This window comes from Caulobacter sp. GW821-FHT12A07 (genome assembly GCF_058807655.1).
The window spans coordinates 545774-599023 of the sequence record NZ_JBXAQX010000002.1; the positions used below are offsets into that span (position 1 = coordinate 545774).

59 protein-coding genes (1 of these 59 running past the window's edge) are annotated in these 53250 nt (G+C 68.8%); 31 read left to right on the plus strand and 28 right to left on the minus strand.

Features of this window, described 5'->3' with window-relative positions; genetic code table 11:
* Positions 1-87: 87 nt before the first annotated feature.
* Positions 88-1275: an acetyl-CoA C-acyltransferase gene (locus AC1RRS_RS06295; RefSeq protein ID WP_487289965.1), complete on the minus strand. Its 1188-nt coding sequence runs from the start codon at positions 1273-1275 to the stop codon at positions 88-90.
* Positions 1276-1467: 192 nt separating this feature from the next.
* Between AC1RRS_RS06295 and AC1RRS_RS06300 the strand changes: the two genes are divergently transcribed.
* From AC1RRS_RS06300 to sugE, 11 genes are all read left to right on the plus strand, one after another.
* Positions 1468-1893, plus strand: a complete 426-nt coding sequence (locus AC1RRS_RS06300) for a hypothetical protein (protein WP_492854373.1) — start codon at positions 1468-1470, stop codon at positions 1891-1893.
* Between the two features lie 441 nt (positions 1894-2334).
* Positions 2335-2655 (plus strand): DUF8200 family protein, encoded by a 321-nt coding sequence (locus AC1RRS_RS06305; protein WP_492854374.1) that lies wholly within the window; start codon positions 2335-2337, stop codon positions 2653-2655.
* Between the two features lie 120 nt (positions 2656-2775).
* A complete protein-coding gene (locus AC1RRS_RS06310; RefSeq protein ID WP_110119144.1) occupies positions 2776-3012 on the plus strand; it encodes a hotdog family protein in 237 nt (78 codons plus the stop codon).
* 218 nt (positions 3013-3230) lie between these two features.
* Positions 3231-3785 carry a F0F1 ATP synthase subunit delta gene (locus tag AC1RRS_RS06315; protein ID WP_110119146.1) on the plus strand — a complete coding sequence of 185 codons (555 nt, stop codon included), beginning with the start codon at positions 3231-3233 and terminating at the stop codon, positions 3783-3785.
* A gap of 62 nt (positions 3786-3847) precedes the next feature.
* Positions 3848-5380: a F0F1 ATP synthase subunit alpha gene (gene atpA / locus AC1RRS_RS06320; protein WP_110133024.1), complete on the plus strand. Its 1533-nt coding sequence runs from the start codon at positions 3848-3850 to the stop codon at positions 5378-5380.
* 35 nt (positions 5381-5415) lie between these two features.
* On the plus strand, positions 5416-6291 hold the full coding sequence (locus tag AC1RRS_RS06325; protein ID WP_110119150.1) for a F0F1 ATP synthase subunit gamma: 876 nt from the start codon (positions 5416-5418) through the stop codon (positions 6289-6291).
* 52 nt (positions 6292-6343) lie between these two features.
* Positions 6344-7972, plus strand: a complete 1629-nt coding sequence (gene atpD, locus AC1RRS_RS06330; RefSeq protein ID WP_492854375.1) for a F0F1 ATP synthase subunit beta — start codon at positions 6344-6346, stop codon at positions 7970-7972.
* Positions 7972-8223 carry a hypothetical protein gene (locus tag AC1RRS_RS06335; RefSeq protein WP_492854376.1) on the plus strand — a complete coding sequence of 84 codons (252 nt, stop codon included), beginning with the start codon at positions 7972-7974 and terminating at the stop codon, positions 8221-8223. Before atpD ends, AC1RRS_RS06335 begins: the two co-directional genes overlap by 1 nt.
* The gene (locus AC1RRS_RS06340; protein ID WP_110119155.1) at positions 8223-8486 is read left to right on the plus strand and encodes an ATP synthase F1 subunit epsilon; all 264 of its coding nucleotides are present in this window, start codon (positions 8223-8225) and stop codon (positions 8484-8486) included. The genes AC1RRS_RS06335 and AC1RRS_RS06340 overlap by 1 nt, the downstream gene beginning before the upstream one ends.
* 363 nt (positions 8487-8849) lie before the next feature.
* The gene (locus tag AC1RRS_RS06345; protein WP_492854377.1) at positions 8850-9530 is read left to right on the plus strand and encodes a hypothetical protein; all 681 of its coding nucleotides are present in this window, start codon (positions 8850-8852) and stop codon (positions 9528-9530) included.
* A 148-nt stretch (positions 9531-9678) separates the two neighbouring features.
* Complete coding sequence (gene sugE, locus AC1RRS_RS06350) at positions 9679-9999, plus strand: quaternary ammonium compound efflux SMR transporter SugE (protein WP_492854378.1); 321 nt, start codon at positions 9679-9681, stop codon at positions 9997-9999.
* Between the two features lie 166 nt (positions 10000-10165).
* On the opposite strand, the gene AC1RRS_RS06355 is transcribed toward sugE, so the two are convergent.
* Genes AC1RRS_RS06355 through AC1RRS_RS06370 form a run of 4 tightly spaced genes read right to left on the minus strand, consistent with a single transcriptional unit; the run spans position 10166 to position 14220 of the window.
* On the minus strand, positions 10166-10915 hold the full coding sequence (locus AC1RRS_RS06355) for an alpha/beta hydrolase (protein WP_492854379.1): 750 nt from the start codon (positions 10913-10915) through the stop codon (positions 10166-10168).
* Between the two features lie 56 nt (positions 10916-10971).
* Positions 10972-12501 (minus strand): alpha/beta hydrolase, encoded by a 1530-nt coding sequence (locus AC1RRS_RS06360; protein WP_492854380.1) that lies wholly within the window; start codon positions 12499-12501, stop codon positions 10972-10974.
* A 49-nt stretch (positions 12502-12550) separates the two neighbouring features.
* Positions 12551-13042 (minus strand): RNA pyrophosphohydrolase, encoded by a 492-nt coding sequence (locus tag AC1RRS_RS06365; RefSeq protein WP_492854381.1) that lies wholly within the window; start codon positions 13040-13042, stop codon positions 12551-12553.
* Positions 13039-14220 (minus strand): divergent polysaccharide deacetylase family protein, encoded by a 1182-nt coding sequence (locus AC1RRS_RS06370; RefSeq protein WP_492854382.1) that lies wholly within the window; start codon positions 14218-14220, stop codon positions 13039-13041. Before AC1RRS_RS06370 ends, AC1RRS_RS06365 begins: the two co-directional genes overlap by 4 nt.
* Positions 14221-14428: 208 nt before the next feature.
* Between AC1RRS_RS06370 and AC1RRS_RS06375 the strand changes: the two genes are divergently transcribed.
* A complete protein-coding gene (locus AC1RRS_RS06375; protein WP_492854383.1) occupies positions 14429-14572 on the plus strand; it encodes a hypothetical protein in 144 nt (47 codons plus the stop codon).
* 313 nt (positions 14573-14885) lie between these two features.
* Here AC1RRS_RS06375 and AC1RRS_RS06380 read toward each other — a convergent pair whose 3' ends face one another.
* The 4 genes from AC1RRS_RS06380 to rsfS all read right to left on the minus strand — a co-directional run bounded on the left by AC1RRS_RS06380 (position 14886) and on the right by rsfS (position 18637).
* On the minus strand, positions 14886-16286 hold the full coding sequence (locus AC1RRS_RS06380) for a S41 family peptidase (RefSeq protein ID WP_487289942.1): 1401 nt from the start codon (positions 16284-16286) through the stop codon (positions 14886-14888).
* Positions 16287-16398: 112 nt separating this feature from the next.
* Positions 16399-17442 (minus strand): murein hydrolase activator EnvC family protein, encoded by a 1044-nt coding sequence (locus AC1RRS_RS06385; RefSeq protein ID WP_492854384.1) that lies wholly within the window; start codon positions 17440-17442, stop codon positions 16399-16401.
* A gap of 225 nt (positions 17443-17667) precedes the next feature.
* Positions 17668-18132: a 23S rRNA (pseudouridine(1915)-N(3))-methyltransferase RlmH gene (gene rlmH / locus AC1RRS_RS06390; protein ID WP_492854385.1), complete on the minus strand. Its 465-nt coding sequence runs from the start codon at positions 18130-18132 to the stop codon at positions 17668-17670.
* Positions 18133-18199: 67 nt separating this feature from the next.
* On the minus strand, positions 18200-18637 hold the full coding sequence (gene rsfS / locus AC1RRS_RS06395) for a ribosome silencing factor (RefSeq protein ID WP_199228392.1): 438 nt from the start codon (positions 18635-18637) through the stop codon (positions 18200-18202).
* Between the two features lie 124 nt (positions 18638-18761).
* Between rsfS and AC1RRS_RS06400 the strand changes: the two genes are divergently transcribed.
* Positions 18762-19451 (plus strand): hypothetical protein, encoded by a 690-nt coding sequence (locus AC1RRS_RS06400; RefSeq protein WP_492854386.1) that lies wholly within the window; start codon positions 18762-18764, stop codon positions 19449-19451.
* Positions 19452-19464: 13 nt separating this feature from the next.
* Here AC1RRS_RS06400 and AC1RRS_RS06405 read toward each other — a convergent pair whose 3' ends face one another.
* Positions 19465-20118, minus strand: a complete 654-nt coding sequence (locus tag AC1RRS_RS06405; protein WP_492854387.1) for a nicotinate-nucleotide adenylyltransferase — start codon at positions 20116-20118, stop codon at positions 19465-19467.
* Positions 20084-21358, minus strand: a complete 1275-nt coding sequence (locus AC1RRS_RS06410; protein WP_492854388.1) for a glutamate-5-semialdehyde dehydrogenase — start codon at positions 21356-21358, stop codon at positions 20084-20086. Before AC1RRS_RS06410 ends, AC1RRS_RS06405 begins: the two co-directional genes overlap by 35 nt.
* 171 nt (positions 21359-21529) lie before the next feature.
* On the opposite strand from AC1RRS_RS06410, the gene AC1RRS_RS06415 reads away from it, so the two are divergent.
* The 4 genes from AC1RRS_RS06415 to AC1RRS_RS06430 all read left to right on the plus strand — a co-directional run bounded on the left by AC1RRS_RS06415 (position 21530) and on the right by AC1RRS_RS06430 (position 25483).
* Positions 21530-22396, plus strand: coding sequence for a hypothetical protein (locus AC1RRS_RS06415; RefSeq protein ID WP_492854389.1), 867 nt, complete (start codon positions 21530-21532; stop codon positions 22394-22396).
* Between the two features lie 62 nt (positions 22397-22458).
* Positions 22459-24798: a GH92 family glycosyl hydrolase gene (locus tag AC1RRS_RS06420; protein WP_492854390.1), complete on the plus strand. Its 2340-nt coding sequence runs from the start codon at positions 22459-22461 to the stop codon at positions 24796-24798.
* 83 nt (positions 24799-24881) lie between these two features.
* A complete protein-coding gene (locus tag AC1RRS_RS06425; RefSeq protein WP_492854391.1) occupies positions 24882-25289 on the plus strand; it encodes a hypothetical protein in 408 nt (135 codons plus the stop codon).
* Positions 25286-25483 (plus strand): helix-turn-helix transcriptional regulator, encoded by a 198-nt coding sequence (locus AC1RRS_RS06430; protein ID WP_110133292.1) that lies wholly within the window; start codon positions 25286-25288, stop codon positions 25481-25483. Before AC1RRS_RS06425 ends, AC1RRS_RS06430 begins: the two co-directional genes overlap by 4 nt.
* Before the next feature lie 141 nt (positions 25484-25624).
* On the opposite strand, the gene proB is transcribed toward AC1RRS_RS06430, so the two are convergent.
* Together proB and obgE are read right to left on the minus strand one after the other, a co-directional pair.
* Complete coding sequence (gene proB / locus AC1RRS_RS06435; protein ID WP_492854392.1) at positions 25625-26758, minus strand: glutamate 5-kinase; 1134 nt, start codon at positions 26756-26758, stop codon at positions 25625-25627.
* Positions 26755-27816, minus strand: a complete 1062-nt coding sequence (gene obgE / locus AC1RRS_RS06440) for a GTPase ObgE (protein WP_492854393.1) — start codon at positions 27814-27816, stop codon at positions 26755-26757. Before obgE ends, proB begins: the two co-directional genes overlap by 4 nt.
* Before the next feature lie 215 nt (positions 27817-28031).
* Here obgE and AC1RRS_RS06445 point away from each other — a divergent pair, with 215 nt between their 5' ends.
* A complete protein-coding gene (locus tag AC1RRS_RS06445) occupies positions 28032-28991 on the plus strand; it encodes a hypothetical protein (RefSeq protein ID WP_487289924.1) in 960 nt (319 codons plus the stop codon).
* 168 nt (positions 28992-29159) lie between these two features.
* On the opposite strand, the gene AC1RRS_RS06450 is transcribed toward AC1RRS_RS06445, so the two are convergent.
* A complete protein-coding gene (locus tag AC1RRS_RS06450; protein ID WP_492854394.1) occupies positions 29160-30167 on the minus strand; it encodes a glycoside hydrolase family 43 in 1008 nt (335 codons plus the stop codon).
* Positions 30168-30288: 121 nt separating this feature from the next.
* Here AC1RRS_RS06450 and AC1RRS_RS06455 point away from each other — a divergent pair, with 121 nt between their 5' ends.
* Positions 30289-30732 carry a hypothetical protein gene (locus AC1RRS_RS06455; RefSeq protein WP_492854395.1) on the plus strand — a complete coding sequence of 148 codons (444 nt, stop codon included), beginning with the start codon at positions 30289-30291 and terminating at the stop codon, positions 30730-30732.
* On the opposite strand, the gene AC1RRS_RS06460 is transcribed toward AC1RRS_RS06455, so the two are convergent.
* The 4 genes from AC1RRS_RS06460 to AC1RRS_RS06475 form a co-directional block, all read right to left on the minus strand.
* Complete coding sequence (locus AC1RRS_RS06460) at positions 30729-31262, minus strand: GNAT family N-acetyltransferase (protein ID WP_492854396.1); 534 nt, start codon at positions 31260-31262, stop codon at positions 30729-30731. The genes AC1RRS_RS06455 and AC1RRS_RS06460 overlap by 4 nt on opposite strands.
* Before the next feature lie 224 nt (positions 31263-31486).
* Entirely contained in the window at positions 31487-31756 is a 270-nt protein-coding gene (gene rpmA / locus AC1RRS_RS06465) for a 50S ribosomal protein L27 (protein WP_110119187.1), read from the minus strand.
* A gap of 78 nt (positions 31757-31834) precedes the next feature.
* Entirely contained in the window at positions 31835-32347 is a 513-nt protein-coding gene (gene rplU / locus AC1RRS_RS06470; protein WP_110119189.1) for a 50S ribosomal protein L21, read from the minus strand.
* A gap of 170 nt (positions 32348-32517) precedes the next feature.
* Positions 32518-33234, minus strand: coding sequence for a hypothetical protein (locus AC1RRS_RS06475; protein ID WP_492854398.1), 717 nt, complete (start codon positions 33232-33234; stop codon positions 32518-32520).
* A 91-nt stretch (positions 33235-33325) separates the two neighbouring features.
* On the opposite strand from AC1RRS_RS06475, the gene AC1RRS_RS06480 reads away from it, so the two are divergent.
* Both AC1RRS_RS06480 and AC1RRS_RS06485 read left to right on the plus strand, forming a co-directional pair.
* Positions 33326-33955, plus strand: a complete 630-nt coding sequence (locus AC1RRS_RS06480) for a hypothetical protein (RefSeq protein ID WP_110119192.1) — start codon at positions 33326-33328, stop codon at positions 33953-33955.
* 36 nt (positions 33956-33991) lie between these two features.
* Positions 33992-35101, plus strand: a complete 1110-nt coding sequence (locus tag AC1RRS_RS06485) for a CobW family GTP-binding protein (protein WP_492854399.1) — start codon at positions 33992-33994, stop codon at positions 35099-35101.
* 177 nt (positions 35102-35278) lie between these two features.
* Here AC1RRS_RS06485 and AC1RRS_RS06490 read toward each other — a convergent pair whose 3' ends face one another.
* The 3 genes from AC1RRS_RS06490 to AC1RRS_RS06500 form a co-directional block, all read right to left on the minus strand.
* Complete coding sequence (locus tag AC1RRS_RS06490; protein ID WP_487289912.1) at positions 35279-35872, minus strand: CC0125/CC1285 family lipoprotein; 594 nt, start codon at positions 35870-35872, stop codon at positions 35279-35281.
* Between the two features lie 114 nt (positions 35873-35986).
* Positions 35987-36628, minus strand: a complete 642-nt coding sequence (locus AC1RRS_RS06495; protein WP_492854400.1) for a LysE family translocator — start codon at positions 36626-36628, stop codon at positions 35987-35989.
* Positions 36629-36679: 51 nt separating this feature from the next.
* On the minus strand, positions 36680-37084 hold the full coding sequence (locus tag AC1RRS_RS06500) for an MAPEG family protein (protein WP_492854401.1): 405 nt from the start codon (positions 37082-37084) through the stop codon (positions 36680-36682).
* A 174-nt stretch (positions 37085-37258) separates the two neighbouring features.
* Here AC1RRS_RS06500 and AC1RRS_RS06505 point away from each other — a divergent pair, with 174 nt between their 5' ends.
* Positions 37259-37459, plus strand: coding sequence for a KTSC domain-containing protein (locus tag AC1RRS_RS06505; RefSeq protein ID WP_110119204.1), 201 nt, complete (start codon positions 37259-37261; stop codon positions 37457-37459).
* A 146-nt stretch (positions 37460-37605) separates the two neighbouring features.
* Here AC1RRS_RS06505 and AC1RRS_RS06510 read toward each other — a convergent pair whose 3' ends face one another.
* The 4 genes from AC1RRS_RS06510 to AC1RRS_RS06525 are packed head-to-tail and all read right to left on the minus strand — an operon-like array spanning position 37606 to position 41200.
* Entirely contained in the window at positions 37606-39462 is a 1857-nt protein-coding gene (locus tag AC1RRS_RS06510; RefSeq protein WP_492854403.1) for a flotillin family protein, read from the minus strand.
* Positions 39463-39508: 46 nt separating this feature from the next.
* Positions 39509-40123 carry a YqiJ family protein gene (locus AC1RRS_RS06515; RefSeq protein WP_110119208.1) on the minus strand — a complete coding sequence of 205 codons (615 nt, stop codon included), beginning with the start codon at positions 40121-40123 and terminating at the stop codon, positions 39509-39511.
* Positions 40124-40128: 5 nt separating this feature from the next.
* Positions 40129-40704 carry a PspA/IM30 family protein gene (locus AC1RRS_RS06520; protein WP_110119209.1) on the minus strand — a complete coding sequence of 192 codons (576 nt, stop codon included), beginning with the start codon at positions 40702-40704 and terminating at the stop codon, positions 40129-40131.
* Between the two features lie 10 nt (positions 40705-40714).
* Complete coding sequence (locus AC1RRS_RS06525; protein ID WP_492854404.1) at positions 40715-41200, minus strand: hypothetical protein; 486 nt, start codon at positions 41198-41200, stop codon at positions 40715-40717.
* 394 nt (positions 41201-41594) lie between these two features.
* Between AC1RRS_RS06525 and AC1RRS_RS06530 the strand changes: the two genes are divergently transcribed.
* Genes AC1RRS_RS06530 through AC1RRS_RS06560 form a run of 7 tightly spaced genes read left to right on the plus strand, consistent with a single transcriptional unit; the run spans position 41595 to position 49820 of the window.
* A complete protein-coding gene (locus AC1RRS_RS06530; RefSeq protein WP_492854406.1) occupies positions 41595-43997 on the plus strand; it encodes a TonB-dependent siderophore receptor in 2403 nt (800 codons plus the stop codon).
* Positions 43998-44046: 49 nt separating this feature from the next.
* Complete coding sequence (locus tag AC1RRS_RS06535) at positions 44047-45411, plus strand: MFS transporter (protein WP_492854407.1); 1365 nt, start codon at positions 44047-44049, stop codon at positions 45409-45411.
* A 15-nt stretch (positions 45412-45426) separates the two neighbouring features.
* On the plus strand, positions 45427-46491 hold the full coding sequence (locus tag AC1RRS_RS06540) for an LLM class flavin-dependent oxidoreductase (protein ID WP_492854408.1): 1065 nt from the start codon (positions 45427-45429) through the stop codon (positions 46489-46491).
* Entirely contained in the window at positions 46488-47120 is a 633-nt protein-coding gene (locus AC1RRS_RS06545) for a cysteine hydrolase family protein (protein WP_492854409.1), read from the plus strand. The genes AC1RRS_RS06540 and AC1RRS_RS06545 overlap by 4 nt, the downstream gene beginning before the upstream one ends.
* Positions 47120-48505: a zinc-binding metallopeptidase family protein gene (locus tag AC1RRS_RS06550; protein ID WP_492854410.1), complete on the plus strand. Its 1386-nt coding sequence runs from the start codon at positions 47120-47122 to the stop codon at positions 48503-48505. The genes AC1RRS_RS06545 and AC1RRS_RS06550 overlap by 1 nt, the downstream gene beginning before the upstream one ends.
* Positions 48505-48996: a flavin reductase family protein gene (locus AC1RRS_RS06555; protein WP_492854411.1), complete on the plus strand. Its 492-nt coding sequence runs from the start codon at positions 48505-48507 to the stop codon at positions 48994-48996. The genes AC1RRS_RS06550 and AC1RRS_RS06555 overlap by 1 nt, the downstream gene beginning before the upstream one ends.
* 11 nt (positions 48997-49007) lie before the next feature.
* A complete protein-coding gene (locus tag AC1RRS_RS06560) occupies positions 49008-49820 on the plus strand; it encodes a TauD/TfdA dioxygenase family protein (RefSeq protein ID WP_492854413.1) in 813 nt (270 codons plus the stop codon).
* A 3-nt stretch (positions 49821-49823) separates the two neighbouring features.
* On the opposite strand, the gene AC1RRS_RS06565 is transcribed toward AC1RRS_RS06560, so the two are convergent.
* Together AC1RRS_RS06565 and AC1RRS_RS06570 are read right to left on the minus strand one after the other, a co-directional pair.
* A complete protein-coding gene (locus tag AC1RRS_RS06565; protein ID WP_492854414.1) occupies positions 49824-50267 on the minus strand; it encodes a hypothetical protein in 444 nt (147 codons plus the stop codon).
* A 33-nt stretch (positions 50268-50300) separates the two neighbouring features.
* Positions 50301-51050, minus strand: a complete 750-nt coding sequence (locus tag AC1RRS_RS06570; protein WP_492854415.1) for an enoyl-CoA hydratase/isomerase family protein — start codon at positions 51048-51050, stop codon at positions 50301-50303.
* Positions 51051-51341: 291 nt separating this feature from the next.
* Between AC1RRS_RS06570 and ccrA the strand changes: the two genes are divergently transcribed.
* Positions 51342-52622: a crotonyl-CoA carboxylase/reductase gene (ccrA, locus tag AC1RRS_RS06575; RefSeq protein ID WP_492854416.1), complete on the plus strand. Its 1281-nt coding sequence runs from the start codon at positions 51342-51344 to the stop codon at positions 52620-52622.
* Between the two features lie 80 nt (positions 52623-52702).
* Positions 52703-52942 carry a DUF2188 domain-containing protein gene (locus AC1RRS_RS06580; protein WP_110119224.1) on the plus strand — a complete coding sequence of 80 codons (240 nt, stop codon included), beginning with the start codon at positions 52703-52705 and terminating at the stop codon, positions 52940-52942.
* Here AC1RRS_RS06580 and AC1RRS_RS06585 read toward each other — a convergent pair.
* Positions 52939-53250 carry the 3' portion of a nuclear transport factor 2 family protein gene (locus AC1RRS_RS06585; protein ID WP_492854417.1) on the minus strand. 177 nt of this gene lie beyond the right edge of the window, so 312 of the gene's 489 nt are visible here — the last part of the coding sequence; its start codon lies beyond the right edge, outside the window; it ends in the stop codon at positions 52939-52941. The genes AC1RRS_RS06580 and AC1RRS_RS06585 overlap by 4 nt on opposite strands.

Below are 53250 nucleotides of genomic sequence, written 5' to 3' on the forward strand. Positions count from 1 at the left end.
CCCACCCCCCCCCCCCCCCCCCCCCCCCCCCCCCCCCCCCCCCCCCCCCCCCCCCCCCCCCCCCCCCCCCCCCCCCCGAGCCCGACCTCAGAAGATCTCGAACAGACCCGCCGCGCCCATCCCGCCGCCGATGCACATGGTCACCACGCCGAGCTTGGCCTTGCGGCGCTTGCCTTCCAGCAGCAGGTGGCCGGCGCAGCGGGCGCCCGTCATGCCGAAGGGGTGGCCGATGGCGATGGAGCCGCCGTTGACGTTGTACTTCTCCGGATCGATGCCCAGGCGGTCGCGGCTGTAGAGGCACTGGCTGGCGAAGGCCTCGTTCAGTTCCCACAGGTCGATGTCGTCGACCTTCAGGCCGTGGCGTTCCAGCAGGCGCGGCACGGCGAAGACCGGGCCGATGCCCATCTCGTCGGGTTCGCAGCCGGCGATGGCGAAGCCCTTGAACAGGCCCAGCGGCTCCAAATTGCGGCGGGCGGCCTCCTTGGCCTCCATCACCACCACGGCGGCGGCGCCGTCCGACAGCTGGCTGGCGTTGCCGGCGGTGACGAAGTTGCCGGGGCCCTTGACCGGCTCCAGCTTGGCCAGGCCCTCCAGGGTGGTCTCCGGACGATTGCACTCGTCCTTGCTGACCACGTAGTCGACCAGGCTCTCTTCCTTGGTCTCCTTGTTGACCACCTTCATCTTGGTGGCCATCGGCACGATCTCGTCGTCGAACAGGCCGGCGGCCTGGGCGGCGGCGATCCGCTGCTGGCTGCGCAGCGAATATTCGTCCTGGTACTCGCGGCTGACGTTGTAGCGCTTGGCCACGATGTCGGCGGTGTCGATCATCGCCATCCACAGCGCGGGCTTCTCACGCATCAGCTTTTCTTCGGTGATGTGGAAGCGGTTCATGTGGCCGCCGGCGTTGACCAGCGAGATCGACTCCACGCCGCCGCCGATCGCCGCCGGGGCGCCGTCGTTGCGGACGTAGTTGGCCGCGGTGGCGATGGCCTGCAGGCCCGACGAGCAGAAGCGGTTGACGGTCTGGCCCGAGGTGGTGACCGGCAGGCCGGCCCAGATGGCGGCGTTGCGGGCCACGTTCATGCCGGTGGCGCCTTCGGGACCGCCGCAGCCCAGCACCACGTCCTCGATTTCCGGACCGTCGAGGCCGGCGCGGCTGACGGCGTGCTGGATGGCGTGGCCGGCCATGGCCGCGCCGTGGGTGTTGTTGAAGCCGCCGCGGACGGACTTGGCCAGACCGGTCCGAGCGTAAGAGACGATGACCGCTTCGCGCATGGCGCTTCTTCCCTGTTTAAACGTTAGTTTGAATTGCCTGCACCGTAGGCCGGAAATTTCGGTTGGGAAAGATCACGCGTGCGTAAGCCGGAAAGGCCGACCGGAACGCCCAATTACGGGCCCCGATCGCGACGTCCTGCCGCGGCGGGCTCTTAACCGGACTTTGAGAAAGGAGGGTCTTAGTTTCCTTCCATGATCCTGCTGGTCGCCTTCGCGTTCCTGGGAGCCCTGCTCGGGCTCTTCTGGCGCCCCCGCTTCGTGGGGGTGGTGATCGCGGTCGTGCTGGCCGGCGTGGTGCAGGGCGTGGCGGCCTGGTCGCTGCAGATCCTGTCGCACCAGGTCAATCGCGAGCACCTGCTGCTGCAGATGCACGCCGTGTTCGGCGAGACCCTGATCGACTTCGCCGGCCCCGTGGCCGCCGCCGCCGTCGGGGCGGTGTTCGCCGCCCTGCTGGGCGGTCTGACCGACGCCCGCCGCCCGCCGGTGCTGGTCACCGCCGACGGCCTGCGCCGCAAGGCCGGCAAGGACGGCCGCTACGCCCGCATGGAGGGCATGGTCGAGCAGCGCGAGATCCACGCCCGGGCCGAAAGCCGGATCGACTCGATCCTCGGGCTCTGAAGTTTCGGCCTCGCGGCCGCCAAACCCCAACTTCCCGTCATTCCCGCCCTTGTGGCGGGAAACCCTGGTTCCGCTCGCAAGGGCGTCGCCAGCGGCGTGCTGAGCACGCCGCCCCATCCGCACCTGCCGCCGACAGAGGGGTTCCCGCCACAAGGGCGGGAATGACGGGAGGAGAGGGGGGCGAACCGGGCGACCAGCACCCGGAAACCTCCGTTTCGATAAAATATGCGCACGCGAACAAAAACGCGCTTGCGCTATTTCTGAACGCTGATATCTAAGCAGTGCTTAGTTCGGTTGCGCGGCGTCGGTGGGGATACCGACGCCAGTCTTTCGCCAGAGAAGTCTGGGCAAGAGACGTGTCCCTCGCATCCCGACGGCCAGTACAGCTTACGCGCCGATCATCGATCTTTCCATCATCCCCGAAGCTGGAGGGCTTTTCCCATGAAGCTCCGCGCCCTGGCGGCTGTCGCCGCCCTGTCCGTTTGCGCGCTCGCCGCCGCCCCCGCCCTGGCCGACGGCCGCCTGGCGGTCACTCTCGAAAAACCCGTCTCCGCCAAGACCAAGATCGTCGCCGGCGGCGCGGTCTTCGTCTGCGAAGACGCCGCCTGCGTCGCCGCCTCGGCGCCGTCGCGGGCCCTCAGCGTCGCCTCGTGCAAGGCGCTGGTGAAAGAAGCCGGCCGCGTCTCGGCCTTTGGCGGCGACGCCAAGGCCCTGGCCGCCGACGAACTGGAGCGCTGCAACGCTTCGGCCAAGGCCGCCTGAGGCCTCTCCAACACCGGAGGCTCGTCGCCTCCGGCTGTTTTCCTCGATCATCGCCTGATAGGGCGGCGGGCTTGTTCCGCCGCCTTTTTCTTTCGTCCGTCCGGGAGTTAAGTGTCGCCCATGACCCAGTCGATCGCCGCCCTGCTGGAAGACGCCTTGAAGGAAGCCGCCGGTTCCGACGCCGCGCCGGTGTCGCTGACCGTCGATTACGGCCAGGGACAAGGCGGCGACCTGGCCCTGCGCGGCTGGATCGAACGGGCCACTCGCAGTCTGGTGTTCGCCCAGGCCGAGGCCCGTACGCCGGGCGGCGCCCTGGCCGGCTCAGCCTCCGGCGTCTTCCGCCGCGTCAACGTCTGACGGATAAACGGCTTTTTTCCGAAACTTGGCCGAACGCGATCGTCTCGGCTTGGTTGCGACTGCGAACACCCCGTGTTATCAGGCGCCGGGCTTCGGGAAGGGCAGCGTGAATGCGCGGGCCGCCCGTGCGCTTTTCTCAAGCGCGATCAAGTCTTTAAGCCGGGAAGAGGGGGCAGCTTCTCTTCCGCGGCGATTGCAACGCACACCGGGCGGAACAAGTGGCGGAAGAAACCAAGGCGACGGATGCGGGTCAGCGTTATGCGCAGTCCCTGTTCGAACTGACGATCGAAGGCGGCAACCTGGCGAAGGTCGAGCGCGACCTGAAGGACCTCAAGGGTCTGATCGCCGACAGCGCCGACCTGCGCCGTCTGATCGACTCGCCCGCGTTCTCGGCCGAGGACAAGGCCAAGGGCCTGACCGCCGTCGCCGTGAAGGCCGGTTTCGACATCCTGACCGCCAAGTTCCTGGGCCTGATCGCCTCCAACGGCCGCGCCATCGAGCTGGTCGGCGCGATCAACGCCTTCGTCGCCCTGTCGGCCAAGCACCGCGGCGTGGTCGCCGCCGAGGTCATCTCGGCCGCCCCGCTGACCGCCGCCCAGCTGAAGGCCGTCACCGCCGGCGTCTCCGAGGCGCTCGGCAAGACCCCCGAAATCTCGACCCGCGTCGACCCGTCCATCCTGGGCGGCGTCAAGGTGCGCGTCGGTTCCCGTCTGTTCGACGCTTCGCTCCGTTCGAAGCTCGATTCCCTGAAATTCGCCCTCAAGCGCGCCTAAGCGTATAACCGCGCAAAAAACGTACGTACGCAGAGAGCCCTAAGAAAGAGCCCGACCCAGCCATGGACATCCGCGCCGCCGAAATTTCGGCCATCCTCAAGTCGCAGATCGCCAACTTCGGCGAGGAAGCCGCCGTCTCGGACATCGGCCAAGTTCTGTCGGTCGGCGACGGCATCGCCCGCATCTACGGTCTGGACAACGTCCAGGCCGGCGAGATGGTCGAATTCCCGAAGGCCGGCGTGAAGGGCATGGCCCTGAACCTCGAGCGCGACAATGTCGGCGCCGTGATCTTCGGCGCTGACGCCGAGATCAAGGAAGGCGACGAAGTTCGCCGCCTCGGCGAAATCGTCGACGTGCCGGTCGGCAAGGGCCTGCTGGGCCGCGTCGTCAACCCGCTGGGCGAGCCGATCGACGGCAAGGGCCCGATCCAATACACCGAGCGTCGCCGCGTCGACGTGAAGGCCCCGGGCATCATCCCGCGCAAGTCGGTGCACGAGCCCGTGCAGACCGGCCTGAAGTCGATCGACACCCTGATCCCGGTCGGCCGCGGCCAGCGCGAGCTGATCATCGGCGACCGTCAGACCGGCAAGACCGCCGTCGCCATCGACACCATCCTGAACCAGAAGGCCGCCAACGCCGGCAAGGACGAGAGCGCCAAGCTCTACTGCGTCTACGTCGCCATCGGCCAGAAGCGTTCGACCGTCGCCCAGATCGTCAAGACCCTGGAAGAGCACGGCGCCCTGGAATACACCATCGTCGTCGTGGCCTCGGCCTCGGAGCCGGCCCCGCTGCAGTACCTGGCCCCGTTCGCCGGCTGCGCCATGGGCGAGTGGTTCCGCGACAACGGCCTGCACGGCCTGATCATCTATGACGATCTGTCCAAGCAAGCCGTCGCCTACCGCCAGATGTCGCTGCTGCTGCGCCGCCCGCCGGGCCGCGAAGCCTATCCGGGCGACGTGTTCTACCTGCACTCCCGCCTGCTGGAACGCGCCGCCAAGCTGAACGAAGACAACGGTTCGGGCTCGCTGACGGCTCTGCCGATCATCGAAACCCAGGCCAACGACGTGTCGGCCTACATCCCGACCAACGTGATCTCGATCACCGACGGCCAGATCTTCCTGGAAACCGACCTGTTCTACCAGGGCATCCGCCCGGCCGTGAACGTCGGCATCTCGGTGTCGCGCGTCGGTTCGTCGGCCCAGATCAAGGCCATGAAGCAAGTCGCCGGTCCGATTAAGGGCGAACTCGCCCAGTATCGCGAAATGGCCGCCTTCGCGAAGTTCGGCTCGGACCTGGACGCCTCGACCCAGAAGATGCTGGCCCGCGGCGAGCGCCTGACCGAGCTGCTGAAGCAGCCGCAATACGCGCCGCTGTCGGTCGAAGAGCAGGTCTGCGTGATCTACGCCGGCACCCGCGGCTATCTCGACAAGATCCCGACCTCGTCGGTGCGTCGCTTCGAGACCGAGTTCCTGGCCCGCCTGCACAGCGCCCACCAGGACCTGCTGACCGGCATCGCCACCAAGAAGGCCCTCGACAAGGACCTGGAAGCGTCGCTGAAGAGCGCGCTCGACAGCTTCTCGTCGACCTTCGCCTAAGCCCCCTCGGAACCGCTCGGAGAGAGTAGCGCCGAATGGCCAGCTTGAAGGAAATGCGCAATCGGATCTCGAGCGTCAAAGCGACGCAAAAGATCACGAAGGCGATGCAGATGGTGGCGGCTGCCAAGCTGCGCCGGAGCCAGGACGCGGCTGAAGCCGCCCGTCCGTACGCCCGGCGTCTGGCCAGCGTCATCGCCAACCTCGCGACCGGCGTGTCGGGCGACGGCGCTCCGGCGCTGCTGGCCGGCACCGGCCGCGACGACCGTCACCTGGTGGTGGTGGCCGCGGCGGACCGTGGTCTCGCCGGCGGCTTCACCTCGTCGATCGTGCGCGCCTCCCGCGCCCACATCGACGGGCTGATCGCCCAGGGCAAGGACGTGAAGATCGTCTGCGTCGGCAAGAAGGTGACCGCCCAGCTGCGTCGCCTCTACGCCGGTCGCATCGTCGAGAACTTCGACCTGTCGGCCTACCGTCAGCTGACGCTGTCGGTGGCCCAGCCGATCGCCGACGTCGTCACCAAGCTTTACGAAGCCGGCGACATCGACGTGGTCACCCTGTTCTACAGCCGCTTCAAGTCGGTGGTGCAGCAGATCCCGACCGCGCTGCAGCTGATCCCGGCCGTGGTCGAGGGCGGTGAAGTCGCGTCCGGTCCGGCCGCCGTCTACGAGTACGAGCCCTCGGAAGAGGCCATTCTCGAGACCCTGCTGCCGCGCAACCTGACGGTCCAGATCCTGTCGGCGCTGCTCGACAACATGGCCGGCTTTTACGCCAGCCAGATGACGGCCATGGACAACGCCACGCGGAACGCGGGCGACATGATCAAGCGCTACACCCTCGAGTACAACCGTTCCCGCCAGGCCCAGATCACCAAGGAGCTGATCGAGATCATCTCCGGCGCCGAAGCCGTCTGATCTAGCCTAACGCCAAAAACGCACGCAGAGACGCACGAAAGACCCGCACGCCATGGCCAAGACCCCTGCTAAGGCTCCCGCCGCCGCCGCTGAAAAGCCGGCCGCCGCCAAGAAGCCCGCCGCCCCGAAGGCCGCCGCCGCCGCTCCGGCCGCTGCTGCCGCCGCTCCCAAGGCTCCGGCCGCCAAGAAGCCGGCTGCTCCCAAGGCCGCCGCCGCTCCGAAGGTCGCCGCGCCCGTCGCCGGCGAAGCCACCGGTCGTCTGGTCCAGATCATCGGCGCCGTCGTCGACATCGAGTTCACCGGCCCGCTGCCGGCGATCCTGAACGCCGTCGAGACCACCAACACCGCCACCGGCCAGCGCCTGGTGTTCGAAGTCGCCCAGCACCTGGGCCAGAACACCGTCCGCGCCATCGCCATGGACGCCACCGAAGGTCTCGTCCGCGGCCAGCCCGTGCGCGACACCGGCGAAGCCATCCGCGTGCCGGTCGGTCCGGGCACCCTGGGCCGCATCATGAACGTCATCGGCGAGCCGATCGACGAGCAGGGCCCGATCCAGTCGGACATCACCCGCACGATCCACCGCGACGCCCCGACCTTCGCCGAGCAGACCAACACCGCTGAAGTGCTGGTCACGGGCATCAAGGTCATCGACCTGATGTGCCCCTACACCAAGGGCGGCAAGATCGGCCTGTTCGGCGGCGCCGGCGTCGGCAAGACCGTGACGATGCAGGAACTGATCAACAACATCGCCAAGGCTTACGGCGGTTACTCGGTTCTGGCCGGCGTGGGCGAACGCACCCGCGAAGGCAACGACCTCTATCACGAGATGATCGAGTCGAACGTCAACGTCGACCCGAAGGCCAACAACGGCTCGACCGAAGGCTCGCGCTGCGCCCTGGTCTACGGCCAGATGAACGAACCCCCGGGCGCCCGCGCCCGCGTCGCCCTGACCGGCCTGTCGATCGCGGAATACTTCCGTGACGAAGAAGGCAAGGACGTGCTGCTGTTCGTCGACAACATCTTCCGCTTCACCCAAGCCGGCGCCGAAGTGTCGGCTCTGCTGGGCCGCATCCCCTCGGCCGTGGGCTATCAGCCCACCCTGGCCACCGAGATGGGCAACCTGCAGGAGCGCATCACCTCGACCAACAAGGGTTCGATCACCTCGGTCCAGGCCATCTACGTTCCCGCCGACGACCTGACCGACCCGGCCCCGGCCGCTTCGTTCGCCCACTTGGACGCCACCACCGTTCTGTCGCGCGACATCGCCGCCCAGGCCATCTTCCCGGCCGTCGATCCGCTGGACTCGACCTCGCGGATCATGGACCCGCTGGTCATCGGCGAAGAGCACTACACCGTGGCTCGCCGCGTCCAGGAAGTCCTGCAGCAGTACAAGGCGCTGAAGGACATCATCGCCATCCTGGGCATGGACGAACTGTCGGAAGAGGACAAGCTGACGGTCGCTCGCGCCCGCAAGATCAGCCGCTTCCTGTCGCAGCCGTTCCACGTGGCCGAGCAGTTCACCAACACGCCGGGCGCCTTCGTTCAGCTGAAGGACACGATCCGCTCGTTCAAGGGCATCGTGGACGGTGAATACGACCACCTGCCGGAAGGCGCCTTCTACATGGTCGGCCCGATCGAAGAAGCCGTGGCCAAGGCCGAGAAGATGGCGGCGGACGCCTGATGACCGAAGAAGACGGCGATCTCGGCCACTTCTGCTGCGATGAGCTGGAGGACGCGGTGTCTTCGGACGCCGAGGCCTCCCTCATCGAGCACGACAGCGGCCTGATCCTGTTGAACCTGGGTCAACGGGAAGCCGATGGTGAGACGGGCACGGTCCTGACCACCATCCGCTTCTGTCCGTTCTGCGGCACCGAGATCCAGACCGACGAAGACATCGAAGCGGCCCTGGGCGCCGTGGAGACCTACGACTGATGGCCAAGCTGCACTTCTCCCTCGTCGCGCCCGAGCGCGAACTGTTCTCCGCCGACGTCGACCAGGTCGACGCGCCGGGCACGGAAGGCGACTTCGGCGTCCTGCCGAACCACGCGCCGTTCATGACGACGCTGCGCGAGGGCCGGGTGACGGTGCGCGACGGCGCGACCGTCAAGCTGTTCGACATCCAGGGCGGCTTCGCCGACGTGGGTCCGGACGGCTTCACGATCCTGGCCGAACACGCGGTGGAAGTGGCCGCCTAAGGGTCGCTTCTTTCCGAGCACTTCGAAAGCGCCTCCATCCGCAAGGGTGGGGGCGTTTTTCGTTTGTCCCTCTCGCCTTGCGGGAGAGGGTGGCCTCGCGGAGCGAGGTCGGGTGAGGGGTCTCTCAGACCTCAAAGCCGCGTACAGCGGTCAGGTTGGATGAAGCGTCTCATGTTTGAGAGACCCCTCATCCGTCGGTCTTCGACCGCCACCTTCTCCCGCAGGGGGAGAAGGAAGAGGGCGCCGACTATAAAAATTACGATTGTGACCCTATCGACGCCGCAATCCGTCACCATAAGGGTTGCGAGGGAACGCTTGTCGGTTTTAATGCCGACCTCCAAGTCTCTAGGGGATATCCAGACTATGCGCCTTGCGCTCGCCAGCTTGATCGCCCTCGGCGTCGTCTCGACCGCCGTTGCCCAGGAGCAACCCGCTCCCGCCGCCGCCCCGGCCCAAGCTCCTGCTGAAGCCCCGGCCGCCGCGCCCGCCGATCAGGCCGCGCCCGTGGTTCCGGCTCCGGCCGCCGGCACGCCCGAAGCCGCCGCCGCCGCGGTCGCTCCGGAGCCCGTGCGTCCGCCGCCGCCGACCGACCCGGTCTCGGTGCGGATCCTCAGCGTCCTCGACACTATCTGCAAGCCGGCCGTGGTCGGCGGCGACTTCAACGCCCTGGCCAAGGCCGCGGGCTTCAAGAAGAAGCGCGACCTGTGGACCCTGGACCTGGGCAAGCCCTACCAGATCGTCCTCGACAACCCGGGTTCGAACAAGAACGTCTGCACCCTGAACGTCCAGCACGCTCAAGGCCCCGAGCAGGCCCAGGCCCTGGCCACCGCCCTGCACGACTGGGCCAGCTGGGAAAACAGCCCGCAGCTGCGCCTGATCCGTAACGACCAGCTGGTCACCGACGTCAAGCGCCTGACCGTGACCTGGGACAACAACGCCGCCGGCGGCAAGGCCGGCCTCGTCTATGTCCGCGTCAAGAAGCTGGACGACAGCTCGGTCGGCAAGAACTACGAGCAGGCCCAGATCCTCTACACCTCGCAGTGAGGTGATCGGAGGGCTTGCCCTCCGGGATCCAGAAGCTATCTAGGCAAGGCGCGGGGACGACCCCGCGCCTTTGCTTTTTTCCGGGGACGACCCCGCTTCTCGCGACGCCGAGGCCACGGGCCGGGCGCGCGATCAACGGGAGCAGGTCATGGCCTGGATCATCCTCTTCATCGCCGGTCTTTTCGAAATCGGCTGGGCCGTCGGCCTGAAATACACCGAGGGCTTCACCCGCCCGATCCCCACCATCCTGACCGCCGTCAGCCTCGTCGCCTCGATGGGCCTGCTGGGCTGGGCCGTGAAGAGCCTGCCGCTGGGCACCGCCTACGCGGTGTGGACCGGCGTCGGCGCCGTCGGCACGGCCATCGTCGGCATCCTGGTCTTCAAGGAGCCGGCCACGGCGGCGCGGCTGGTCTGCCTGGCGCTGATCGTCTCGGGGATCCTGGGGCTGAAGGTTTTTTCCAGCCACTGATCCCTCTCCCCTTGCGGGAGAGGGTGGCCTCCGAAGGAGGTCGGGTGAGGGGTTGCACGTACAGAAACGCCGCGGCAGCCGATCAGCTGTCGCGGCGTTTGATGTTTGAGAGACCCCTCATCCGTCGGCTTCGCCGACACCTTCTCCCGCAAGGGGAGAAGGAGCCTTAAGCCGCCGCCCGGTCTTCGGCGGCGATGAAGTCCAGGCACGCTTGCGCCACGTCTTCCCAGCCAGGTTCCCCCGGCAGCCAGTGGCTCATCTCCGGGAACTCGCGGAACACCCCGCCCAGGCGGGCGGCGGTTTGGCGGACGGTGGCGGGCGGGTGGACGACGTCCTGGCCGCCGGCGATGGCCAGCACCGGGGCCTTCACCGCGCCGGGGCTGGTGGTCATGAACGGGTCGAGCCACCAGTTCAGCGTCTCCCACAGCGCCCGGCCGCTCTCCGACGTCATGCGGGCGTAGAGGGCGCGGCGGGTCTCGCGGGGCAGGCGGTCGAGGCTGTAGCGGCGCACCACGCCGTAGTCCGGCGCGATGGCCTGCAGCCAATAGGGACCCAGCGAATAGAGGCTGACGGCCGAGACCGCCTCCTCCAGGCTCGCCCCGTGCACGCCCCAGGGCGGCGAGGGGGCCAGCAGGATCAGGCGATCGACCGGGGCCCGGCCGGCGGCCAGCTGGGCCACCAGGCCGCCCATGGAGTGGCCGATCAGGATCGGCGGCGTCTCGCACGAGCGGATCAGGCGCACGACGGCGCGGGCGTAGTCGCTCATCGACAGGCCGACGGTCGACTCGCCGGGCGCGCGGCCGGGCAGGTCGGGCGTCAGCACCTGATGACCAGCGGCCTCGAACGGCGCGCGAAACACATCGAACGTCCAGCCGCCGCAGAAGGCGCCGTGGACCATGATCACCGGAGCCTTCACGCCCGCCTCTTAGGTCAACCCCGCCCGTGTGACTGATACGAGCGTTTCAATGGAGCCTACACGCTCTTCTTGCCGCGTGGCGAAGTTTTGGCGGGCGTCGTTGTCGCAGCAGTCTTGGTTGCGGCGGCTTTCGGGGTCGCCTTGGGCTTGGCTTCGGCCTTGGTGGTCGGCGCGGCCTTGGGAGCGGCCTTCGCGGCGGGCGCGCTCTTGGCCTTCGGCGCGGCCTTGGCCGGCGTCGGCGCGGGGGCTGCCTTGGCGGTGGGAGCAGGCTTGGCCTTGGCGGCGGGCTTCGTGGCCGCCGGCTTGGCCGGTTCCGCGGGAGGCGTTGCGGCCTTGGCGGGCGCCTTGGGCTTGGCGACCTTGGCGGCGGGGGCGGCCTTGGCTTCGGTCTTGGGCTTGGGCGCCGACTTGGCCGGGGCCTTCGCCACGGGTGCCGGTTCGACCGGCGCGGGCGGCGGCGTCTTCGGCTTGGCGGTCTTGGCCGGCGCGGCCTTCGGCTTGGCCTCGGTCTTGGCGGGAGCGGGCGCGACTTCGGCCTTTGGGGCGACAGGCTTCGGCGCGGGGGCCGCCTTGGGCTTGGCCGGCGCCTTTGCGGCGGGCTTCACGACCGGTTCGGCGACGACGGCCTTGGCCTTGCTGGGGGTCTTGGTCTTGGCTGGGGCCTTGGCGGGAGCCTTGGGCTTGGCGGCCGGAGCAGGGGCGGGCGCCGCAGCCTCGGCCTTGGGTTCGGGAGCCGGCGTCGGAGCAGTCGCCGGTTCGGCCTTCGGCTCGACCTTGGCCTTGCTCGGCGGCGGGGCGGAGGCCGGGCCCAGGCCCTTTTCAGAGAGCCAGGCCTTGGCCGCGTCGTACAGGGCCGTGCTGCCCGGCTCGTCGATCAGCCAGTGGGCGTGGTCGGGATATTCGCGATAGTCGGCGCCGGCGTACTTGCGGCCGACCAGCCGCACGTCCTCGACCGGCGTGGTGCGGTCGCGGGCCCCGGCCAGCACCAGCACCGGCACGGTCACCTTGGCGGCGTCGACATGGGCGGTGCGCGAGGGATCGCGGTCGGGATAGGCCAGGTCCTGCAGCACCCGGCCGGAGTCGTACACCGCCGTGGCGTAGAGCGCGTCGTGGCGGGCGGCGGGCACGGCGTTGACCACGCCGAACTTGAAGCCCGTCTTCCACATCTTCACCGGCTTGGGCGGTCCGCCCTGGCTGAGCACGGCGTTGAGGAAGGTGATCAGCGGAGAAAGCTTCGGCTTGCCGCGCGCGTCGGCCGGCGAGGCGGGGGCGAACAGCACGATGCCCGAGGTCAGGCCGCTCTCGGCCAGCTTCTGGGCGATCAGCCCGCCCATCGAGTGGCCGAAGACGATCGGCTTGATCCCGTCGCGGGCGGCGGTCACCGCCGCCAGGGCGCTGAGCTCGGCGACGTAGTCGGCCAGGCTAAGCCCGCCCAGCTCCGCCGAGGGCGAGGCCGGTACGCGCAGTTTCGGACGGATGGTCGGCGTCTCGACCGCGTAGCCGGCCTTGCGAAACGCCTCGGCCGCCGGCGACCAGCCGTCGCCGGTCATGCCGTAGCCGTGGATCATCAGGATGGTTCTGGTCACGCCCGCGCCTCCAATCCCCAAGGGAGGATCGGCGCGCGAGCCTTGGGTGTCAGGCGACGCGCGCGAACCCCGAGAAAGCGACGACCATCTGTTCGTAGACGCCGCGTTTGAAGGGTACGATCAGTTCGGGCGTTTCGTCGAGAGCGCCCCAGCGCCAGGCGTCGAACTCGACATCGCCGTGGGCGGTCAGATCGATCTCGGATTCCGGTCCGGTGAAGCGGAAGGCGAACCACACCTGCTTCTGGCCCAGGTACCCGCGCGCGCGTTTCGTGCCCAGGAAGTCGGCCGGATAGTCGTAGGTCAGCCAGCCCTCGGTGCGGCCCAGCAGCGCTGCGGAGGTGACGCCGGTCTCCTCGTGCAGCTCGCGGCGCGCGGCGGCTTCCAGGTCTTCGCCTTCGTCGACGCCGCCCTGCGGCAGCTGCCAGTTGTAGGGCGGCTCCTGCTTGTGGCGCATGCCCAGCCAGACGCGGCCGTCGGTCGGGTGGAAGAGGGCGACGCCCACATTGGGGCGGTACTGGGAGAGGTCTTGCTTGGCGCTCATCGCCTGGCGATAGCCGAAGCCGGGGCCAGTTGCACGCCCCGTGCGTTCAGCCCGCCAGCCCAGTTGCGCACCTGGCTGATGGTGACGGGATAGGCGAAGCCCACGCCCAGGGCCGCGCCGCGCGCGCCGGCGCCGGCTTCCAGGGCCCGCAGCTGGCCTTCGATGGCCTCGCCGGACAGATCATCGTCGATGCCGCGCTCGGCCGAGGCGCGCGGGATCGGGCCGCCGCGACGGGCGGCCGCGCCGTCGTCGACGAAGGCCAGGCCCCGGGCCTTGAGCGAGGCCATGAAGGTGGCCATGGCCGGGTCGGAGGCCAGGAACTTCGAGCCCAGATAGTTGGTCAGGCCGAAATAGCCGGTGGCGCGCGACATCAGCCATTCCAGCTTGCGCACGGTCTCGTCGGGCCGGTTGGCGGCGATCAGGGTGTAGGGGCCGGGATCGTTGGCCGGATAGTCGTTGGGCTCCATCGGCGTCTCGAGCAGCACCTCGTGGCCGTGCGAGCGGGCCAGGTCGATCCAGCCCTGCAGGCCCTCGGAGTAGGGCGCGAACGACAGGGTGATCTCGGGCGGCAGGGTCTCGATGGCGGCGCGGGTGGTCTGGGCGTTGAGGCCGAGACCGCCGATCACCAGGGCCACACGCGGGCGGCCGTCGGGCGTGAACGGGCGGGCATAGGCCTCGGCGACCGTGCGGCCGTCGGGGCCGATCACCGGCAGCGGGCCGCCGCCGGGGCCGGGAACCGACAGGCCGGGCAGCGGGGCCTGGACCAGGGCGCCGCCGGACGGAACGGGCGGGGCGGCAAGATCGACGGCTTCGCTTTCGGCTTCCGGCGCGGCCGTGTGGCGGGCGAAGGGGTGGTCGGACAGGTCCATCGCGCCAGGCAGCAGCGGGGCTTCCTCGGCGCCTTCCGGGGCCAGGGCCTCGCGCCAGCCTTCGGGCGGGTTGGTGGTGGCGCCGATCTTGGTCAGTTCCAGGCGCAGCACGGGCGCGCCGGCCTTGGGATCGCCGGTGATCATCACCAGCACGGCCAGGCTCAGCAGAAACAGGAAGGCCGCGGCGCTGGCGCCGATATAGGGATTGCCGGCGGCCGCCAGCAGGCGCGCGCGCAGGTCGCCGCCGCCCGCGTCAACGGCGGGCGCGGCGGCGGTGTAGGCGGGCTTGCGGGAGAACACGGCGGCCATGGACGAGCCTTACGAGGCAAGCTTCCAAGATATGGTTAACGCTGTTTGGCGAAAGCTGCGGCGAAATCGACAGGGCGTGGGCGCCGTTTTTTCCGGCGTGGAAGGTGAAGGAATGACCGTCTGGCGGTGTGATCGCCCGTGACAGCTTTACGACGCTTTCCGCCGGCCGATCCTCGGGCGCAAGCTTCGGATCAGGAGGCCTCGTCCGATGAGCATGACCGAGATCGCCCGCTTCTCCACCACCGCGGCCCCCGAGGCCCGCGCCGTCTGCCTCGCCGCCGTGCTGCGCGCGGGCGCGGGACTGGCCCTGGGCCTGGCCGTGGTGCTGATCGCGGCGCTGGGGATGAGGTAGCGCGGTTTCCTTCTCCCCTTGCGGGAGAAGGTGGCGGCGAAGCCGACGGATGAGGGGTCTCTCAGATGTGAGACGCCCCACCCGGCCTGACCGCCGCAAGCGGTGTTGAGATCTGAGAGACCCCTCACCCGACCTGCTTCGCAGGCCACCCTCTCCCGCAAGGGGAGAGGGGCCCGGGGTGTCCATGGGGGAAGGGGCGCGGCTGAGAACGCCCCCGACGGCCTTTGGCAGCCTCCGCCACGGGCAAGGACCCAAAGAAAAAGCCGCCCATCTTTCGACGGGCGGCTCATCATTCGAACGTTCTAAAACGTCCTTACTTCTTCTCGACCGGGGGCTTGCCGGGCGTGGCCGCCGCGGCGGCGGCCTTGGCGGTGACCTCGGCGATCTTCGGCTGCGGCTTGGGCAGCTTGACCACGGCTTCGACCGAGCCGGCCTTGAGCACGGCGACGGCGCGTTCCAGCTGGAAGTCGCCCTTCTTCTCGTCGAAGCCGGCGGGGGGCGCCTCGGCCGGGGTGTGGACGCCCTTGCGGGCCTTGCCCTCGTCGGCGTTCAGCGCGTTCTTGAAGCTGGCCTCGCTGAACCACACGCGGTTGGCGATGTCCTGGGCCTGGTCCTTGGTCTGGGCCACTTCCAGGTCGGGCTCGATGCCGGTCTTCTGGATCGAGCGGCCCGACGGGGTGAAGTAGCGCGCCGTGGTCAGCTTCAGCGCGCCGTCGGCGCCGCCGCGCAGCGGGATCACGGTCTGGACCGAACCCTTGCCGAAGCTGGTGATGCCGACGAGTTCGGCGCGATGACGATCCTGCAGGGCGCCGGCGACGATTTCGGCGGCCGAGGCCGAGCCCTGGTTGATCAGCACCACCATCGGCATGCCGTTGAGGATGTCGCCCGGGGTGGCGTTCAGGCGCTGGATGTCGCGCGGATTGCGGCCGCGCTGGCTGACGATCTCGCCGCCCTGGAGGAACAGGTCGGCCACGCCGCGCGCCTGGTCGAGCAGGCCGCCCGGATTGTTGCGCAGGTCGAAGACCAGGCCCTTCATCTGCGGGTTCTTGGTCTTCAGGTCGGTGATGGCGGCCGACAGGGCGTCGGTGGACTTCTCGTTGAAGCCGGGCAGGCGCACATAGCCGTAGTCGCCTTCCATGCGGGCGATGGCGGCCTTGGGCTTGATGACCTCGCGCACCAGCTTGACGTCGAACGGGTCGGTCTTCTCGCGGGCGATGGTGATGGTCACCGTCTCGCCGGCCGGGCCGCGCATCTGCTTGACGGCCTCGTTGACCGTCAGGCCCAGCACCGACTGGCCGTTGACGGCCGTGATGTAGTCGCCGGCGTGGATCCCGGCGCGGTCGGCGGGCGTGCCGTCCATCGGCGAGATCACCTTGACCACGCCGTCCTCGCTGGTGACCTCGATGCCGAGGCCGCCGTATTCGCCGCGGGTGGTGTCCTGCATGTCCTCGAAGCTGTCGGGCGACAGGTAGCCCGAGTGCGGGTCGAGGCTGGTCAGCATGCCGTCGAGGGCCGCCTCGATCAGCTTCTTGTCGTCGACCTCGGTGACGTACTGGTCCTCGACCGTGGCGAGCACGTCGCCGAACAGTTCGAGCAGCTTGTAGGTCTTGGCCTTCTGCGAGGGGATGGTCGCTTGGGCGATGGGGCTGACATAGGCCATCGTCCCCGCGCCGAGGATGAAGGCCGAAACACCGATGAGCAGGTACTTGCGCATAAGGCCTAGAAGGCTCCCTTGCGGCGGTGACGCCGCGTTACTGGTCCGGCCGTGTCCATCCCCGACGCGGCCGTGCGTCATGATGAACGCCCATCATTGCTGAAAAAGTCGTCTACCGCGACTCCTGCTTGAGCCAGCGTCCCGGGTCGGCCGGAACGCCGTTCTCGCGCACTTCAAGATAGAGCTCCGGCTCCAAAGGTCCACGGTCCGTCATGCTGCCCAGCTCCGCGCCGGCTGCGACCGATTGTCCGGGGGCGACCTTTACGTCCGCCATGCCGGCCATGACCAGGTGATAGGCGCCTTGGGTGCGGACGATGACCACCATGTCCCAACCGTTCAGCGGACCGGCGTATTCGACGGTGCCGGCCGCGGGGCTGCCGACGGCCTGGCCCTTGGCCGTGCGGATCGACAGGCCCTCGGACTTGCCGCCGACGGGCAGGGCCTCGCCGAAGCGGCGGATGACGTCGCCCGGGGCCGGGGCGCGCAGGGCCAGGGGGCCGGTGCTGGCGGTCGTCAGGCCGTCGGTCAGGGCGCCCAGGGTGCGGCGCTCCTGGTCGGCGGCGATCGCGTCCTGGGCGTAGGCGCGCTCCAGCTCGGTCTTCTCGACGATCATCCGCTCCAGCTCGCCCCGGCGGTCGGCCACGGCGCTTTCGGCGGTGAACAGCTGCTCGGAGGCGGCGGCGGCTTCGCGGCGCAGGGCGCCGACGGCGCGGGCCTGGCGGGCGTAGGCGTCGGCCCGCGCCTGCAGCTCGGGCGTCATGGCGCGGATCAGGATCGCCGCGCGCACGGCGTCGCGGGCGTCGCCGGGATTGACCAGCAGGGCCGGCGGCGGGTTGCGGCGGAAGAGCTGCAGGGCGCTGAGCAGCCGGGCCAGCTGGCCCCGGTCGCGGCCCATCTCGCCGATCAGCGCCGACTCCCGACGGTGCAGGACCTCCAGCCGCTGGCGCTTGATGTCGACATCGGCGCCGGCCGAGACCTGCTGCTGGTTCAGTCGGGTCAGCTCGGCCCGCAGGTCCTCGATCTCGCGGCGGGTGTCGGCGGCCTGCTGCAGGTCGCGCGTGCGCTGGTCGCCGACCTGCTGCGCGACGACGGCCCCGGCTCCGGCGAGGAGCAGGGCGCAGGCGCTGGCGGCGGCGATCGCGAGGCGGCGGGGCATTGGGTCCCTATCTGCCTGAGGGCGCGGCGGTTTCAAAGGCCTTGCCCCACCAACCTCCCGTCATTCCCGCCCTTGTGGCGGGAACCCCTGGTTCCGCTCGCACGTGAAGTACAAGCGGCGTGCTGAGCACGCCGCCCCATTCGCCCTTGCGGCTGACAGAGGGTTTCCCGCCACAAGGGCGGGAATGACGGGAGAAAAAAAGCGCGGTCGAGGTGACCGGCCGTCTCAATCTCGGTGATACGGCGAGCCCGACAGGATGGTGACGGCGCGGTAGATCTGTTCGGCCAGCATGGCGCGGGCCAGGGCGTGGGGCCAGGTCTGGGGGCCGAAGGCCAGGAGTTCGTTGGCCCCGGCTAGGATCGACGGGTCCAGACCGTCGGCGCCGCCGATCAGGAAGACGATCCGGCGCTGGCCGTCGTCGCGCAGCCGCTCCAGGCGCCCTGCGAAGGCGCGCGAGGTGTGGACCTTGCCGTGCTCGTCGCAGGCGACGACATAGGCGCCTTCGAGGTGGGGGCGCAGAACCTCGGCCTCGGCGGCCTTGCCGGGCTTGCGGGCTTCGACCTCGAGGATCTCGACCGGACCCAGCGCCAGGGCGCGGCCCGAGGCGGTGGCGCGGGACGCATAGTCCAGCGCCAGTTGCGCCTCGACCATGCGGCCGAGCTTCCCGACGGTGAGGATGGTGATCTTCATGGGGGAGAGGGCATGGCGAGGCCCCGCCCCGAGCGCTGCTCAGGGGCGAGGCCCGCCTTGCGAGAGATCAGTTCGAAGCCGCCGGCATCCGGTGCGGGGCGTCGACGGCCCAGATCTTCTCGATGTTGTAGAAGCTGCGCACTTCGGGACGGAACAGGTGAACGACGACGTCGCCGGCGTCGATCAGCACCCAGTCGCAGTGCGGCAGGCCTTCGACCCGGGCCTTGCCCAGGCCGTGGTCCTTCAGCGCGCGCAGCACGTGATCGGCCAGCGCGCCGACGTGACGGTGCGAGCGGCCGGAAGCCACGATCAGGCTGTCGGCCACGGAGCTCTTGTCCGTGAGGTCGATGTGGACGATGTCCTGGGCCTTGTCGTCGTCGAGGCGCGAGAGGATCAGCGTCTCGAGCGCCTTGATGTTCAGGTCCGTACTGAGCGTCGGATTTTCAGTCGAGGATTCGGCTCCAGCCGGTCCCTCGTGCGCCGTCGGCGCGGGGTCGCTACGCAGCGGAATGCTCCTTATTGGCTTCGCGCAAAGCCTCCCTTAGCACGGAAAGACTCGAAACGTGAGGGGGATCGTGGTCGCAGGGCGGCGGCGGGCTATATTGCGGCGGTTGGAGGAGGGGTGAATCGTGCGTGGAGGCGGGTTTTCGAGCTGGGCGGCGGGGCTGCTGCTGATCGCGTCGTCGCCGGTCGCGGCCCTGGCGGGCGAGAACGGACTGACGCTGAAAGAGGTCCGCGATCTGCCGTCGGCCGAGCTTGTCGCTCGCGTGCTGGCCCAGGCCGTGGGCGCGGATCCCTCCGTCCATATCGAGGACGGGACGCCCGAAGCCTACGCCCTGCGGAAGATCAACGTGCGGATGGCGCCGCGCCCGATCGCCGACCGCGTTTGCCGCCAGCAGACCCTGACGATCCTTTTCGAGCCCGTGGCCGCCGATGGAGCCGTCCGTCGCGTCGATCCGCCCAGCGTCGCCGACCGGCTGTCGGTGGCCGACGGCTATCTGCTTGTCGCCCCGGGCGGTCGTGACTGCGCGGGGGCCGGCTGGCCGCCGTTCAAGGCGTCGTCCGACGCGGTGGCGAGCCTCGGCGTGAAGCGGCTGGCGGATCTGCTGGCCGCGCCCGGCCGCTGGCGGTTCAGCTGCGCGCATCCCGGCTGCGACATCGCCCAGGTGCGGCTGGAGGACCTGAGAAGCGTCCATGGCTCGGAAGGCGGTTCGCTGACGCTGAACGGCGAGATGGCCGGACGGACGGGATGGACGCTTTCGATCGCGTCCGACGGCGACGTCGCCACCCTGTGGACAGGGCCGATCGCGCCGCACTAGGGCGTGATCCAGCCTAACCCTTGGGCGGCCGCGCCCTAAGCGCCGTCGACGAGGCGAAGTTCAGCGGGCCGGTGAGGTAGACCCAGGCCGGCGTGTCGGCGTCGGCGATCGTGGACGCGGCGCTGGCCGGGCGGCGGGCGAAGGCGAAGCGGCGGGCGGCCGGCGAGGTGCGGGCCTTCAGCGCCGCCCACGGCCGCGAGACCACGGCCACGGGCACCGAGCGCATGATCTGGGTCCAGCCGCGCCAGCGGTGGAAGGTGGCCAGGCTGTCGGCGCCCATCACCCAGACGAACTTCACGCCGGGATAGCGGGCCTTCAGCACCCGCAGGGTGTCGATGGTGTACTGCGAGCCGAGGCGCGTCTCGGCGTCGGAGACGATCATGCCCGAGCCGCGCGCCCACTTGCGGGCCTGGGCCATGCGCTCGGGCAGGGGGCGGGTCTCGTGCGAGGACTTCAGCGGGTTCTGCGGCGAGACGAGCCAGATCACCCGGTCCAGGCCCAGGCGATGCATGGCGGTCTCGGCCACGTGGGCGTGGCCCTCGTGCGCCGGGTTGAAGCTGCCGCCGAACAGCCCGACGCGCATCCCGGCCTCCAGGTGGAAGCCGAGGCGCTGGGCGCTGGGACGACCGGCCTCAGGGACGAGTCTGGCCGGTCCCGCGAACCACATACTTGAACGTCGTCAGTTGCTCGGCCCCAACCGGGCCGCGGGCGTGAAGCTTGTCGGTGGCGATGCCGATCTCGGCCCCGAAGCCGAACTCGCCGCCGTCGGCGAACTGGGTCGAGGCGTTGACCAGCACGATGGCGCTGTCGACCTTGGCGACGAAGGCCTCGGCGGCGTTCGCGTCCTCGGTGACGATGGCGTCGGTGTGGCCCGAGCCGTAGGTGGCGATGTGCTCGGCCGCGCCCTCGACCCCGTCGACCACCGCCACGGCGATGATCGGGGCGAGGTATTCGGTGGTCCAGTCCTCGACGCTGGCGGCCTTGAGGTCGGGCTCGATGGCGCGCGAGGCGGCGTCGCCGCGGATCTCGCAGCCGGCCTTGATCAGCACGTCGGCGATCGGCGGCAGCAGCCTGGCGGCGGCCGCGCGGTCGATCAGCAGGGTCTCGGCCGAGCCGCACACCGAGACGCGGCGCATCTTGGCGTTCAGCACGATGTCGGCGGCCTTCTTCAGGTCGGCGGCGGCGTGCACGAAGACGTGGTTGAGGCCTTCCAGGTGGCCCAGCACCGGGGCGCGGGCCTCGGCCTGGACGCGGGCGACCAGGCTCTTGCCGCCGCGCGGGATGATCAGGTCGATCGACCGGTCCAGGCCCGAGAGGATGGCGCCGACGGCGGCGCGGTCGGTGGTCCGCACCATCTGCACGACCTGGGCCGGCAGGCCGGCGGCCTCCAGCCCCTTCAGCACCGCGCCGTGGATGGCGAGGTTGGACTCGAAGCACTCCGAGCCGCCGCGCAGGATCACGGCGTTGCCCGAGCGCAGGGTCAGGGCCGCGGCGTCGGCCGTCACGTTCGGACGGCTCTCGTAGATCATGGCGATGACGCCGATCGGCGTGCGCACGCGGGCGATGTCCAGGCCGTTGGGCCGGGTCCAGCGCGAGGTCTCCACGCCCAGGGGGTCGGGGATGGCGGCCACGGCCTCGACGCCAGCGGCCACGCCTTCGAGGCGGGCCTCGTTCAGCATCAGCCGCTCGATCATCGGCGCGGTCAGACCGTTCTTGCCGGCCTTCTCCAGGTCGCGGGCGTTGGCGGCCAGGATGGCGGGGGCGTCGGCGCGGATGGCGGCGGCGATGGCGGTCAGGGCGGCGGTGCGCTGGGCTGGCGTGGCGAGGCGCAGCGCGCGCGCGCCCTCGCGAGCCGCCTGGCCCATCGCTCTCATCGTCGCCTGCAGGCCACCGGCCGCGTCGTCCATGGCTCGTCCGTCCCCGGATATGCTCAGAGTGAGCCTTACCTAGGCGCTTTGGGCCTCGGGGGGAATGGCAAAAGGGTATGCGCGCTTTCAGCGGACCTATTGGGAGGTGAATGGACTCGGCGAGCGATCACCTTCTAAGTTGATGGCTGCATCTCAAAAGGGGGGAGGCAAATGAAGAAGGTGATGGCTGCCGCCGCGATCGTTGCGGCGCTACAAATGGGCGTGGGTACAGCTTCGGCTGCGCCAGTCCCTGTGCTGGATGCCGGCACGCGATTATTTCTGACCCTAGATGAGGGCGTCTCCAGTGCACGGGGAGGCGGCGATGTCGGCACGGTCGTTGGTTGTCGCGTGTGGCGCGATGTCGAGAGCCGTGGCGTCATTTTCATTAAAGGCGGCACCCCGGCGACCTGCCGCGTGGACAAGGTTAAGCGCCGCAACATGGGAGGTACGCAGGGCAACATCTCGATCGGAGGCGTGGAGACCCGTTCGGTTGACGGGCAGATCGTCATGCTTTCGGGCGGCTACCATAAGGAAGGTTCGGGCCATAAGGCCGTCGTTTGGACTGTTGGTCTGTTACTGCTTTGGCCGGTGTTGTTCGTGCCGGGAGGTAATGCCGAGTTGCCGCCGGGCACCGTGTTCGACGTCGCTACCGTGAACGCCCTGCGGCTCGAGGTTGCGCCTGTTTCCAACCAGCGTGTCGTTGATTTGTCGGGCTTGGCGGGCGGTTTCGATGCGGAGTTCATGCTGGACGACTTCTTGGATCAGCCCAAGCACGACACCTTCAAGATCAAGATCTCGCTTGAAGGGGCGTTGCCCTCCAAATTCGTTATCGACAACGTCAACGGAAAGAGTGTCGAACCTCTCACTCTGGCTGTGAGTGATATTCAGTCCAAGGAAGGTCGAACCTCGGCGATCGCTGCAATCGGCGCGAAGGCGTTGGCGAAACACTTCGTTCGGGGGATCAATCGCTTTGAGGTGGCCTATGACGATGGCGGTGTGCGGAAAGCGGCCGAGGTGGTCATGGATGTGCAGATGTAGGCGAGGCTAGCGCTGCGCGGCTCGCTCCATCTAGGTTTGCTTTCTTCTGTGAGGAGGAAGCCATGCGTCCTGGATTGGTGCTTGCCGCGCTCGTAGCCCTTTGCGCGACTCCTGCTCTCGCTCGGGCTCCGGCCCAGATCCCCGACAAGACCCCCTACGAGGCCGTGGATCCGTTCATCGGCACGGACGGGGAGGGGCATACCTTCCCGGGGGCGGCAGCGCCGTTCGGCATGGTGCAGCTGTCGCCCGACACCGACGTCCTGCCGTTCAAGCAGAGTTACGCCCGCGCCGCCGGCTATCGGCGCTCGGACCCGACCATTCTCGGCTTCTCGCACACCCACTTCTCGGGCAGCGGCCATTCGGATCTCGGCGACATCCTGCTGGCGCCGGTCAGCGGCGAGGCCAGGCTGGAGCCCGGCGATCCGAAGGTCCCCGGCTCGGGCTACCGTTCGCGCTTCACCCACGACGGCGAGGTCGCCCAGCCCGGCTACTACGCCGTCAACCTGACCGACAGCCGGGTGCGGGCCGAGCTGACGGCGGGCGTGCGCACCGGCCTGCACCGCTACGCCTTCGAGAAGGGCGCGCGGGCCCAGGTGCTGCTCGACCTGCGAAGCTCGATCTACAACTATCCGGGCAAGGTTTCCTGGTCGCGGATCCGGGTGCGCGACGACGGGACGGTCACCGGCATGCGCGAGACGCGGGGCTGGGCGCCGGGCCGGCAGCTCTATTTCGCCATCCGCTTCAGCCGGCCGATGGTCGGCCGCTCCCTGACCAGCACCGAGACCGACGTCCCCTACAAGGGCTTCAAGCAGCCGGGCCGCACCGGCGGCGACCGCGCCCAGCTCGAAGGCCGCGCCCTGGTCGGCGTCTTCGACTTCGGCCAGATCGACGGGCCGCTTGTGGCCAAGGTGGCGATCTCGACCGTCGACGAGGCCGGGGCCCTGGCCAATCTCGACAGCGACGAGAAGGGCTTCGACTTCGACGGTCTTCGGATGCGCACCCGGGCCGACTGGGAGAAGGCGCTGGGCGCGCTCGATGTCGCGGCGCCCGCCCCGATGCGGACCAACGTCTACACCGCCCTCTATCACGCCCTGATCGCCCCGAGCGTCTCCGGCGACGTCGATGGCCGCTGGCGCGGGCCCGACAACGCGGTGCATCAGGCTGAAGGCTTCACCTACCACTCGACCTTTTCGCTGTGGGACACCTTCCGCGCCGAGCATCCGCTGCTGACCCTGGTGCAGCCGCAGCGGCGCAACGCCGACTTCGTCAATTCGCTGGTCGCCTCGCAGAAGGTCAGCCCCTACGGGATCCTGCCGGTCTGGGCGTTCCACGGCCAGGAGACCTGGACGATGATCGGCTATCACGCCGTGCCGGTGATCGCCGACGCCTGGCTGAAGGGGATCCGCGGGATCGACGCCGACGCGGCGCTGGAGGCCATGGTCAAGAGCGCGACCTACGGCCCCTATGGCGGGCTCTCCGACTACATGGCCCTCGGCTACGTGCCGATCGACCGTGAGCCGGAGGCGGCGTCGAAGACCGTCGAATACGCCTTCGACGACTGGGCCATCGCCCGCATGGCCAAGGCGCTGGGCAGGGCCGATATCGCGGCGACCTTCGAGAAGCGCTCGCTGAACTGGCGCAACAGCTTCGACGCCAAGACCGGCTTCCTGCGGGCGCGAAAGAGCGACGGGACGTTCCGCGAGCCCTTCGACCCGACGGCGATCAACTACGGCTCCGACTACACCGAGGGCAACGCCTGGCAGTATTCGTGGTTCGCCCCGCACGACCTGGGCGGCCTCGTCTCCACGATGGGCGGCGACGCGGCGGTCGTGAAGAAGCTCGACGCCATGTTCGAGTACGACAACTCCAAGCTCGACTACTCGCACGCCGAGGACATCGCCGGCCTGATCGGCCAGTACATCCACGGCAACGAGCCCAGCCACCACGTGGCCTACATGTACGCCTATGCCGGCGCGCCGTGGCGGACCCAGGCGCGCCTGAAGCAGATCGTCGAGAGCCAGTACAGGCCGACGCCCGAGGGTCTTTCGGGCAATGACGACCTGGGCCAGATGTCGGCCTGGCTGGTGTTCACGGCGCTGGGCTTCTACCCCGTCGCCCCGGGCTCGAACGAATATGTCATTGGCCGGCCGTTCGTGGAGCGGGCGGTGCTGACCCTCGACGGCGGCAAGCGCTTCACGGTGCGCGCCGAAGGGCTGTCGGACGCCCATCCCTACGTCGCCAGGGTCACCCTGAACGGCAAGCCGCTGGACCGTGTCTTCCTGCGCGACGCCGAGATCCGGGCCGGCGGCGAGCTGGTCTTCACCATGGGCGCGACGCCGAACAAGGCCTGGGGCGCCAAGGCCGACGCGCGGCCCTATTCGCTGACGCCCTATCCGAAGTGATGTCGTGTTCTCCTGACATGATGTCAGGTTGACATGACATTTTGGCCGTGTCAGGTTTGCCTTACATCAACGGGAGGCGAGCCATGCTGGCCATCGGTAAATTCCAGACCTCGGCGCAGAAGCGCTACACGATCCGCATCGCGGCCTTCACCATCCCCTACGTGCTGGTCAACATGGGCGCGATCTTCGGGGCCTTCGACGAAGTGGGCGCCAACCCGGTCGCGGCCTGGACGCTGGCCCTCGTGGTGGCCGCGCCGGTGGTCGGACAGATCTGGGCGCTGCTGGCTTTGATGGCCGAGTCCGACGAGTTCGTGCGCGGCCTTCTGGCGCGCCAGTTCATCATCGCCGCCGGCCTGTCCATAGCCCTGTTCACCGGCTGGGGTTTCGGCGAGAGCTATGCCCACGCCCCGCACGCCCCGGGCTGGCTGATCCTGCCGCTGTTCTGGGCCATGTTCGGCCTGACGACCGTCTTCGTCCGGAGCACGCGTTGAAGAACCGCCTGAAGCTGCTGCGCGTCGAGCGCGGCTGGACCCAGGAGCAGCTGGGCCAGGTGCTGAACGTCTCGCGCCAGGCGGTCAACGCCCTGGAGACCGAGAAGCACGACCCCTCGCTCGACCTGGCCTACCGCATCGCCGCCGTGTTCGAGCGGCCGATCGAAGAGATCTTCGAGAACCCGCATCGGTAATAGGGACCCTCTCCCTGTGGGAGAGGTGTCGGCGAAGCCGACGGAGAGGGGAGTGGCGCGAAATCGGCCATCTCTTCGGAAGCTGAAAACGTCCCCCCTCCGGCCCTCCGGGCCACCTCCCCCAGAGGGGGAGGATTTTCTTCAGCCGCCCACCGCCAGATCATCCGCGTGGATCATCGGGCCTTCGGTGAAGCCCAGCTCCGCCTCGATGGCGTCGCTGCGCAGGCCGGCGATCTTGTGGGCGTCGGCGCTGTCGTAGCGGACGAGGCCCCGGGCGACTTCCTGGCCGGTCTCGTCGCGGACGCGGACGGCGTCGCCCTTGTCGAACGGACCTTCCACAGCGCGCACCCCGGCGGCCAGCAGGCTCTTGCCCTTGGCGAGAGCGGCGGCGGCGCCGGCGTCGATCGTCACCCAGCCCTGGGGGGCCAGCGAGCCGGCGATCCAGGCCTTGTAGGCGGCGGCGGGCGAGGCCCCGGCCTCGATCAGGGTGGCGGGCGCGCCTTCCTCGATGGCGGCCAGCGGGCGCGGGCGCGAGCCCAGGGTGATCAGGGTGGCGCAGCCGGCGGCCCGGGCGATGCGGGCGGCGGCGATCTTGGTGGCCATGCCGCCGGTGCCGACCCCGGCCGAGGCGTTGGCGCCCTCGGCCATGCCGGCGATCTGCGGGGTGATCTCGCTGACGCGGGCGATGTGGGTGGCGGTCGGGTCGCGGCGCGGATCGGCCGTGTAGAGCCCGTCGATGTCGGACAGCAGCACCAGCAGGTCGGCGCCGGCCAGCTGGGCGACGCGCGCGGCCAGGCGATCGTTGTCGCCGTAGCGGATCTCTTCGGTGGCCACCGTGTCGTTCTCGTTGACCACGGGCACCACGCCCAGCGACAGCAGGGTCTCGACCGTGGCGCGGGCGTTCAGCCAGCGGCGGCGGATCTCGGTGTCGTCGCGGGTCATCAGGATCTGGGCGACGCCGACGCCGTGCGGCTCGAACGCCTCCTCCCAGGCCCGCATCAAGAGGCTCTGGCCGGCGGCGGCGGCGGCCTGCTTTTCCGGCAGGGTGGTCTTGCGGCCGGAGAGGCCCAGGCGTCGGCGACCCAGGGCCCCCGCGCCGGACGAGACCACGACCACCTGCTTGCCGGCCGCGCGCAGGGCCGCGGCGTCGGCGCAGAAGGCCTCCAGCCAGCCCTTGTTGGCCGCGCCGGTGGCGGCGTCGACCAGCAGGGCCGAGCCGACCTTGAACACGATCCGCCGGGCCTGGCCCAGCGGTCCCCCGACCCCCAGGTTCACGGCCGCCAGCCCCCCGGCGTCTCCTCGATCGGCCCTTCGTCCTCGTCGTCGGGAATGACCTCGCCGCGACGCTCGCGCACCTGGCGGTAGGCGGCGCGCAGCAGTTCGGTCACGCCCTGGCCCGAGACGCCCGAGACCAGCATCGGCCGGACGCCGGCCGCCTCTTCAAGCTCGGCGATCTTCTCGGCGAGGGTCTCCTCGTCGAGGGCGTCGATCTTGTTGAGCGCCAGGATCTCGGACTTGTCGGCCAGCTCGTCGCCATAGGCTTCGAGTTCGCCGCGGATCGTGGTCCAGGCGCCGACGATGTCGTCCTGGGTAGCGTCCACCAGGTGGATCAGGGTCGCCGAGCGTTCGACGTGGCCCAGGAACCGGGTGCCCAGGCCCGCGCCTTCCGACGCGCCTTCGATCAGGCCGGGGATGTCGGCCAGGACGAAGCGCTCGCTGGTCGACAGGTCGACCATGCCGAGGTTGGGGGTCAGGGTGGTGAAGGGATAGTCGGCGATCTTCGGCTTGGCGGCGCTGGCGGCCGCCAGGAAGGTCGACTTGCCGGCGTTGGGCAGGCCCACCAGGCCGACGTCGGCGATCAGCTTCAGCCGCAGCCACAGCCAGCGCTCCTCGCCTTCCTGGCCGGGGTTGGCCCAGGTGGGGGCCTGGTTGACCGGACCCTTGAAGTGCAGGTTGCCCCAGCCGCCGTTGCCGCCCTTGGCCAGCTGCACGCGCATGCCCGCCGTGTCGAGGTCGACGATCAGGGTTTCCTTGTCCTCTTCCAGCACCTCGGTGCCGACCGGGACCTTCAGCAGGATGTCGTCGCCGGCCGCGCCATGGCGCTGGCGACCCATGCCGTGCACGCCGGTGCCGGCCTTGAAGTGCTGCTGGTAGCGGTAGTCGATCAGGGTGTTCAGGCCTTCGACGGCCTCGATCCAGATGTCGCCGCCGCGACCGCCGTCCCCGCCGTCGGGGCCGCCGTATTCGATGTACTTCTCGCGTCGGAAAGACACCGACCCGCCGCCGCCGTTTCCGGAGCGGATGAAGATCTTGCATTGATCCAGGAATTTCATGGGCGTCTTTTGTCTCAACACGGGTTTCGCGTCGAGTAAAATGGACTTGGCGCAACCTCGAGAAAGTGCGTTCGGACGCTTCCCGTGTCGGGATTGCGACAAACAAACGCTGCCTTGAACGCTGTTCGGTATCGTGACGAAATGTTAAACGTACGGGTGCGACAAACGGTCCCGGGGCGAAAATTCTCTATTTCTCGTGGAGGGGGAGGCTGACGTTGTCGACGGATGCGAACGTCAGAGGCGAACTGGATCAGGACCTCAAGGACCTGACTCTGCAGACGCTTTGCCGGAAATACGCCGGCGAGGCCTCGATCCATCGCAACATCCTGATGAGCCGCGGCACCGGCGTGACCGGCACCTGGCGCGACTTCCGCGCCTTCCTCGGCGACATCGGCACCCGGCCGTCCGAAAACCATGTCCTGGTCCTGATCAACCGGCTCGAGCGCACCTACGGACCCGGTCGCGCCCGCTGGATGACGCCGGAAGAGCAGGCCGCGCACGAGGCCGATTTCGATCGCCTCCAGGCCGAGAAGAAGCGCGAGGCCCAGAAGATCGAGCACGAGGCCGCCGCCATCCGCCGCGCCAAGGCTCCCAACGCCCCCAATTTCGGCCAGTTCACCCCGATGGGCGGCCAGCAGGTCAGCTTCACCGACGTCGCCAAGAAGCTGAACATCCCCGTCGCGGCCCTGTCCAAGACCATGGCCGGCGGCCGCAGCGCCGACGAACTGGTCAAGCGCGCCGCCAGCGCCGCCGAGGTGATCAACCAGGAAGCCACCTGGCTGCCGCCGGATCCGACCCGCAAGGCCAACTTCTTCGAGGCCTTCCGCATCTGGCACATGCAGGTGCAGCCGCAGTTCAGCCGCGCGGCCACCCCGACCTTCCTGTTCCTCTACATCGCCCTGCCGGTGATGAAGGAATGCCGTGATGAGCTGGTCGATCTCGACCTCTGGAACCCGCTCGGCCAGCGCGCCATGAACGCCCGCGACAGCCACATCTCGTGGAAGAAGTACTGCGAGTTCATGCCCCGGGCGCAGGTGGCGATGATGGAAATCCCGATCTACGCCACCTATTCGCTGCTCAGCGACCTCGACGCCCTGTGCGAGCGGATCGTCACGGCTGAAAAGCGCTTCCGCGAAGGCCCGCAGAAGGTGATCCACACCCACCGGGCGGCCTGACCTGGTCCTTCTCCCCTTGCGGGAGAAGGTGTCGGCGAAGCCGACGGATGAGGGGTCTCTCAAACGTCAGACGCCGCGAAAGCTGATCGGCTTTCGCGGCGTTTCTGTTCGTGCAACCCCTCACCCGACCTCCTTCGGAGGCCACCCTCTCCCGCAAGGGGAGAGGGATCATTTGGGCCCCTTCAGCCCCTTGCTCACGACCGCCTCGCGATCCACGGCCAGCCAGCCGTCCACCACCTTCAGCTCGCCCAGCTGGATCACCGTGCGCTGGTTCCAGACCGGGTCGGTCTTGGCCTCGTCTTCCTTGCCCTGGCCGACGAAGTAGTAGAGTAGCGCCCGGCCGTCGTTGACGACCACGTCGGGGTGGTGGCCCAGGTCGCGGTCGGTGGGCGCCGCGCCCGGCTTGTCGAGGATGAAGCCCGGCTGGCGCTCCCAGGTCACGGCGTCCTTGGACCGCAGCACGGCCAGGCCCTTCCAGGCGTCGGCGATCATCCACCACCAGCCTTCGAAGAAGAACACCTTGGGACCCTCGCCGGCGAAATCGGCGACGAAGGTCGGCTGGCGGGTCCAGGTTTTCAGGTCCGGGCTGTCGGCGAAGAAGATGCGGCTGTTCTTGCGCTCGTCCTTGAACCACAGGCGATAGCCGCCCTGCGGCGCCTTGATGACGCCGGCGTCGATCACCCGGTCCGAGCCGAGGTCGAGGGTGTCGGCGCAGGTCCAGGCCTTGAGATCGGTCGAGGTCAGGTGGACGATCTTCGCGCCGGCTTCCGGCAGGTTCCAGCGATGGAAGATCCCCGGCACCACGGTCAGGAACATGTGGTGGACGCCGTTCTCGGTGAAGATCTCCGGCGCCCACAGGGTCTCGCCGGTGCAGGCGGTCGGGATGTTGGCCGTGCCGGCGTAGCTCCAGGAGAGGCCGTCCTTCGAGGTCGCCACGCCGATGGCGGTGGCGTGCAGCCAGGCCACGTCCTTGGGGTCGTCCAGCTTCAGTGTCGCGCGGCGGTTGGTGTAGAACATCCGCCAAAGCTTGTCCGATTTGTCCCAGGCGATGGCGACGTCGGCGGCGCCGTCGAACACCGGGTCGCGATAGAGGGGCTTCTTGGCCTCGGCGAAAGCGGCGGCGGGCGCCGTAAGGGCCAGGGCGAGCGCCAGACCGGACAGAACGCGACGATGCATGATGCCTCCCATATTATGGGTGTGCATTCTATATCATGCGGCGTCTCGCCTCTACCTCCCGTCGCGGCGAAGGCGCTCACGACCCGTTGCGGCCGCCGGATTCGCGTGTGAGGCTGACGTCGTGCGTCGTCTTACCAATGAAGAGCGGGAAATAAGAAAGAGCGCCGGCATCCCGCCTGGTCGGTGGTTGCCGATCGCTCTGCCGTTCGTTCTCGCCTTCATCGTCGCCTGCAGCCCCGCGCTGCTCGAACCCTGTATCGGACGCCTGGCGGATACGCCGGGGCGCGTCGGCGTGGTGCTCCGCTTTGCGCTCGCTTACCCCTGCAGCGCCTGCTTGCTCCAGGGAGGCTGGGTCGCACGAGGGCTGTTCGCGGCGCTTTGGGGGTCCATTCCGTTCGCCGTGTTGAACGTCTTCTGGGTCAAGCGCCACAGCGCGTACTGGGATCGGATACGGGCGCGCGAGAAGGCAAGGCGCGCCGAGAAACGCGCGCGCAAGTCCGCCGCGTCTGGCGGAGGGGCCCGTCCTGAAGATGGGAACACGGAAGTAGGAGGCGGGCCGGCCTAAGCCAGCCACACCATCATCCGCGTCGCCACGCTCGCGCCGCGCGACACCGACGGCTTGTCCTCGACGACGCCCGTATAGAGGAAGCCGGCCTTGATCAGGACCTCGCCCGAGGCGGGGTTGTCGGCGAAGTGGCCGGCGACGACCAGCTTGCGACGCCAGTCGTGCGCGGCCCAGGACAGGCCGCCCTGCAGGGCTTCGGTGGCCAGGCCCCGGCCCCAGAACGGCCGGCCGATCCAGTAGCCGACCTCGAGCCGGCCGTCCTCGTTGGGGAAGAAGCCCAGCACGCCGACGACGCCGGCGTCTTCCAGCTCGATGGCGAAGGTGGCCGCGCGGCTCCAGTCCTGCGACTGCACGCGGGCCACGAACTCCTCCGCGTCGCCCAGGGCGTAGGGCCAGGGCATGCGGGTGGTCATCTTCGGGATGGCGTAGTCAGCGCCCAGGCTGGCGATGCGCGGCGCGTCGGACATGTCCGGAGCCCGCAAGGTCAGCCGCCGCGTCTCGATGACGGGGCTTCTTTCGATCACGCACATGGCGCGTCTCCCTTTCCCGGTCCTTCTTCACGCCGAGGCCGTCGCTCCGACAGGCTTCAGATAGTGCGGGACCGTGACGCTCCAATTGCCATGGTGGGGCTATTTCGTGGAGCGTGGACAAAACAAAAGCGGGCAGTCCGGCGTCCGGACTGCCCGCTTCGTATTCGTCGCGTCCGGATCGTCTTCTTTTGGAAGCACGATCCGAAGGGAGACTTCTGATCGTACTATTCGGCGGCCTGGGCCACCGGGGCCACGGTCACGTAGGTACGGTTGTTCTTCTTGGTCACGAAGCCCACGGCGCCCTGCACGAGAGCGAAGAGGGTGTGGTCCTTACCGATGCCGACGTTGGCGCCCGGGTAGAACTTGGTGCCGCGTTGACGCACGAGGATGTTGCCGGCGAGAACCTTCTCGCCGCCGAACTTCTTTACGCCAAGGCGCTTCGATTCCGAGTCGCGACCGTTGCTCGACGAGCCGCCAGATTTCTTGTGAGCCATGATGCTCTCCTAATCTTCGACCCGGTTTCCGCGAGCGGACCTGGGTCAGATCAATTCCAAAAAAGACCCTGGCGGATCTTAAGCTTCAGCTTCCGGAGCTTCCGAAGCCGCGGCCTTCTTCGGCGCGGCCTTCTTCTTCGGAGCGGGGGCGGCTTCGGCCTTCACCGGAGCTTCCGGGATGGTGGCCGGCACGGCGGCGTCGCCGAGACCGCGGGCGCGGGCGTCGAGGATGACCTTCGGGGTCAGGTCGATCGCGCCGTCCCACTTGGTTTCCTTGCCGGCGCCCGAAACCGACGTCACGCGCAGGACCGACTCGGTCTGGCGGTGACCGCGGGTGCGGCGGTAGCCCTGACGGCGGATCTTCTTGAAGATCTTCACCTTCTCGCCCTTGCGGGTTTCGATCAGGGTGGCGTTGACGACGGCGCCGTCAACGGTGGGGGCGCCGACCGTCACGGCCTCGCCTTCGCCCAGCAGCAGAACTTCGCCGAACGCGACTTCCGCGCCAGGTTGACCGTCGAGCTTCTCGACGACCAGCAGGTCGCCGGCTTGGACCCGGTACTGCTTGCCGCCGGTTTTGATGACCGCGTACATAGGTTAGCGCCTTAAATAACGTGCTGTTCGCAAAATAACGGAACGCCCGCGAGGAGACCCGGCGGGCGAGAGGGGCGCACTTATAGCGCCGAAAGGCTGTGAGTCAACGGCCAAGGACGCCTCTCAAGCGCTTGACGAGATTCAACATGCGGCCCCGCCACCGGCCCGGGTCAGTCGGCCGCCGCGCTTTCGATCAGGGCGGCCTCGACGCGCCAGATCTCGTCTTCAGGAACTTCCGAAAGCAGGGTTTCAAGCCGTTCGCGGACCGCAGGACCTCGCAGCCAGAGTCGCACGGCCAGCGCCTCCGGATCGGGTTGGAAAAAGCTGTCGCGGTGGGGGCCGCGGAAGGCTTCTGACCGGACCGCCTCGACCAGGTGCAGCCCCGCGTCCACAGACGTGGCGGCCAGCCAGGCCTGCAGAAGCGGCGAAACGGATTCGCCAAGCTCGCCCAGCCCGATCAGCCACGGCTCCGGGGTCGCCTGGTCGAGCGCCTCGCCGATCGCCTGGCGCGCGGCGGCCGTGAATACGCCGATCACCGCCGCCCGTTCGTCGCGCGGCCACTTCTGGAAGTCGCCGTAGACGATCTTGCGGGCCAGGCCTTCGGGATCGGTTCCCATGTCGCCGCAGTCGTCCTGGGCGGCGAGTTCGAGAAGCCGCGGCAGGAAGTGACGATAGTTCCTGTCGTCGCCGACCGTGGTCATGGCCTTGCCGGCGTAATAGCTGATCCGTTCGGAACTCAGCGCGCGCAGCGGCGCGGAGGTCAGGTCCGCCAGGATGCGGTCCGGGTCGCGCGCCGGCGCGGCCTCCAGCCGGCCGGGGCGGCGGTAAGCGGCGAACACATCATAGGCCGCGTCGATGGCGGCTTGCAGTTCCGGACCGGGCGTCATGGCCACGCTTCTACCAGCGCCAGGCGAGGCAAGCAGCCGCCGGCGCACGAGTCCTCTGGCTCGTTATTTTGTAACAGGCTATAGCGCGGGCGTGACGTCCGCCTTCTTCGCCTCGATCGCGGCCACCGGCTTCATGGTGGCCTTCCTGCATGCGGCCCTGCCAACCCATTGGCTGCCGTTCGTGCTGGTCGGCCGCGCGCAGAAATGGTCGGCGGCGCGCACCTTGAGCGTGACCCTGCTGGCGGGCCTGGGCCACGTGGCCCTGACCATCCTGCTGGGCCTTTTTCTGGTGATCGCGGGCCTGGCGCTGGAGCCCAAGCTGGGCGGCCTGTTCCACTGGGTGGTCGGCGGGCTGATGGTCGCCGTCGGTCTCTTCTATATAGCGCGGGGCCGTCACAGCCACGGCCTGCCCGAGGCCGGCCGCAAGGCCTACACCTCGGACCGGGCGGCGATCATGGCCCTGGTGGTGCTGCTGACCCTGTCGCCCTGCGAGGCCTTCCTGCCCTATTACCTGGCCGGCATGAAGCACGGCTGGGCCGCGTTCCTGCTGCTCAGCGTCGTGCTGCTGGCGGCGACGGCCGCGGGGATGCTGCTGTTCACGGGCCTTTCCCTGGCCGGCGTGCGCCGCCTGAACCTCGACTGGCTGGAGCGCTACGAGGAGACGATCCTCGGCGCGGCCCTGGTGCTGGTCGGCCTGGCGGTGGCGTTCCTGAAGACCTGACTTTCGCTTCCGCGTCCGGCCCCCTAAATAGCGGCCATGACCCAGACCGCTTCCGCCCCCGGCAAGATCCCCGTCACCGTGCTGACCGGCTATCTCGGCGCCGGCAAGACCACGCTGCTCAACCGCATTCTCACCGAGGAGCACGGCAAGCGCTACGCCGTGATCGTCAACGAGTTCGGCGAGGTCGGCATCGACAACGACCTGGTGGTCGGGGCCGACGAAGAAGTGTTCGAGATGAACAACGGCTGCGTCTGCTGCACGGTGCGCGGCGACCTGATCCGGGTTCTTTCCGGCCTGATGAAGCGCAAGGGCGGCTTCGACGCCATCGTCGTCGAGACCACGGGCCTGGCCGATCCGGGCCCGGTGGCCCAGACCTTCTTCGTCGACGAGGACGTCAAGGCCCGCACCTATCTCGACTCGGTCACCGCCCTGGTCGACGCCAAGCACATCATGCTGCGGCTGTCGGACTCCAAGGAAGCGGTCGAGCAGATCGCCTTCGCCGACCAGATCGTGCTCAACAAGACCGACCTCGTGGACGAGAACGACCTGCGCCACGTCGAGGCCCGGATCCGCAAGATCAACCCGCTGGCCCCGATCCACCGCGCCCAGCGCTCGAACGTTCCGCTGAGCGCCATCATCGGCAAGCACAGCTTCGACCTAGAGCGGATCACCGAGCTGGAGCCGGATTTCCTGAACCCCGGCCACGGCGAGCCGGGCCACGTGCACGACGAGCACTGCGGCCACGATCATGGCCACCATCACCACGACCATGACCATGTGCATGACGAGCACTGCGGTCACGACCACGGTCATGATCATGGGCACGACCACAAGAGCGACATCCACGACGACGGTGTGAAGGGGATCTCCCTGACGCTCGACAAGCCGGTGGACGGCCAGAAGATCACCGTCTGGCTCAACAACCTGCTGGCCGCCAAGGGCGTCGACATCCTGCGCGCCAAGGGCATCATCGACGTGAAGGGCGAGGAGCGCCGCCTGGTGTTCCAGGCCGTGCACATGATCCTGGAAGGCGACTTCCAGCGCCCCTGGACCGACAAGGACAACCGCTACAGCCGCATGGTCTTCATCGGCCGCGACCTCGACGAAGCCGAGCTGAAGAAGGGCTTCGAGGCCTGCGTGGCCTAGTCACGATCCCTCTCCCCTTGCGGGAGAGGGTGGCCCCACGAAGTGGGGTCGGGTGAGGGGTTGCACGTACAGAAACGCCGCGACAGCTGATCGGCTGTCGCGGCGTTTTGCGTTTGAGAGACCCCTCATCCGTCGGCTTTCGCCGACACCTTCTCCCGCAAGGGGAGAAGGAAAGGATCAGCCGGCCGGAGCGCGTTGAATGCTCGGCTCGAGGTTCTTGACGATCTCGCGGGCGTCGTAGGCGCGGGGGTCGCCCGAGGGCTTGGAGCCCTTGTGCAGGACGATCTCGGCGCTGGCCTCGAACTTCTCGATCGTGCGGATCTCGGCGCGGTTGGCGAAGAAGGGGTCGCCCCAGAACGGGTCCCAGGCGCGCCAGCCGCCGTAGCGGGGGCCGTAGTAGCGCCAGGACGGACGCCAGGCGCCGTACGGATAGCCGTAGCCGAAGCCCGGCCGCATGAACGGATCCTCGTCGATCACGGTGCGGGCCGTGCGGTCGGTGCGGCGGTCGGCCGTCTCGAACCAGTCGTAGCCCTGCTGCACGGTCAGCTCGGCGGCCCGATAGAGCAGGTAGCGCTCGACGGTCTCGCGGCCGGTCAGGCTGTTGCCGGCGAAGGTGACGCGGTAGCGGTCGCCCTCGAGGCGGAGTTCGGAAAAGCCGCCGGACGCCTTCTGGCCGGGCGCGGCGGGCTGGTAGGGGGTGGCCGTGGCGCAGGCGCTCAGCGCGGCGGCCACCGCCGCGATCGCGAGCCACTTGACCTTTTTCTGGGACATGGCGCGCTCCTTTGCGACAACTCGTTACTCCCGTACCGTAAGGGATGGCGCAGCTTTACGGTTTCGCCAAGGCGATCCGTTTCCAAAAGCGAAAAAAGGGGCTTACCCGCGGCCCTATCCGCGAAGGACGATCAGGCAGGCCGCGCCGATCAGCAGCGCCCCCACCACCAGGCCGAAACCCTTGCGGAAGGACGGCTCGTTCATCCGCGTGGCCAGGGCCGCCCCGCCCAGGCCGTAGGCGCTCATGCTGATCAGGTCCATGCCGATGGTGGCGCAGGCGAACATGATCAGCTGCGGGACCAGCGGGCGGTTGATGTCGATGAACGGCGGCAGCACGCCGGCGAAGAACACCAGGATCTTCGGATTGGCGATCTGCACGGTGAAGCCGTCGCGGAAAGCCGAGCGGCCGGTCGAGGTCCGCACCGCCGCCAGGGCCGCGCCCTCGCCGGCGGCCGGCTTCAGGGCGCCGATGATCGACTTGATCCCCAGCCAGACCAGATAGGCCGCGCCCGCCATGGCCAGCACGTGGAAGGCGGCGGGGAAGGCGGCGATCAGCGCCCCCAGGCCCAGGGCCGCGGCCACGAACCAGCACAGGCTGGCGCTGTTCATCCCCACAACGCCCAGCAGGGCCGCGCCCTTGCCCTTCTCCATGCCGGTGGCGATGGCGAACAGGTTGGCCGGGCCCGGCGTGATGGCCATGACGAACATGGCCGCCAGGAAGGCGCTGTAGCGGGCGGGATCGACGGGCAGGACCATGGCGGGGCTATAGAACTTCGCCGCCGTCGCGTCATCCCGGGAGGCGCGTCGTCAGAGCCCCACCGTAACCGCCACCCAGATCACGCGCCCCAGCGCGCCCAGCAGCAGGGCGAAGGTCGCCAGGCCCTGGATGGCGAAGCCCAGGCCGCGCTTCTTGGGATCGGCCGTGTAGCTGAGCGCATAGATGATCCGGCCGAGGATCCACACCACGCCCGCCGCGGCGGCGAACAGGTCGTTCCAGTAGGTGGCGAACAGCCACAGCGACGGCAGGAAGATCGGCAGCCATTCCAGGGTGTTGGCCTGCACCCGCACATGGCGTTCGAGGTCGGGATCGCCGGTCATGGCCGGGGCCTGGATGCCGGTGCGGCGACGCGCGCCGCCGACCCGCAGGATCATCCAGATGTAGCAGATCAGGGCGGCCAGCGTGACGATGGCGACCAGGGCGTGGGTTTGCATGGCGTGTTCTTCCCCCTTTTGACGCGGCTCAAGGCGGCGCGCGCGGGGGGAGCTTAAGCGTATTCAGGGTTGAAGCTCAAAGCCGTGAGGGCCAAGGCGGAACCGGCCGCCGCGTCCATGCGCTTTCAGCTTCGAAGACACCCGTCCGAACCCTTCTCAGGAAAGGTCTCGCGCATGCTCGTGAATTCCACCGCGATCCGAGCGATCGACTACGAGCCCGAACACGGCAAGCTGATCGTCACCTTCATCGACGGTGACGAGTACGTCTATGTCGGGGTGCCCGAACGGGTGACCGCCGCCTTCACGCGATCGCGGTCGAAGGGGCGGTTCTTCCAGCGGATGATCCGGGACCGGTATCCGTACAACCGCATCTGAGCGCTCTTTCCACATCCCACTCGGTCGTCATCCCGAAAAGCGCTGCGCTTCGGCCGGGATGAAGAGCGGGGAGGGTCTCCAAACAAAAAAGCCATCGCCGAGTTTCCCGGGCGATGGCTTCCGATGTGATGGACTGAGAAGCGCCCTTACGCCTCCTCGTCCTCTTCCTCCGCTTCGACCTCTTCCACCTCGACCGGCGCGGCGATCGCGACGGGCTTGGCCTTCTTGCCGCGACGGGGCGCCGGAGCCTCCTCGACCACGGCTGTCAGCGCCGGGGTCTCGGAGAGCGGAGCGGTCAGGCCCGAGAGGGCGCCGCCGTTCAGGCCGACCTCGGCCATCAGCTGGTCGAGCAGCGGGGCCTGGGCCCGATAGCGCAGGGCGCCGCTGACCACCTGGTCGGCCAGGTTGCCGCCGCCGTTCGAACCGCCGCCGGCGTCGTTGGCCGCGCCGCCGGTCGCGCCGTTCAGGCCGTCGACCTGGACGATGCGGATGGAGTCGATGGCTTCCAGCGGCTTCACCGACTCGGCGATGATCCGGTCGAGGTTCTCGATCAGCTTGATGCGGATGGCCATGGCCACCTGGTCGGCCGACAGCAGGTTGGCGGCTTTGTTCAGGGCCTCCTGACCCGAGGCGTCGACGGCGTAGCGGACGCGGGCGGCCTCGGCGGACAGGCGAACGGCCTGGGCCTCGGCTTCGGCGCCGATGCGGGTCTTGTCGGCCGCGCCCTTGGCTTCCTCGCGCAGGGCCTCGGCCCGGTCGGCGGCGGCGGTCTTCTCGGCCTCGGCGGCGACCTTGACGGCGATGGCCTCGCGCTCGGCTTCCTTGGTCGCCTCGATCAGCTCGATGATCTTCTGGCGGTCGGCGGCTTCGCGTTCGCGGACGGTCTTGACCTGCTCCTCGGCGGCGACGGCGAGGGCCAGCGCCTTGTCGGCGTCGGCCTGAGCCTCGGACTGGGCGCGCGACTTCTCGGCGACGGCGATGGCGCGGTCCTGCTCGGACAGCTCGATGGCCTTGGCCTTTTCGATGGTCTGGGTCTCGACGGCGCGTTCCTTGGCGATCTCGCGCTCGCCCAGTTCCTGCTCCACGGCGATGCGTTGCTGGGCCACGGCCCGGTCGGCCTCGATCTTGGCGGTCTCGATCTGCTGCTGGGCGGCGATCTTGGCGCCTTCGGCCTCGCGCGACTTCTCGGCTTCCTTCTGCGAGACCTCGGCGGCCTGGGCGGCGCGGCGGATGGCCAGTTCGCGCTCCTGCTCGAGCTTGGCGTATTCCTCGTCGCGGCTGATCTCCAGCGTGCGGCGCTGGGCCTCGAGGTTCTTGGTGCGGATCTGCACCTGGGTGTCCTGCTCGATGTCGTTGCGCAGCTTCTTGCGCAGCTCGATCTCCTCGGTCAGCCGCGTCAGGCCCTCGGCGTCGAAGGCGTTCGAGGGGTTGAAGTATTCCATGGCGGTCTGGTCGAGGCCCGTCAGCGACACGGTCTCAAGCTCCAGGCCGTTCTTCAGCAGGTCTTCCGACGAGACCTGCTGCACCTTTTGGACGAAGTGGGTGCGCTGCTCGTGCAGCTCGGTCATGGTCAGTTCGGCGGCCACCGAGCGCAGGGCGTCGACGAACTTGCCCTCGACCAGGTCCTTCAGCTGCTCGGGATGCATGGTGCGCTGGCCCAGGGTCTGGGCGGCGCTGGCGATGGCTTCGGCGCTGGGCTGCACCCGTACATAGAACTCGGCCAGCACGTCGACGCGCATGCGGTCCTTGGTGATCAGGGCCTGCTCGGCGCTGCGGGCCACGGCCAGGCGCAGGGTGTTCATGTTGACGGGGATGGTCTCGTGGAACACCGGCAGGATCAGCGCCCCGCCGTTCATCACCACCTTCTCGCCGCCGAAGCCGGTGCGGACGAACGACGTCTCCTTGGAGGCGCGCTTGTAGAGGCGGGCCAGGATCAGGCCCAGGATCAGCAGGCCGAGCAGGCTGCCGCCGGCGATGACGCCGATTTCGATCAAGGCAGGCATGTGGGTAACCCCCGAAGTTTGGATAAGCGAAAAAGGGAGGAAGGGATCAGCGCTCGCGCAGGGCGTCGCTTTCGTTGCGGATGGCCAGGAACCTGGCCCCGGCGTTGCGGACGATGATGACGCTGGTCCCCTGGTCGAAGGTCTCGCCGTCCTCGTCGGGCTCGACCATCACGTAGTGGGCCTGGCCGTGGGCGTCGCGCACCCGGGCCTGGGCCGGCGAGCCGACCTTGGCCTGGCCGGTGACGATCGTGGCCACGCGGCCGACCAGGGTCTCGCGCGAGACGGCGGTGGTCTCGTCGCCGGGCAGGATGCGGGCCAGCAGGCGCCCCAGCACCCGGGTGAAGGGCAGGGCGACGGCGCCGGCCAGCGGCCCGGCGATCCAGATCGGGGCGGGGTGTTTGAACACGCCGGCGATCAGCTGTTGCAGCACCAGGCCGAGCGTCCCGAAGGCGAACAGGAAGACGACGATGATCATCAAGAGCGGCAGGCGGCCGACGTTCAGCCAGCCCAGCAGCGAGGGGTGATCCAGGTCGTGCCCGTCGAGGCCGTCATGGCCGAGGCCCGCGCCGAGGCCGGCGGCCTCGACGGCGCCGATCAGCAGCATCAGCAGCAGGGCGGCCAGGAACAGGGTGTTGCCGTCGGCGGCGAGGAAGCTCCACATCGCGGTCAGCCCTCCTGCCTGGCGGCGCGGAGGGCGGCCAGGCGCTCCTCCACCCGGTGGCGGCGGGTCAGGCGTTCCAGCTCCGACAGCTTGGCGCCCTGGGCCAGTTCGCCATCGGTCGGCGGCTTGGGCGCCTTGGCGCGGGCGGCCGACAGGTCGGTCAGGTCCTCGGCCATCTCGCGGCGGGTGGCCTGCAGGGCGGCCAGGTAGCCTTCCAACTCGGCCTGGCGCTGGGCGGCGTCGGCGACGGCGGTCTCCAGCACCGGGACCTGGGCCTCGATGTCCAGCTGGTGTTCGAGGGCGGCGCGGACCAGGTCCTCGCGGTCCTGCGAGAGGGCCAGTTCGATCTGGGCCGACAGGTCGTCGTGACGGCTGGACTGCTCGGTCAGGCGCTTGGCGGCCAGGTGCCGGGCGGCGATGGCGCGGCCGAGCTCGGCGCGCACCTCGTCGACGGCCTGGTCGACCTCGCGCAGGGCCTGCTGGCCCAGCGCGTCGGGCATCACCTCTTCCAGGGCGTCGATCAGGGCGTGGGCTCCGCCGCTGACGATGCGGCCCACCCGGGCGCGAAGGGAATCTGCCATCGGGTCCTCGTCAGGCGCTCGCCGGGCGGTCGGCCGCGGCGGTGATCAGGCGGGTCAGCTCGCCCAGGGCGGCGACGCGGCGGGAGACGATCGTGGGATCGTAGGCGGGGGCGCTGGGGGTGACGCCCCAGCGCAGCATCTGCTCGGTCAGGCGGGCGGCGGCGTCGACGAGACGCGCCTCGTGCCGGGCCAGCCGTTCGGGATCGCCGCCGGCCAGCTCGGCGGGCGCGGCCAGCAGCACGGCCAGCAGCTCCTCGACGGCGGTGGTCAGGGCCAGGGCGACGGTGGAGTGGCGGTCGCTGGCCAGCTCGGCCGCGCGCAGGGCCTTCAGGGCCGGGGCGGCGATGTCGTGGGCGGCGGCCAGGGCGGCGTCCCAGGTCGCGGGCGTCTGGGCGCGCTGGCGGGCCTGGCGGATCAGGCCGCGCACCTTGTCGCTGGCCGTCACCGCGCCCTCCAGTTCGAGACCGGCGAGGAAAAGGGCGTCCTCCTCGGACAACCTGACGCTCAGGGGTGTGTTCAGCGCGACCATGGATAGAAACGTGGTGCGTTGTAAGACGTTTGTAAACAGCTGAGCCGTTCGCCCGCAGATTACATTTTCGTCAGGCTCCACCCGCGTCGTGGGGAGCGACCGGTAGATCGGATCGCCAAGGCCTGGCTTCAAGGCCGCTTGAGTCTCGGTCTCGTTCGCCCTGGATCAAGTTTTCTGGTCCCGCCGTGGGCGAAAGCCGCGCAGGGCGGGGCAAATCCTGGGCGACCCGAACATTTTGAGTGAAATTACAGATGCCGCGCCGGACGTCCGGAACCGGTGAGGCGATGGTTTCTCCAAGAGGTGTCGCCCCTGGGGATAACCGCCGAGGGCGGAAGGTGCGACGGCCTCGAACGAGGACGTCATGTCGAACCAACGGATGTTGCTGGCGGGCTGCTCCGCCGCCGTTCTGCTCGCTCTGGCCGGCGCCGCTCACGCGGCCGAGCCCGATCCTGTCGCCGCGCCGGACGCCGTCGACGAGATCGTCGTCAAGGCCCGCGACAAGGCCGGCCTGATCGAGAAGCAGCCGAACAACACCGTGTTCGGTCTCGACAAGCCGCTGATCGAGACGCCGCGCTCGGCCAGCTTCGTCTCCGACCTGACCCTGCAGCGCTACGGCATCGAGACCATCGACGGCCTGACCGCCGTCTCGCCCGGCACCTACACCGCCAGCTTCTACGGCGTGCCCGGCTCGCTCAACATTCGCGGCACCCTGGCCGAGAACTACTTCCGCGGCTTCAAGCGCGTCGAGAACCGCGGCACCTACTCCACCCCGATCGGGGCCGCCGAGCAGATCCAGGTCGTGCGCGGTCCGCCGACCCCGATCTACGGCCCCGGCAAGGTGGGCGGCCTGCTGAACTTCATTCCGAAGTCGGGCAAGAACGAAGGCGGCTATCTGTCGGAGCCCACCGGCGAGGTGACGGCCACCTACGGCAGCTACAATCGCAAGAACGCCACGGCCCAGGTCGGCCTGCCGGTGTCGTTCGGCGACGTGGTCGGCGGCGTCTATCTCTACGGCGAGGCCGAGGACAGCCACAGCTACTACCACGGCATCTATCCCAAGCGGCAGACGGGCGAGATCTCGGCCGACTTCGACCTGGGGAACGGCTGGAGCACCGCCATGGGCGCGATGCTCTACCACTCCGACGGCGACGTGCAGACGGCCGGCTGGAACCGCCTGACGCAAAGCCTGATCGACAACGGCACCTACATCACCGGCCGCGACACCAGCCTGACCGACAGCGACGGCAACGGCCGCCTGACGCCCAACGAGATCGGCTACTACCCCTACGCCGCGTCGATGTACCTGGCCTATTACGGCTACCCGACCAGCGACGCCCTGCACACGCTGGACACCGGGGTGGGCACGACCAAGCTGTCGCCGCGCACGGTCTACGTCTCGTCGGCCGACTTCTCGAAGACCCGCACCAACACCTTCTACTGGGACCTGGCCAAGGACCTCAGCGCCGACAGCTCGATCAAGCTGCAGCTGTTCTACGACGACCTCGAGAACAAGCGCTTCTCGTCCTACGGCTATCCGGCCTGGTTCGACAGCAAGGTCTGGGAAGCCCGCCTGACCTACAACATCGACCACGACTTCCTGGACGGCGCGGTCGAGACCAAGTCGTTCGTCGGCGCCTCGTACCGCGACTTCGACGGCCGCCGCCGCGAAAGCTACAACAGCGGCATGATCGCGCTGGACCGCCGCGATCTCTCCTACGGGGCCACGGCCACCGACATCCTCGGCAGCCCGTTCAACGCCGGCGACGGCGTGCAGTGGGAGAACGACAACTCCAGCCAGTGGAGCGACGTCGGCGTCTTCTTCACCAGCGACATCATGATCGGCGGCAAGCTGAACCTGATGGTCGGCGGCCGCTACGACGACTACGACGTCACCTCCAACGACACCGGCTACCTGTCCTACACGATCGCCGGCGTGCAGAAGGCGTCGAAGGGCAAGTGGACCTACACCGCCAGCGCCACCTACAAGCTGCCGCTGGGCCTGATGCCCTACATCACCTACGCCGAGACCTCGTCGCTGGAGATGAGCCAGGCCGGCGACATCGCGCCGGGGCTGGTCAACAACGGCACCTGGCTGTCGGACGGCGACCTGGCCGAGACCGGCGTCAAGTTCCAGTGGCTGAACGGCACGCTGGTCGGCTCGCTGGCCGGTTACCGCCAGAACCGCACCCAGCTGACCGGCATCGCCGGCACGGTCACCGGCACCCGCGCCAAGGGCGTCGAACTGGAAGTGCGCTACCTCGCTTCGGAGCACTTCAGCTTCACCTTCTCGGGCAACAGCCAGCACACCTCGGTTAAGGGCCCGGACACCTCGTTCCAGTACATCCCGGCCTGGGCCGCGGGCGTCTCGGGCGCCAACGGCTTCGGCGGCTCGTACGTGGTGTGGAGCTACAGCAGCGTCGTCGGCGCCGGCGACTACGACTACACCCTGATCCCCAAGTCGGTGGTCAGCCTCTACGGCTCCTACACGTCGGACGCCTACGACTGGGGCAAGGTCGGCGGCACGCTGGGCGTGACGCACGTGACCAAGACCTCGGGCGTGCTGCCGGGCGCGGTGGTCTATCCGGCCTACGCCGTGGCCAACGCCAGCGCCTACTACGAGTACGGTCCGTACACGGCCACGCTCAACGTCGATAACCTGTTCGACAAGCTCTACTTCACCCCCGACGCCGACACCTACGCCAACCTCGGCGCGCTGCCCTCCAAGGGCCGCGAGTGGCGGGTGACCCTGTCCCGGAAGTTCTAGTTCCCCTGCGACGCGCCCGCTGCAACGGGCGCGTCGCTCCTACGCGAGCGTGACAGCCAAAAGTGTCAGCGGTTTTGGCGCCCGTCACGCGACCAACAAAAGAGTTTGGAGCCCTGCGATGTCGACCTCCCCCTGGCGCGCCTGGCTGATCCTGTCGGTCTTCGCCCTGCTGCTGTTTCTGATCACCGCCTCGACCTTCTCGTCGCTGGGGGTGGTGCTGCCGGCGATGATCAAGGAGCAGGGCTGGGGCTTCGGCCCGGCCTTCACCGGCTTCACCCTGCTGGGGGCGTTCTGCGGCGGCTCGTCGTGGCTGCCGGCCCTGCTGATCCGCAAGCTCGGCGTGCGGCCGACCATCCTGGCCGGCTCGGCGGTGATGGTGGCGGGCTTCTCGTGCCTGGCGGCGACGCCGGGCCTCTATGTCTATCTGTTCGGCACGGCCCTGCTGGGCGTCGGCTACCAGATGATGGCCCTGATCCCCGGCACCCACGTGCTGGGCATGCTGTTCAAGAAGCGCGCCCTGCCGTTCGGGATCTATTTCACCGTCGGCTCGCTGGGCGGGGTGGTCGGGCCGTGGATGGCCCTGTCGGGAATGGAGATCGCCGGCGGCGCCTGGCGGCCCTACTGGTGGATGCAGGCGGCCGCCTCGCTGGTCGTCGGCGTGCTGTGCACCGCGCTCGTGGGCGGCAAGGCCTGGCTGGACGCCGCCGCCGCCGAGACCGACAAGGCCGTCGCCGAGGATGTCGAGAACGCGCCGGCCAACACCCGCGTCTACCGCACCGCCGTCGACTGGACCGTGAAAGAGGCCGTCCGCACCCCGCAGTTCTGGGTGATCCTGGCAGCCTATTTCGCCCACCTGCTGGGCGGGGTCACTGCCGTGAGCCTCGCTCCCAGCCACTTCGGCGAGCTGGGCGTGCCGATGACCATCGCCATCTCGGCGATCAGCCTGGAATCCCTGATGCAGGTGGCCGCGCGCCTGGGCGGTGGCCTGGTCGGCGACCGCATCGACCCGCGCTGGCTGCTGGCGGGCGCGCAAGGCGTCATGGCCGTCGGCCTGCTGGCCCTGACCCACGCCACGACCTGGCCGCTGATGATGCTGTTCGCCGTCGGGGTGGGCATCGGTTTCGGCATGACCGTGCTGGCCGTCAGCATCCTGCTGCTCAACTACTACGGCCGGAAGAACAATCTCGAGCTCTTCTCGCTGGTCTGCCTGGCGGGCGCGGCCTCGGCCCTGGGGCCGGCGATCGGCGGCTTCATGCGCGACCAGCTGGGCGGCTTCGCCCCGGCCTTCCAGGTCTTCGCCGCGGTGATCGGCGTGATCTTCGTCGCCGCCCTGTTCATGCGCCCGCCGCGCAAGGCCGCCGAGGCCGAGCCGATCGGCGAGCCCGTTCCCACCCTTCTGCAAGACGCCGCGTAATCAAGGATGTCCGCCATGTTCCACAGCCCGTCCAAGCACAAGGACTTCGGAGTCTTCCTGCCGGTGGCCAACGGCGGCTGGATCATCTCCAAGACCACGCCCACCCTCGACGGCCTCTACCAGAGCAACAAGGCCGCGGCCGTCGCCGCCGACCAGGTCGGCATGGACTTCGTCATGTCGATGGGCAAGTTTCGCGGCTTCGGCGGCGAGACCGACCACTGGGGCACGGCCCTGGAGTCGGTGACGATGATGGCCGGCATCGCCGAGGCCACCAAGAACGTCCGCATCTGGGCCACCATCCACCCGCTGCTGCAGAACCCGGCCGTGGCGGCCAAGATGATCGCCACCCTCGACCACATCAGCGGCGGCCGCGCGGGCCTCAACATCGTGGCCGGCGCCTATCGCGGCGAGTTCGCGCAGATGGGCGCCTGGGACGACGCCCTCACTCACGACGACCGCTACGTCCTGACCGAGGAATGGACCCAGATCGTCAAGCGGCTGTGGAGCGAGGACAGCGTCGATTTCGACGGCCGGTTCTTCACGATGAAGGACTGCCAGTCCAAGCCCAAGCCCTTGAGCCGCCCGCGTCCGGAGCTGGTCTGCGCGGGCATGAGCGACCGGGGCTTCCAGTTCTCGGTGCGCGAGGCCGACGTCTGCTTCATCGGCGGCCGCACGCCGGAAGAGCGCCGCGACGCCAGCCGCCGGGCCAAGCTCGCCGCCCAGGGCATGGGCAAGACCATCAAGACCTACGCCATGTGCACCATCGTCCACGCCGAGAGCGACGCGGGCGCCGAGGCTCTGGTCCAGCGCTACAAGGACGGGGCCGACATGGGCGCCATCCTGGCCATGCTGGAAAGCTGGGGCGTGCCGGCCGAGAAGCTGTCGAGCGTCGCGGCCCAGCAGGGCGCGTTCATGACCCACACCGTGGTCGGTTCGCCCGCCACCTGCGCCGAGCAGGTCCAGGCCTTCGTCACCGACTGCGAACTGGACGGGCTGATGCTGATCTTCCCGGACTATGTGGAAGGCCTGTCGATGTTCGGCTCGGAGATCCTGCCGGGCCTGCGCTCGGTGTTCTCGTGAGCGACTTCGCAGGCTGGATCGCGCCCGGCCGCACGGCGCTGGCGGTGATCGATATCCAGGTCGATTTCGCTTCGCCGGACGGCCTGCTGGGGCAGTACGGCGTCGATATGGGCATGGCGGCGCCGGCCGTGGATGCGGCGGCGGCCCTGGTCGCGGTCGCGCGGGAAGCCGGCGTGCCGGTGGTGTTCGTGGGCCTGTTCACCTCGCCGGACACTGACAGCCCATCGTGGAACGAGCGCATGCGCCGTCGCGGCGGCGATCCCGACAGCGAGGCGGCCCTGTGCCGCGCCGGCCAGCCGGGCAGCGCCTTCTACGGACCCCAGCCCGCGCAGGGCGAGCTGGTGGTGGCCAAGACCCGCTACAGCGGCTTCGTCGGCACGGACCTGGACGCCCGCCTGAAGGCCATGGGCGTCGACACCCTGGTCGTCTGCGGCCTGACCACCGAGTGCTGCGTGGCCGCCACCGCCGCCGACGCCTTCGACCTCGACTACCACGTCTTCGTCGCCGCCGACGCCTGCGCGGCCTACGAGCCCGACCTGCACGAGGTGGCTCTGAAGACCATGGCGCTGAACACCGCGATCCTCACCGACAGCGTCGAGGTCGCCAAAGCCTGGAAGGAGGCCGCGTGATGGCCGACGGGTTCGCCAACATCCCGGGCGTCGCCGCGCCCTACACGGTCACGGAAGCCGACCGCGCCGCCATCGCCGCCGCGATCAGCGAAAGCGAGATCGTCGAGCTGGCCCTGACCCTGGGCAACATCCCCGCCCCCTCGGGCAAGGAGCTGGAGGTCGCCACCTACGTCTACGACTGGATGGCGCGCGAGGGCTTTTCGCCGCGCAAGGTCGGGGCGACGCCGGAGCGTCCCAACGTCATCGGCACGCACGGCGGCAAGGGTGTCGGAAAGAACCTGCTGTTCACCGCCCACCTCGACACCGAGGCGCCGACCTGGAACCCCGATCTCGACGCCTACAAGTACAGCCCCTCGACCCTGGCCAATCCCGAGTGGGAGAAGTGCTGGCTGGAGGACGGCAAGCTCTACGGCTATCCGATCGCCAACGACCGCGGGCCGATGGCCTGCTTCCTGATCGCCGCCAAGGCGCTGAAGGCCGCCGGCTACGAGCTGGCCGGCAAGATGTATCTCACCGCCTGCCCCGGCGAGATCGGCCCCGAGCCGATCGAGGAGCATCGCGGCATCGCCTATATGGGCAAGGACATCGGCGCCCACTACCTGTTCCACCACGGCGGCGTCGCCCCGGACTACGCCATCGCCGCCGAGGGCTGCGACTTCGGCCTGACCTGGGTTGGCTGCGGCTATGCGGTGTTTCGGATCACGGTGTGGGGCGAGGGGGTGTTCACCCCGCTGCTGACCCATCCGGCCACGGCCGCCGAGCATCCCAACCCGCTCTACAAGATCGGCAAACTGACCGAGGCCATCCACGCCTGGAGCGGCGAGTGGGAGAAGACCAGCCTCTATGAGAGCCCCGGCGGCACAGCCCAGCCCAAGTCGCAGCTGGCCTCGATCCGCGGCGGCATCCCCTACGCCTTCGGGGCGGGGACCGAGCGGGTGAACCTCTATCTGGAAGTGGGTCTCAACCCCCGCCAGCGCGTGGCCGACATCCAGCACTCGCTGGAGGCCATGGCGCGCAAGACGGGCATCGCCGGGATCGAGATCGAGCCGGTGGTCGTGCGCCACGGCTTCGAGGCCGACGCCGCCGAGGTGGCCCCGCTGGTCGGGGCCGTGGACGTCGCCACCCAGCTGTCGCTGGGCCATCCGGTGGCCAAGGCGGCCCCGGTCTATTCGAGCATGTGGCGCGACCACAACGTCTTCAACATGCACCGCATCCCGGCCATCACCACCGGCTTCGCCCGCTGGCGGCCGACGCCGAAGGACCTGGTGGACAGCGCCCTGGTCTACGCCCTGACGGCGCTCGCCGTCTGCGGTCGCGCTGAGACGGCCGAGACCGGCAACCGCGCCCCGCCGGTCTATGGCGACAATCCGTTCGGGGGCGAGTGATGGGCGCGGCCTTGGCCCAGGACGCCGATCCGGCCCTGTTCCGCAAGGCCATGGGCGGCTTCGCGGCCGGCGTGACGGTGGTGACCACGGCGCTGGACGGACAGCTGTCGGGCACCACGGTCAGCGCCTTCTCGTCGCTGTCGATGGACCCGCCGCTGGTGCTGGCCTGCCTGAAGCGCGAGAGCCGCACCCTGGCCGCCGTGCGCGAGGCCGGGGTGTTCTGCGTCAACATCCTGGCCGCCGACCAGGGCGAGCTGGCCTACGCCTTCGCCAAGTCGGGCTGCGACGACCGCTTCGCCCTGGCCGCCCTGGAGGCCGGCGCCACCGCCGCCCCGGTGCTGGCCGGCGGGGTGGCGGCGGTGGAGTGCGAGCTGCACGCCGCCCACGACGGCGGCGACCACGAGATCCTCGTCGGCCGGGTGGTTTCCGTCCGCATCGACGAGTCCAAGCCGCCGCTCGTCTACGTGCGCGGCCAGTTTCTGAAAGCTTGAGAGAAGTCCCGATGGCCTACGACGTGCTGGAAGTGAAGCCGATGACCCGCCGGATCGGCGCCGAGGTGTTCGGCGTCGACCTGGGCCAGCCGCTGTCGAACCGGCAGTTCGAGGAGCTGCACCAGGCCCTGACCCAGTACCAGGTGCTGTTCTTTCGCGACCAGCAGATGACCCACGACGCCCACAAGGCCCTGGGCCGCAAGTTCGGGCCGCTGGCCATCCATTCGGGCGTGCCGGGCCTGGCCGACCATCCCGAGGTGGTGGCCATCCACGCCGACGAGAACTCCAAGTTCGTGGCCGGCGAGAGCTGGCACTCCGACCTGACCTGCGATCCCGAGCCGCCCCTGGGCAGCATCCTGCACATGCCGGTCGTGCCCGACGACGGCGGCGACACCGTCTTCGCCAGCATGTACGCGGCCTACGACACCCTGTCGGAGCGGATGAAGACCTATCTGGAGGGCCTGACCGCCGTCCACGACGCCAACCCGATCTACAAGGCGATCTTTCCGGACATCGACCGCACCTACAACTGCACCGCCCATCCGGTGGTGCGCACCCATCCGGTCAGCGGCCGCAAGAGCCTGTTCGTCAATCCGTCCTACACCACCCACATCGCGGGCCTGCCCAAGGCCGAGAGCGCGGCGATCCTCGGCTATCTCTACCACCACGCCGGCAATCCCGACTTCCAGGTGCGCTTCCGCTGGCGGCCCAACTCGGTGGCCTTCTGGGACAACCGCTGCACCTGGCACCAGGCGATCTGGGACTACTTCCCGGACGTGCGCTCGGGCTTCCGCGTCACGATCGCGGGCGATCGGCCGGTGTGATCGTCACGCCTTCGGAGAGCGGGACAGGATCCGGCGAATTCTCACTGGCTGCAGCCTCGCGCGCGCGACGATTTCTTCCACGCAAGGCTCCGGACGATCCGGATCGCAGGTGACGTCGAAGGTCGCCAGGGTTCTGTTGCGCTCGCTGACGCGCCGGTCGGCGAGACGCGGCGGGATCGTGATGCGCACCGTATAGCGCAGCCGCCCCTCGGATGCGGGCGCGCCATCGACGATGTGGATATGCATGGGCTCGCGGAAGTCCCGGACGAAGCCGGCTTCGGTCCGCATGCGCGTGTCGACCGCCTCGAACAGCGGCTTCGTGGGTGGATGATCGCCGCTGTAGCTTGCGTAGAAACGGGTCGGGCCGGCGGGAGGCGCCGTCGCGCAGGCAGCGGCCAGGAGAGGCAGGGCGCAGGCGGCCAGCGAGCGTCGCAAAAAGTGCGTCATGATCTCCCCCTCATGTGATCGTCGCCGGCGAGGCTACCGCCGCCGGAAATCCGCCGTCCTCTTCGCCATGAACGCCGCGATGGCCTCCTTGTGGTCGGCGCTGGCGATCAGGGCCGGCAGCTCTTCTTCCACGTAAGACCGCCCGTCTACGATGCGCTTGGTCGCCTCCACCGCCAGGGGCGCGCGGGAGGAGACGGCTTCGGCCAGCTTCATGGCCTCGCGCAGCAGGGTGGCGGGCGTGTGGACGGCGGTGACGACGCCGTCGAACAGGGCGCGGGCCGGATCGAACTTCGCTCCCGTCAGCAGGTGGGCCTTGGCCCTCGCCGCGCCGATCAGCTTGGGCAGGCGCGTCGCCGAGGCCACGAGGCCGATGTTGACGCCCGAGGCGGCGAACACCGCCCGGTCGCTGGCCAGGCGGATGTCGCAGGCCAGCGCCAGTTCCAGCCCGCCGCCGAAGCACCAGCCGTCGATGGCGGCGATGGTCGGCACGCGCAGGGCCTCGACCCAGTCCATCAGCCGGTTGAAGTCCTCGACCGCCGCCAGGGCGCCGTCGCCGCGCACGGCCGCCTCGCGCAAGTCGTCGCCGGCGCAGAACACCGCGCCGCGCCCGGTCAGCACCACGGCGCGGACGTCGTCGTCGGTGGCGATCTCGTCCAGTGCCCGGACCAGCTGGGCCCGCAGCGGCAGGCTCAGCGCGTTGGCTGGCGGGGCGTCCAGCTCCAGCAGGATGATGGAGCCCGTGGGGCGCGAGACGTGAAGCAGCGGCGGGATCGTCGGCGTCATGTCGCCAACCTCGCCCGGCGCGGGCCGAATGGGAAGCGCGCAACCTCCGGCTCGGCATGTGGTTTCATGCGCAACCATGCTGCGACGCACAAGGATTCCGCTTGCCAGATCCGGATGCTTGTCACAGCCTTCGCCATACCGGCAGGCTGAGCGTGGCCGGAGAACACGATAAGAACGACGGCCCGGCGGCGCGTTTTTCGTTCGCGCCGAACCGTACCGCGGAGCGCAAACAGTCCTTTTGGCGTTCATGTTGCAGCGCCGAAGAGCCGGGGCCAAAAGCCGGGGAGTGATATGACCGCCGCGACCCTTGAGACCGCCACGTCTGCTGTCAAAGACCTCTACGAGATCGGCGAGATCCCGCCGCCCTTCCACGTGCCCAAGTCGATGTACGCCTGGACGATCCGCAAGGAGCGCCACGGCCCGCCGGGCTCGGCCATGCAGGTCGAGGTGGTCCCGACCTGGGAGATCGGCGAGGACGAGGTGCTGGTCCTCGTGATGGCCGCCGGCGTCAACTACAACGGCATCTGGGCCGCCCTGGGCGAGCCGATCAGCCCGCTCGACGGCCACAAGCATCCCTTCCACGTCGCCGGGTCCGACGCCTCCGGGATCGTCTGGGCGGTGGGCGCCAAGGTGAAGCGCTGGAAGCTGGGCGACGAGGTCGTCATCCACTGTAACCAGGACGACGGCGACGACGAGGAGTGCAACGGCGGCGACCCGATGTATTCGTCCAGCCAGCGGATCTGGGGCTACGAGACGCCGGACGGCAGCTTCGCCCAGTTCTGCCGCGTGCAATCTCGTCAATTGATGCCGCGCCCTCGTCACCTGACCTGGGAAGAGGCGGCCTGCTACACCCTCACCCTCGCCACCGCCTACCGCATGCTGTTCGGCCACAAGCCGCATGAACTGAAGCCCGGCCAGAACGTGCTGGTCTGGGGGGCTTCCGGCGGCCTTGGCGTCTTCGCCGTGCAGCTGGCGGCGGTGGCCGGCGCCAACGCCATCGGCGTGGTCAGCGACGACGACAAGCGCGAGTTCGTGCTGTCGATGGGCGCCAAGGCGGTGCTGAACCGCAAGGAGTTCAACTGCTGGGGCCAGTTGCCCAAGGTCAACGGCCCGGAGTTTTCCGACTACATGAAGGAGAGCCGAAAGTTCGGCAAAGCCATCTGGCAGATCACGGGCAACAAGGACGTCGATCTGGTGTTCGAGCACCCGGGGGAGTCGACCTTCCCGGTGTCGGTGTTCGTCGTGAAGCGCGGCGGCATGGTGGCCATCTGCGCCGGCACCAGCGGCTTCAACCTGACCATGGACGCCCGCTTCCTGTGGATGCGGCAGAAGCGCGTGCAGGGCTCGCACTTCGCCAACCTGATGCAGGCCAGCGCCGCCAACCAGCTGGTCATCGACCGCCGCGTCGATCCCTGCCTGTCGGAGGTGTTCCCCTGGGACCAGATCCCCGCCGCCCACGAGAAGATGCTGGCCAACCAGCACCTGCCCGGCAACATGGGCGTGCTGGTCTGCGCCCAGCGCCCCGGCCTGCGGACCTTCGAAGAGGTGCAGGAACTGAGCGGGGAGGGGTGATTGCGGCGCCTGCGTCCAAGACAGCGCCGCTGGAACCGCGTCCCTCTCCCTCCAGTTTCGCCTCTGAAGGAGCATCGCCCATGACCGACATCACCTACACCATCGTCGAGCACGACGGCGGCTGGGCCTACAAGCTGGGCGCGGTGTTCTCCGAGACCTTCCGGACGCACGACGCGGCCTTGGCCGCCGCCAAGCGCGCGGCCGGCGAGCAGAAGGTGGCGGGCGACACGGTCGGCATCACCTATGAGGACGAGCGCGGCCAGTGGCGCGAGGAGCTGTCGGACGGCCACGACCGTCCGACGACGCACGTGAAGGACTAGGACTTCGCCGGCTGCGGCTTGGGGAACCACAGGGCGTTGACGATCACCCAGCGGTCCCCGAACCGACCCAGATTGAGGTGATCGACGAACCAGGGCGTCTCCACGCGCGCCACCGCGGCGTTGCCGGCGACGTCCAGGACCCTCACGCTGCGGTCCCACTTTTCGCGGGGCGTGCGTAGGGCGCCCTGCCGCGTCAGGTCCACGAGCTCGTCGCGGCTCATGCGCCGCAGGCCCAGGGTTTCGTCCGGATCCGGCCGCGAGCGTACGGCGCGCTTGGCCAGGTCAGGGTGCAGGACGCGGGCGACGCG

What these genes read in the sequence shown, in the direction of transcription:
- AC1RRS_RS06295 (WP_487289965.1), bottom strand. Translation starts at nt 1,275, where the DNA reads ATGCGCGAAGCGGTCATCGTCTCTTACGCTCGGACCGGTCTGGCCAAG.
- AC1RRS_RS06300 (WP_492854373.1), top strand. Translation starts at nt 1,468, where the DNA reads ATGATCCTGCTGGTCGCCTTCGCGTTCCTGGGAGCCCTGCTCGGGCTC.
- AC1RRS_RS06305 (WP_492854374.1), top strand. Translation starts at nt 2,335, where the DNA reads ATGAAGCTCCGCGCCCTGGCGGCTGTCGCCGCCCTGTCCGTTTGCGCG.
- AC1RRS_RS06310 (WP_110119144.1), top strand. Translation starts at nt 2,776, where the DNA reads ATGACCCAGTCGATCGCCGCCCTGCTGGAAGACGCCTTGAAGGAAGCC.
- atpA (WP_110133024.1), top strand. Translation starts at nt 3,848, where the DNA reads ATGGACATCCGCGCCGCCGAAATTTCGGCCATCCTCAAGTCGCAGATC.
- AC1RRS_RS06325 (WP_110119150.1), top strand. Translation starts at nt 5,416, where the DNA reads ATGGCCAGCTTGAAGGAAATGCGCAATCGGATCTCGAGCGTCAAAGCG.
- atpD (WP_492854375.1), top strand. Translation starts at nt 6,344, where the DNA reads ATGGCCAAGACCCCTGCTAAGGCTCCCGCCGCCGCCGCTGAAAAGCCG.
- AC1RRS_RS06335 (WP_492854376.1), top strand. Translation starts at nt 7,972, where the DNA reads ATGACCGAAGAAGACGGCGATCTCGGCCACTTCTGCTGCGATGAGCTG.
- AC1RRS_RS06340 (WP_110119155.1), top strand. Translation starts at nt 8,223, where the DNA reads ATGGCCAAGCTGCACTTCTCCCTCGTCGCGCCCGAGCGCGAACTGTTC.
- AC1RRS_RS06345 (WP_492854377.1), top strand. Translation starts at nt 8,850, where the DNA reads ATGCGCCTTGCGCTCGCCAGCTTGATCGCCCTCGGCGTCGTCTCGACC.
- sugE (WP_492854378.1), top strand. Translation starts at nt 9,679, where the DNA reads ATGGCCTGGATCATCCTCTTCATCGCCGGTCTTTTCGAAATCGGCTGG.
- AC1RRS_RS06365 (WP_492854381.1), bottom strand. Translation starts at nt 13,042, where the DNA reads ATGAGCGCCAAGCAAGACCTCTCCCAGTACCGCCCCAATGTGGGCGTC.
- AC1RRS_RS06370 (WP_492854382.1), bottom strand. Translation starts at nt 14,220, where the DNA reads ATGGCCGCCGTGTTCTCCCGCAAGCCCGCCTACACCGCCGCCGCGCCC.
- AC1RRS_RS06375 (WP_492854383.1), top strand. Translation starts at nt 14,429, where the DNA reads ATGAGCATGACCGAGATCGCCCGCTTCTCCACCACCGCGGCCCCCGAG.
- AC1RRS_RS06380 (WP_487289942.1), bottom strand. Translation starts at nt 16,286, where the DNA reads ATGCGCAAGTACCTGCTCATCGGTGTTTCGGCCTTCATCCTCGGCGCG.
- AC1RRS_RS06385 (WP_492854384.1), bottom strand. Translation starts at nt 17,442, where the DNA reads ATGCCCCGCCGCCTCGCGATCGCCGCCGCCAGCGCCTGCGCCCTGCTC.
- rlmH (WP_492854385.1), bottom strand. Translation starts at nt 18,132, where the DNA reads ATGAAGATCACCATCCTCACCGTCGGGAAGCTCGGCCGCATGGTCGAG.
- AC1RRS_RS06405 (WP_492854387.1), bottom strand. Translation starts at nt 20,118, where the DNA reads ATGTGGTTCGCGGGACCGGCCAGACTCGTCCCTGAGGCCGGTCGTCCC.
- AC1RRS_RS06410 (WP_492854388.1), bottom strand. Translation starts at nt 21,358, where the DNA reads ATGGACGACGCGGCCGGTGGCCTGCAGGCGACGATGAGAGCGATGGGC.
- AC1RRS_RS06415 (WP_492854389.1), top strand. Translation starts at nt 21,530, where the DNA reads ATGAAGAAGGTGATGGCTGCCGCCGCGATCGTTGCGGCGCTACAAATG.
- AC1RRS_RS06420 (WP_492854390.1), top strand. Translation starts at nt 22,459, where the DNA reads ATGCGTCCTGGATTGGTGCTTGCCGCGCTCGTAGCCCTTTGCGCGACT.
- AC1RRS_RS06425 (WP_492854391.1), top strand. Translation starts at nt 24,882, where the DNA reads ATGCTGGCCATCGGTAAATTCCAGACCTCGGCGCAGAAGCGCTACACG.
- obgE (WP_492854393.1), bottom strand. Translation starts at nt 27,816, where the DNA reads ATGAAATTCCTGGATCAATGCAAGATCTTCATCCGCTCCGGAAACGGC.
- AC1RRS_RS06450 (WP_492854394.1), bottom strand. Translation starts at nt 30,167, where the DNA reads ATGCATCGTCGCGTTCTGTCCGGTCTGGCGCTCGCCCTGGCCCTTACG.
- AC1RRS_RS06460 (WP_492854396.1), bottom strand. Translation starts at nt 31,262, where the DNA reads ATGTGCGTGATCGAAAGAAGCCCCGTCATCGAGACGCGGCGGCTGACC.
- rpmA (WP_110119187.1), bottom strand. Translation starts at nt 31,756, where the DNA reads ATGGCTCACAAGAAATCTGGCGGCTCGTCGAGCAACGGTCGCGACTCG.
- rplU (WP_110119189.1), bottom strand. Translation starts at nt 32,347, where the DNA reads ATGTACGCGGTCATCAAAACCGGCGGCAAGCAGTACCGGGTCCAAGCC.
- AC1RRS_RS06475 (WP_492854398.1), bottom strand. Translation starts at nt 33,234, where the DNA reads ATGACGCCCGGTCCGGAACTGCAAGCCGCCATCGACGCGGCCTATGAT.
- AC1RRS_RS06485 (WP_492854399.1), top strand. Translation starts at nt 33,992, where the DNA reads ATGACCCAGACCGCTTCCGCCCCCGGCAAGATCCCCGTCACCGTGCTG.
- AC1RRS_RS06490 (WP_487289912.1), bottom strand. Translation starts at nt 35,872, where the DNA reads ATGTCCCAGAAAAAGGTCAAGTGGCTCGCGATCGCGGCGGTGGCCGCC.
- AC1RRS_RS06495 (WP_492854400.1), bottom strand. Translation starts at nt 36,628, where the DNA reads ATGGTCCTGCCCGTCGATCCCGCCCGCTACAGCGCCTTCCTGGCGGCC.
- AC1RRS_RS06500 (WP_492854401.1), bottom strand. Translation starts at nt 37,084, where the DNA reads ATGCAAACCCACGCCCTGGTCGCCATCGTCACGCTGGCCGCCCTGATC.
- AC1RRS_RS06505 (WP_110119204.1), top strand. Translation starts at nt 37,259, where the DNA reads ATGCTCGTGAATTCCACCGCGATCCGAGCGATCGACTACGAGCCCGAA.
- AC1RRS_RS06510 (WP_492854403.1), bottom strand. Translation starts at nt 39,462, where the DNA reads ATGCCTGCCTTGATCGAAATCGGCGTCATCGCCGGCGGCAGCCTGCTC.
- AC1RRS_RS06515 (WP_110119208.1), bottom strand. Translation starts at nt 40,123, where the DNA reads ATGTGGAGCTTCCTCGCCGCCGACGGCAACACCCTGTTCCTGGCCGCC.
- AC1RRS_RS06520 (WP_110119209.1), bottom strand. Translation starts at nt 40,704, where the DNA reads ATGGCAGATTCCCTTCGCGCCCGGGTGGGCCGCATCGTCAGCGGCGGA.
- AC1RRS_RS06530 (WP_492854406.1), top strand. Translation starts at nt 41,595, where the DNA reads ATGTCGAACCAACGGATGTTGCTGGCGGGCTGCTCCGCCGCCGTTCTG.
- AC1RRS_RS06540 (WP_492854408.1), top strand. Translation starts at nt 45,427, where the DNA reads ATGTTCCACAGCCCGTCCAAGCACAAGGACTTCGGAGTCTTCCTGCCG.
- AC1RRS_RS06550 (WP_492854410.1), top strand. Translation starts at nt 47,120, where the DNA reads ATGGCCGACGGGTTCGCCAACATCCCGGGCGTCGCCGCGCCCTACACG.
- AC1RRS_RS06555 (WP_492854411.1), top strand. Translation starts at nt 48,505, where the DNA reads ATGGGCGCGGCCTTGGCCCAGGACGCCGATCCGGCCCTGTTCCGCAAG.
- AC1RRS_RS06560 (WP_492854413.1), top strand. Translation starts at nt 49,008, where the DNA reads ATGGCCTACGACGTGCTGGAAGTGAAGCCGATGACCCGCCGGATCGGC.
- AC1RRS_RS06565 (WP_492854414.1), bottom strand. Translation starts at nt 50,267, where the DNA reads ATGACGCACTTTTTGCGACGCTCGCTGGCCGCCTGCGCCCTGCCTCTC.
- AC1RRS_RS06570 (WP_492854415.1), bottom strand. Translation starts at nt 51,050, where the DNA reads ATGACGCCGACGATCCCGCCGCTGCTTCACGTCTCGCGCCCCACGGGC.
- ccrA (WP_492854416.1), top strand. Translation starts at nt 51,342, where the DNA reads ATGACCGCCGCGACCCTTGAGACCGCCACGTCTGCTGTCAAAGACCTC.
- AC1RRS_RS06580 (WP_110119224.1), top strand. Translation starts at nt 52,703, where the DNA reads ATGACCGACATCACCTACACCATCGTCGAGCACGACGGCGGCTGGGCC.